Raw genomic sequence first — 56,130 nt, forward strand, 5'->3', positions numbered from 1 at the left:
CACCGCCGCCAAGGCGGAGACCACCGGCGCCGACACGGCCGAGGCCACGGAAACCAAGCCGCGCCGCACCCGCAAGGCCACCGCCGCCGCGGAGCCCACGACGGAGACGGCCGAGCCCGCCGAGGCCAAGCCGCGCCGCACCCGGAAGACCGCCGCCAAGGCGGAGGCCCCGGAGGCTTCGGAAGCCGCGGAGGCCAAGCCGCGCCGCACCCGCAAGGCCACCGCCAAGGCGCAGACCCCGGAAACCCCGGAGGCTTCGGAAGCCGCGGAGGCCAAGCCGCGCCGCCGCACCCGGAAGGCGGCCGCCGAGGCGGAGCCCGTCACCGCGGACATCCCGGCGCAGGCGACGCAGGAGCCGGAGGCCGCGCCGCGCCGCCGCACCCGCAAGGCCGTGGCGGCCGACGCCGGCGAGCCCTCGGGCGAGGCGGCCGAGGCCAAGCCGAAGGCCCGCCGCACCCGCAAGGCCACGGCTGCCGCCGCTCAGCCCGCGGAGTCCGCGGAAGGCTGATCTCCTCCGGTCCCCGTCCAGCCCGGTCCCGCCCCGCGCGGGACCGGGCCGCGCGGGACCGGGCCGGCGTCGTCCGGGCCACCGCGGCGCCCGATACGCTCTGCCCGTGAGCAGGAACGCCGCCTTCGCCCCGCCGCCGAACGCGCGCACGTACCGTCTGCGGACCGCGCGCGGCGAGTTCGCCGTCGTCGATTCGCCCGTGGCCGGCGGTGCCGAGCCGAAGGGCGTGGCGCTGATGCTGCCGGGGTTCACCGGGAGCAAGGAGGACTTCACCCTGCTGCACGAGCCGCTCGCGGCGCGCGGCTACCGTACCGTCGCCGTCGACGGAAGAGGGCAGTACGAGACCGACGGGCCCGCGCACGACGAGTCGGCCTACACCCAGCGGGAACTGGCGCGGGACGTACTCGCGCAGGCCGCCGCCCTCGGGCCGCCCGTGCACCTGCTCGGGCACTCCCTCGGCGGCCAGATCGCCCGCGCCGCCGTACTGCTCGACCCCTCCCCCTTCCGCTCCCTCACCCTGGTCTCCTCGGGCCCGGCCCAGATCTCCGTCTCCCAGCAGCAGCGCGTGAAGCTGCTGCGGGAGGCGCTGGCCGTGATGACGATGGAGCAGGTGTGGGAGACCATGCGGGCCATGGGGCCGCCCGAGGAGGCCGGCGGCCCCGTCCGCGGCCCCGTGGACGAGGAGCGGCTGCGCCAGCGCTGGCTGGGCACCCGCCCGGCCCAGTTGCTCGCCACGGGCCGCCAGCTGTGCACCGAGCCGGACCGGGTCGCCGAACTGGCCGCGCTGCCCCTGCCGTTCCACGTCGTGTCGGGGGAACGCGACGACACCTGGCCGGTGCCGCTCCTCGACGACATGGCCGTACGGCTGCGGGCGCGCCGGACCGTCGTTCCCGGTGCCGAGCATTCGCCCAACACGGACCGGCCCGTGCCGACCGCGCGTGCCCTCGCCGGCTTCTGGGATGGCGTACCGGGTCCGCGGACGGCCGCCGCGAGCCGGTAGGCCCGGCCGCCCGGGCCCGGCCGCCAGTGCCTCGGCAGGCAACGTTTGCCCGTCGAGGAGCGGTGTCCGGCGCGTGCTCTGGGGTCCCCCCGGCCGAAGGCTGGGGGGAGTGCCGGGTGCAAGTCCTCGTACTGGACGTACTTGGTGCTTGTGCCCGGTGCGGCGAGTGGGGGTCCCCTGCTCGGAGAGCCCGGGGGAGCGTGCCGGGCGTCGCTACGGGGCGAACGTTGCCTGCCGGGGCACTTAGTACTGCGTCTGCAAGTGGTCCCAGAACCCGTCCCGCAGCGCCCGCCGCAGATCGGCCTGGCCGCGCAGCGAGTACTGCAACAGCTCCTCCGCCTCCACCAGGAGGTCCTGGTCGACCGACCCGGGAAGGTACGGGTGGCCGGGCAGCAGCTCGACCAGTGCGTCCCTCCCCCGGGCCGCCAGCCACTTGGCCGCGATCTGCGCGCCGACGAAGCGGACGTCCTCGCGGGCCGGCCGGGCCGTCCCGGCCGGCTCGAAGGCGGGGGCCGTGCGGCGGGAGACGTACGGCTTGAAGAAGTCCAGGTCGAGGGTGCGCTGGCTGTCGACCTCCCACAGCAGCGGCTCCGCCTGGTTGCGCCCCTCGGGGGCCTCGATGCCCCACAGATGGACGCGGGCGCCGAAGCCCTGGGCCGCCTCGACCGCCGAGACCAGGTCCTCGTCGCCGCCGAGCAGGGCCGCGTCGCTGATGGCGCGGTGCCGGGCCAGTGACTCCAGATCGGAGCGGATGAGGGAATCGACGCCCTTTTGCTGGTTGTTGGCGTTGAGGTTGCCCAGGCGGACCTTCACGTCCGGGAGCTCGGCGATGGACTGCTGCTCGGCGGTGTGAATGCGGCGCCGGGCGCCGTCGTACCAGTAGACCCGCAGCAGCCGGCTGTCCGCGAAGATCGAGCGGGCCCGGTCGATCAGCGCCTCGATCAGCCCTTCGGCGTCCAGGTCGAAGGCCCGGCGGTCCTCGGTCCCGGCCACCAGCCGGCCCGCCGCGGCGTAGAGATACCCGGCATCGACGAAGATCGCGTGGGTAGACGGAGTCTTCGCCACCTCGGCGAGCATGCGCTGCAACAGCTCGTTGGTGCGGTCGATGCGGGCACTGAGGGCCGCGAGGTCGTCGTTCATTCCTGCCATTGTCCCGGCGGTCACACTGCGAACACAACCGGTCCCGATCGGTCCCTCAGAGTCCCCCCGAGTCCTCCAGCTCAGGCGGCGGCGATCAGGAACGAACGCTTACCGAGCAGTAATTAGTCGTTCGAAAATTTTCTTTAGCGTAGGGAATGTTTGTAACAAACAGCGCGTTGACTATGAACGGAACCGGGAGCACCACTGCCCCGGCTTCCCCACCAGTAGTTCTCCTCAGGAGGATGACCAGACGAAGGGAGAGGCACACATGCGTTTTGAAGTCATGCGACTCGACGACATCGACGGTACGCCCGTCGACACCACGGTCGTGGACGCCGCCTCCGTCAACCGAATCGTCCAGCAGGCCGCCGCCATCGGGCAGCGCCTGTGGATCCGCCCGGCCGCCGCCCCGGCCTCGTAGCGCGGAGTCTTCGCATACGACGCGGGGAGCCCCTGTACGGACCTGCCGTACAGGGGCTCCGTCCGTGTGGCGCGCCTCAGGCGCCCTGGATCACCTGCGTGAGGCCGTTGATGATCTGCTGGACGGCGATGGCGGAGAGCATCATGCCCGCGAGCCGCGTCACCAGCACCACGCCGCCGTCCTTGATGACCCGGATGATCAGCAGTGAGTAGCGCATCGCCAGCCACAGCACCACGTGGATGGCGAGGATCGCCGACCACACCGACACCTGCGCGGTGACGCTGTCGGCCTTCTGCACGGCGAGGATGACCGACACGATCGCACCGGGCCCGGCCAGCAGCGGCATGCCCAGGGGCACGAGCGCGACGTTGACGTCCTTGGTCTGCTTGGGCTCGTCGGTCTTGCCGGTGAGCAGGTCCAGCGCGATCAGCAGAAGCAGCAGCCCGCCCGCGATCATCAGCGCGGGCACGGACACGTGCAGGTAGTCGAGGATCCGGTGCCCCAGCACACCGAAGACGGTGATGACGCCGCCGGCGACGCAGACGGCCTGCGCGGCCATCCGCCGCTGCGCCTTGGCGGGCCGGCCGGCGGTCAGGCCGAGGAAGATCGGGGTGATCCCTGGGGGATCCATGATGACGAACAGGGTGAGGAACAGGGAGCCGAAGACGGCGACGTCGAACATGGGTATGCCTTGCGGGGTGGTCCGGGGAAGTGCGGGAAGAGCGTGCCGAGGCCGGCGCGCGGGAGCGGGCGGCCTCAGGCCCCGCCGGCCCCCGGCACCGGGAACGCCCCGAACGCCCGTCGCGTGATCTCCCCGTACACCTCGGGGTCGGTCGTGTACTCGCCGAGCCCGCAGGTCTTCCGGCTGCCGTGGTAGTCGCTGGACCCGGTCACCAGGAGCCCCAGCTCCTTCGCCAGCCCGCGCAGCCGCGCCCGGGTGCCGGCGTCGTGCTCCATGTGGTCGACCTCGATGCCGTCGAGCCCGGCGGCGGCCATCTCCGCGATCGCGGCCTCGGGCACCGTACGGCCGCGCTTGACGGCGGCCGGGTGCGCGAAGACCGAGACCCCGCCGGCGCCCTTGATCAGCCGGATCGCCTCGAAGGGGTCGGTCTCGTGCTTCGCCACGAAGGCCCGTCCCCCGTCGGCCAGCCACTGCTCGGTGAAGGCGTCGCTCACGGTGGGCACCACGCCCAGCTCGACGAGGGCGGAGGCGAGGTGCGGACGGCCGACCGAGCCGTCGCCGGCCAGGCGCGCGACCTGCTCCCAGGTGACCGGCACGCCCAGCTCGTTGAGCTTGGCGACCATGCCCTTGGCACGCGGCACCCGGTCGTCCCGGACCAGCTCCCGCTCGGCGAGCAGCCCCGGCTCCGCGGGGTCGAAGAGGTAGGCCAGCATGTGCATGCTGACGCCGTCGAGACGGCAGGAGAGCTCCGCTCCGGTGACCAGCGTCAGCCCCTCGGGCAGCGCGGCGACCGCCTCGGCGTGTCCGCGGGTGGTGTCGTGGTCGGTCAGCGCGACGACGTCCAGACCGGCCGCGGCCGCTTTGCGTACCAGCTCGGCCGGGGTGTCCGTACCGTCGGACGCGGTGGAGTGGGTGTGCAGATCGATGCGCACGACGCTGACTCCAGGCGATGACGGTACGGAAGGGGACGCTCAAGGATAACCGGATTCTCGCCTGCCCCTGTCACAGCCGAACCAGCAGTACGCCCCCTACATCGCCACCCGGCCCCTCAGGGCTCGATCAGCCGTGGGGACAGCGCCCCGCACGGCACCAGCTCCACCTCGGCGCCGGCGTCCCGCAGATCGGCCAGGACCAGCTCGTCGTACATCAGCAGCCCCGACCGCTCGGGCCACACCACGGCCCACAGCCACATACCGAGCGCCTCGCCGGCGAAGACGGCGCGGTCGGCCGGGGCGCCGGAGACATGCCACAGCGGGGTGGGCCGCCCGCCGGCCAGCACCTTGGCCTGGGCCGGCTTCCCGACGTCCAGGTACGGCCCCGGATCCGGGGCGTCGATGCCCGCGTACCGCGCGCCGAGACCGACGCCGAGTTCCTCGGCGACGAGGATCAGCTCGCCCATCCCGCCGAGCGGGCCGGGACCGGAGCAGGCCACCGCCGTGGCGCGTCCGCCGCTGCGGTCGTCGCCGGCGCAGGCCACGCCGGTGAACAGCCAGCCGACCGGCAGCGGCCAGGGCATCCACACCGGCACCTGGGTGCGGTGGACGACGACACTGAGGGCCTCGACGCTGGGCGGGATCACGGGCTGGAGCGGATACACGGAGCCGTGCACGTCACACTGCCAGGAATCGGCGAAGAGGCCGGGAGCCCTGACCCGGCCACCACACTTCGGGCAACTGGGTTCGCCCCTCATAGAGCTCCACGGTCCTCCCCCTGTCCCGTCACGTCAAGGACGATCACCCATCCGGACGGAAAGCGGCGGCGCGGGTCGGCCCGGAGAGTTAGATGTATGTTGCATTAGTTAGACGATCTAACTTACTATGTGTATACACCAACCATTTCCGGACCTCTTGCACCGACCATCCGCTCATCCACCGGGACCGGTCGGGATTGGAGCAAGCATGGACCCGTTCGACGCGGGAGCCGGCAGCATCCTGAAGCAGCCCAAGGCGGTGTGGGCGACCGCCGGCGCGTCCGTGGTCGCCTTCATGGGCATCGGACTCGTCGACCCGATCCTGCCGTCCATCGCCCAGGGGCTGAACGCGAGCGCCAGCCAGGTCTCCCTGCTGTTCACCTCCTACTTCCTCATCACCGCCCTCGCGATGCTGGTGACCGGATTCGTCTCCAGCCGTATCGGCGGGCGCAAGACCCTGCTCCTCGGCCTGGCGTTCGTCGTGGTCTTCGCGGGCCTGGCCGGCACCTCCGGCACGGTCGGCCAGCTGGTCGGCTACCGGGCCGGCTGGGGACTGGGCAACGCGCTGTTCGTCTCGACGGCCCTCGCGGTCATCGTCGGCGCCGCGGCCGGCGGGAGCGCCGCCGCCATCCTGCTGTACGAGTCGGCGCTCGGCCTCGGCATGGCCTGCGGCCCGCTGCTCGGAGCGCTGCTCGGCGACGCCAGCTGGCGCTATCCGTTCTTCGGCACCGCGTTCCTGATGGCCGTCGGCTTCCTGTGCATCACGGCGTTCCTGAAGGAGCAGCCCAGGCCGGCCCGCCGGACCTCGCTGCTGGACCCGGTCAGGGCACTGGGCCACGGCGGGCTCGCCTCGGCCGCCGTCTCGGCGTTCTTCTACAACTACACGTTCTTCACCGTGCTGGCGTTCACGCCGTTCGTGCTGAACATGACCCCCTACAAGTCGGGGGCCGTGTTCTTCGCGTGGGGCGTGCTGCTCGCCGTGTTCTCGGTGATCGTGGCACCGCGGATGCAGCAGCGGTTCGGCTCCCTGAAGGTACTGGGCGGCTCGCTGGTGCTGCTCGCGGCCGACGTGCTCGTGCTCGGGTACGGCGACCACACCACCGCCGTCGTCTGCACGATCCTGTCCGGCGCCTTCATCGGCGTGAACAACACCGTCTACACGGAGCTGGCCCTCGGCGTCTCCGACGCGCCCCGGCCGGTGGCCAGCGCGGGCTACAACTTCGTGCGCTGGTTCGCGGCGGCGGCCGCCCCCTACCTCGCGCCGAAGATCGAGGAGTGGACCGACATCCACATCCCGTTCGCGGTGGCGGCCGTCACCGCGCTGGCCGGTGCCGCCGTGGTCGCCGTACGGCGCCGGGCGCTCACTCGCGAAGCGGTGGAACTGGAGCCGAAGCACGCGACCGAGGACGGGGTCTCGGCGTTCGCCGGCTGACGGCGGCGCCCCTTTCCGCCGGGACCGGTCACTCCAGCGGTACGGACCCGCGGGACGGATCCCGCAGGTCCGTACCGTGCGTCAGCCAGCGCTCCTGGAGGGCCTGGGCGCCGTGCACCCGCTTCCAGGCGGCCTCGTTCGGCGTCATGGGCAGCAGCGGCAGGAAACGGACCGGGTCCAGCGGCGCGTCGAGCTCCAGGTCCTCCACCAGGCCGCCCGGTTCGGCCACCAGCACCGAGGTGAACGGGGCGCCCGGCCACAGCGGCTCGCCGACGTCCAGGGAGGCGCCGGGGGCGACGACCACGCCCTCCACCTGCGGGGACGCGGCGAGCACGGCGAGCGGGCGGAGCACCTTGCCGGTGTCGGCGCGCCCGGCCCGCACGGAGAGGACCAGTTCGGCGCGGGGGCCCTTGACCGGGTCGGCCAGCATCGCCGTGGGATCCGTCATGGGGTGCGCGGACATCCCCAGGGTGGCGTAGCGCACGATGTCGCCCTCCGGGCCGCCGCCGGGGAAACGGAGCACCTCGATACGGTCCGTGCCGACGAAGGTGACGGCCGCGCGGGCGTCCGGTTCGCCCAGCGCGGTACGCAACCGGGCCTCGACCAGAGGAAGAACATCTGCCATGCGGCGAGCATAGAACTCGTCAGCGGCGGGCAAAGCGGCACCTTGACACACCGGGCGGCTGATACTCTGGGCCGGTGGTTCGGGGCCGCACGCAGAAGCGTCCGACATCAGGCCCCGGCGCAGATGAAATCTCCCCTACGGGGAACCCCTACAGGGGTGTGGATCGTCCCTCACGAGGGACCGGCCGGAGGAGGTGGGGCTGGCATGGACCGAAGTCGACCGTGCAGTACCACCCGCTCTTCCGGCCGCTGATACAGCCGCTCCGGTTCCGCCGGTTCGACCCGGCTCCGCCGGCTGCCGCCTCTTGCGCTCGCGCCTTCACGCGGAAGAGCACTTCGTCTCGTTTTGCCTGATCGGTCTGATCTCCTCTGGTCCGCATCAGTAGCTGAATCAGTAGCCATCGGTAGCCATCAGCAGCGAAAACCCGCCACCGCGACGGTGCGGTGCTCCCCGCTTTGTGGACGCGCCAAACATCCTTCCCCTGCCCGAGGGCGGGGAGGCGCTCAGTCCGGACGTCCTCATTCCGGGTAGTTCCACCCGTCACCGGCGCCGCTCGCTGCCCGTCGCGAAGGAGCCTGCCCATGTCGATGATCCGTGACCTGCGTGCCGTGGTGCGTCCGTCGTCCCGCGTCTCGCTGCGCAAGGAAACCGGCACGTACGACACCACCCGCGACCCCGCGACCGCCTCCGCGGTCGTCGACTGCGCCGTCTACCGCGACGGCAGGCGGGTGGAGACCGCCGCTCCGCTCACCCCGCAGGAGGCGATGCGCCTGGTGCGCCGCGACGGCGGGTTCGCCTGGATCGGCCTGCACGAGCCCACGGAGGCCGAATTCGCCGGGATCGCCCGCGAGTTCGGGCTGCACCCGCTGGCCGTGGAAGACGCCGTCCAGGCCCATCAGCGGCCGAAGCTGGAGCGCTACGACGACTCGCTGTTCACGGTGTTCAAGACGATCCACTACATCGACCACGACCGGCTCACCGCCAACAGCGAGGTCGTCGAGACCGGTGAGGTGATGTGCTTCACCGGGCGGGACTTCTTCATCACCGTCCGGCACGGCGGGCAGGGCTCGCTGCGCGGCCTGCGCCGCCGCCTCCAGGACGATCCGGAACTGCTCGCCAAGGGCCCCTCGGCCGTGCTGCACGCCATCGCGGACCACGTCGTCGACGGCTACATCGCGGTCGCCGACGCGGTGCAGGACGACATCGACGAGGTCGAGACGGAGGTGTTCTCGCCGGGCCGCAAGGGCAGCCCGCGCGGCACGGACGCCGGCCGCATCTACCAACTCAAGCGCGAGGTGCTGGAGTTCAAGCGGGCGGTGTCCCCGCTGCTGCGCCCCATGCAGCTGCTGAGCGAGCGTCCGATGCGGCTGATCGACCCCGACATCCAGAAGTACTTCCGGGACGTCGCCGACCACCTGGCCCGGGTGCAGGAGCAGGTCATCGGCTTCGACGAGCTGCTGAACTCGATCCTCCAGGCCAACCTCGCCCAGGCGTCCGTCGCGCAGAACGAGGACATGCGCAAGATCACCTCATGGGCCGCCATCATCGCCGTACCCACCATGGTCTGCGGCGTGTACGGCATGAACTTCGAGCACATGCCGGAGCTGCGCTGGCGCTACGGCTATCCGCTGGTCCTCGGGGTCACGGTCGCCATCTGCCTCGGCATCCACCGCACGCTCAAGCGCAACGGCTGGCTGTGAGGGTGCCTCGATAGGCTGGGGAGCATGACAAGCGAGCTGCTCGACCGGGCCCTCATCGAGGAAGCCACCAAGAAGTCCGGCCTCGTCTGGGTCAAGGGACCGGCGGGCCCGGCCCGCGCGCTGTGGCACGTCTGGCACGAGGGCGCGGCGTGCGTGGTCGGCGACGGTCCGGGCGAGCAGCCGCTGGCGGGGCTGGCCGGCGGGGACACCGCCGAGGTGACGGTCCGCAGCAAGGACAAGGGGGGCCGGCTGGTCTCCTGGACGGCGACGGTCGTGGAACTGGCGTCCGGTACCGAGGCGTGGCAGGCGGCGGTCGCCGAGCTCAAGGGCAAGCGGCTCAACGCCCCCGACGGCGAGGCGATGCCCGAGCGGTGGGCCCGCGAGTGCCGGGTGCTCCGCCTGGAGCCCACGGGTGCCACCCGGCCGCTGCCCGACGGCTCCCTGGCCGCGGCGCCGGTGGCGACCCCGGCGACGACGCGCCGTCCGGTGCCCGCGGCGCTGCCGCGGCTGCTGCTGAAGCGGCGCAAGCGGCGCTGACGCCCCCTGGCGGTTCCGGCGCCGCGGCCCTATGACTCCGGCAGCTGCCCGCCGTAGTCGAGGGTCTCGTCCTTGGCCGGCTCCTTCAGCGGGAAGTCCTTGCCCCAGTCGGAGAAGCCGAGCGTGCCCGCGCTGCCCGCCCGGGTCAGGCGCAGCGGGTACGGCTTCCCCTCCAGGGAGACGTCCAGGGAGCCGCCGGCGCCCTGGTCGCCGGTGATGCGGACGGTGCGCAGCCCCGCCCGCTCGTGCCGCCCGTCGGTCTCCACCTTGCCGTGCAGGGTCAGCAGACCGTCGAGGAGGACGTCCTTGTAGGTGAAGCCGCTGAACTTCTTGTACGAGGGGTCGCCCTGCGGCACCTTCACGTACTTGCCGGCCAGCTTCTCGGCCGCGGCGGCGTCGGCGTCGCCGTCATGGCTCCAGAAACCGGCGTCGGCCTTGAGGAAGAGCTGCTCGCCGACGCGCAGCAGCCGGAAGGTGGTTCCCTGGGAGGTGACCGAGCCGGTGCCGCCCTCGGACTTCAGCCGCATGTCGAGGGTGTAGGTGCGCCCGCTGGTGACCACGGAACCGTGCAGGCGTACGGCGTCGACGGACTCGGCGGCGGCGCGGGTCTTGCGCTGGATCTGCTCGGCGGAGAGCTTGCCGACCCCGTTGGTGCCCGCGTCCGGGTCCTCGCCGCCGCACCCCGTCAGCGCCGCCCCCGTCACCATCAGCGCGCACATCGCGCTCGCCAGCGCGGCCCGGCGGTCACGGCCCTGGGCAATCACGGTCACAGGTGGGGCTGCCTTCCTGACGGGGGTCTCAACGGCGTACCGCAGAGTACCGGTGCCGCGCGGGGCGGGCGGAGCCAGTCCGTCCGGCCCGCCCGCCAGAGCGGAGCCGATGGGTACGGGCTAGCCTGAAGCCCACCCGAGCGGGCATTCCGGATAAGGAACGCACCTGACGACAGCCTCGACGAAACCTCCCGTACGGACAGGAAAAGGAGCCGCGGCCATGGCAGCGGGCGCCCCCCGGATCTTCGTCTCGCACCTCTCCGGTGTCGCCGTCTTCGACCCGAACGGCGACCAGGTGGGGCGCGTGCGGGATCTGGTCGTCATGCTCCGGGTGGGCCGCAAGCCTCCCCGGATGCTCGGGCTGGTCGTCGAACTGCCCACCCGCCGCCGCATCTTCCTGCCCATGACCCGGATCACCGGCATCCAGTCCGGCCAGGTGCTGTCCACGGGTGTGCTCAATGTGCGGCGGTTCGAGCAGCGCCCCACCGAGCGTCTCGTCTTCGGCGAGCTGCTCGACCGGCGGGTCACGCTCGTCGAGACCGGCGAGGAGGTCACCGTCCTGGACCTGTCGGTGCAGCAGCTGCCCCGCCGGGACTGGGAAATCGACCGGGTGTTCGTGCGGAAGGGCAGGAAGGGGGGCGCCTTCCGGCGGGCCAAGGGCGAGACGCTCACGGTGGAGTGGTCCGACGTGACCGGCTTCTCGCTGGAGGAGCACGGGCAGGGCGCCGAGAACCTGCTCGCCACCTTCGAGCAGCTGCGCCCCGCCGACCTCGCCAACGTCCTGCACCATCTGTCCGCCAAGCGGCGGGCCGAGGTCGCCGCCGCCCTCGACGACGAGCGCCTGGCCGACGTGCTGGAGGAGCTGCCCGAGGACGACCAGATCGAGATCCTCGGCAAGCTGGCGGAGGAACGCGCCGCGGACGTCCTGGAGGCGATGGACCCCGACGACGCGGCCGACCTGCTCGGCGAGCTCCCGGAGGAGGACAAGGAGCGGCTGCTGAGCCTGATGCAGCCCTCCGACGCGGCCGACATGCGGCGCCTGATGGCGTACGAGGAGCACACCGCGGGCGGTCTGATGACCACCGAGCCGATCGTGCTGCGCCCGGACGCCACCGTGGCCGACGCCCTCGCCCGCGTCCGCAACCCCGACCTGTCCCCCGCCCTCGCCGCCCAGGTCTACGTCTGCCGGCCGCCCGACGACACGCCCACGGGCAAGTACCTGGGCACGGTCCACTTCCAGCGCCTGCTGCGCGACCCGCCGTACACGCTGGTCGGCTCGATCATCGACGACGACCTCCAGCCTCTGGAGCCGGACGCGGCGCTGCCCGTGGTCGCTGGGTTCTTCGCCGCGTACGACATGGTGGCGGCGCCCGTCGTCGACGAGGCCGGGTCGCTGCTGGGGGTGGTCACCGTGGACGACGTCCTGGACCACCTGCTGCCCGAGGACTGGCGGGAGACCGAGTACCACCTGGAGGAGGGGGTGGGTGCCGATGGCGCCTGAGCGGGAGACGGCCCGGGAGCGCGCGGTGTCGGGGGCGACGGCCACCGGCCGGCCCCGGGGCCCCCGGCTGGACCAGCCGCGTCCGCCGCGGCGCCGGGTGCTGCCCGAGTGGGACCCGGACGCCTTCGGGCGGCTGTCGGAGCGGATCGCGCGCTTCATCGGCACCGGGCGGTTCCTGGTCTGGATGACCGTCGTGATCATCGTGTGGGTGGTGTGGAACGTCAGCGTCCCCGCCGGTCTGCGGTTCGACGAGTACCCGTTCATCTTCCTGACGCTGGCGCTGTCCCTCCAGGCCTCCTACGCCGCCCCGCTGATCCTGCTGGCGCAGAACCGGCAGGACGACCGGGACCGGGTCAACCTGGAGCAGGACCGCAAGCAGAACGAGCGGTCGATCGCGGACACCGAGTACCTGACCCGCGAGATCGCGGCCCTGCGCGTCGGCCTCGGCGAGGTCGCCACCCGGGACTGGATCCGCTCCGAACTCCAGGACCTGGCCAAGGAGCTGGAGGAGCGGAAGAACGGCCACCGCCACAAGGCCGGCGTATTCCCGGCGGAACGGCCGGACGGGAGTGACGTACACGACCGCTGACAGGGCTTTCCGGGGGGTGCGGGCGGCGCCGTACCATCGTGCTTATGGCTACGGAAGACGCGGTGCGCGAAGCACTGGCGACGGTGAACGACCCCGAGATCAACCGGCCCATCACGGAACTCGGGATGGTCAAGTCGGTGGAGATCGGCGCGGACGGGGCGGTCGCGGTCACCGTGTACTTGACGGTCTCCGGCTGTCCGATGCGGGACACCATCACCCAGCGCGTGACGGAGGCGGTCTCGCGGGTCGAGGGCGTCACGCGCGTCGACGTCACGCTCGACGTCATGAGCGACGAGCAGCGCAGGGAGCTGGCGGCGGCCCTGCGCGGCGGCCAGACCGAGCGTGAGGTGCCCTTCGCCAAGCCGGGCAGCCTCACCCGGGTCTACGCGGTCGCCTCCGGCAAGGGCGGAGTCGGCAAGTCCTCGGTCACGGTGAACCTGGCCGCGGCGATGGCGGCCGACGGGCTGAAGGTCGGTGTCGTGGACGCCGACATCTACGGCCACTCCGTGCCGCGCATGCTGGGCGCCGACGGGCGTCCCACCCAGGTCGAGAACATGATCATGCCGCCGTCGGCGCACGGTGTGAAGGTCATCTCCATCGGCATGTTCACCCCGGGCAACGCCCCGGTCGTCTGGCGCGGCCCGATGCTGCACCGCGCGCTCCAGCAGTTCCTCGCCGACGTGTACTGGGGCGACCTGGACGTGCTGCTGCTCGACCTGCCGCCCGGCACCGGCGACATCGCGATCTCGGTGGCCCAGCTGGTGCCGAACGCGGAGATCCTGGTCGTGACGACGCCTCAGCAGGCGGCGGCCGAGGTCGCCGAGCGGGCCGGCTCCATCGCCGTGCAGACCCACCAGAAGATCGTCGGCGTGGTCGAGAACATGTCGGGCCTGCCCTGCCCGCACTGCGGTGAGATGGTCGACGTGTTCGGCACCGGCGGCGGGCAGCTGGTCGCCGAAGGCCTGACCCGCACGACCGGTACCAGCGTTCCGGTGCTCGGCTCCATCCCGATCGACGTCCGGCTGCGCGAGGGCGGCGACGAGGGCAGGCCGGTCGTCCTGAGCGACCCGGACTCCCCGGCGGGCTCGGCCCTGCGCGCGATCGCGGGCAAGCTCGGCGGCCGGCAGCGGGGCCTGGCGGGCCTGTCGCTGGGGATCACGCCGCGCAACAAGTTCTGAGTCCGCGGACTCCGGAACACCGCGGGTTCCGCGTCAGGGGGCGCCGTCCGGCCGGACGGCGCCCCCCTCGCGTCATCCCGCCTGCGCGTAGGCCGTGATGTCCTTGATCGCGGCGAAGCCCAGGCCGTAGGCGCTCATGCCTCTGCCGTAGGCGCCGAGGTGGACGCCCCGCTCGGTGGACCCGGCGAGCACCCAGCCGAACTCGGACTCCCGGTAGTGGAAGGTGGTGGGCGCGCCGTCCACGGGCAGGGACAGCGTCGACCAGTGCGGTCCGTCGAGGTCGTCGGCGAGCACCCAGGCGGTCTCCGTCTGCTGCTCCAGCCAGTCGTCGCGCAGGGAGTGGTCCATCTGGCCGGGCCAGGTGAACGACAGCAGGCCCACACCGGCCAGCCAGGCCGCCGAGGACACCGACGTGGCCTCCAGCACCCCGGTGCCGTCCGCGCTGTGCCGTACGGGGTTGGCGGCGACGGTGACGACGACCGCGAACTTCTCCTTGGCGTCCTTGTCGCCGCCGGCCGTGTGCTCGTTGCGCACCGACGGCTCGTCGCCGTGTCCGACCGAACCGTGCTCCACGGCCCCGTCGGCCGCCATGCCGACCCGCATCAGCCAGCGCGGCCCTGAGAACTCCTCGTCCAGGCCGTACCAGGGGAAGGGCGCCCGCAGGTAGCCGTCGACCGTGCGCCGGGCGGAGGGGACCTGCTGACCGCTCTCCGCGCCCGGCGCCTGCGCGACCGCCTGTCTCGTCGTCTCCATGTTCCCGGACGCCTCCTCGCTCTGGCCGGACCGGAACGGTCCGCCCCCCATCGGGCGACGCTGCTGGTTCACGCACGGCCCGCACGACAACTCGGCAGCATAGCCACCCCGCTGGGGGCCGCAGGGAAACCGCCCGGCGCGTGGGGCCGCCCGGGCGGCGCGTTGCAGGCGTGCGCGACCGGAATGGAGTAGGAAACACCTCGCATACGGCCGCAAAGGCGGCGGGCCTGGCCGCGCGGCACCGCGCGGAGGCGGGGAAGGCGCCGGGCGCCCTGGGCTCAGGTGGCGTCCGCGTCGAAGGGCGGGCGGTCGTCGCGGGCGGTGGACTCGGGCTTCTTCGTCATGTCGACCCGGCCGCCGGACGAGCCGGACGCCGTGCCGCCGGACGCCGGGGACGGCCCGGAGTCGCGGCCGTGGACCGCGTCCGCGACCTCGGCCATCTCCTTCTTCAGGTCGAAGCCGTTGCGGATCTCCTTCAGCCCCAGGTCGTCGGTGTCCAGCTGCTTGCGGATGAACGTCTTGGGGTTGAGGTCCTCGAACTCGAAGTCCTTGAACTCGGGGCCGAGCTCCTGCCGGATGTCCTGCTTGGCGCTCTCCGAGAACTCACGGATCTTCCGGATCGTGCGCGTCACGTCCTGGATGACCTTGGGGAGCTTGTCCGGACCGAACACGAGCACCGCGAGCACGATGAGCGTGACCAGCTCGAGCGGTCCTATGTCATTGAACACCTGAAGCTCCTTGCGATGTCCTCGGTCCTCGGCCCTCGGGCTGGTCTGTGCGGCGGTGCCTGGTCGATACGGCGGCACGCGGGTCTTCCGTGGTCCGGGCCGCAACCACGGTACCCGCCGATCCCGTCCGACCGGTACCGTCCCGTGACCTCCGGGTGTGTGTCCGTGCTCGCTTTTCGCGGTGTCCGCCCTTCAGTGACCGGTGGCGGAACCGAGCACCAGCGACACCTTGCGCTCCTCGCCGTCGCGTTCCACGGTCAGCTCCAGGCGGTCGCCGGGGCGGTGGGCGCGGGTCTTGACGATCAGTTCCTCACCGGAGCGGACGCGCTGCCCGTCGACCGCGGTGATGACGTCCCCCGGCCTGATCCCCGCCTTCGCGCCGGGCCCGCCCGCGGTGACCGCGGGACCGCCGTCGCCGCCCTCGGTGCCGACGCGGGCGCCGTCGCCCGGATAGCTCATGTCGAGCGTGACACCGATCACCGGGTGGGTCGCCCGGCCGGTGTTGATCAGCTCTTCGGCGACGCGCCTGCCCTGGTTGACCGGGATGGCGAAGCCGAGCCCTATGGAGCCGGCCTGGCCGCCGTCCGGGCCGGTGCCGCCGTCGGCGGAGCGGATCGCCGAGTTGATGCCGATGACGCGGCCCCGCGAGTCCAGCAGCGGGCCCCCGGAGTTGCCCGGGTTGATGGGCGCGTCGGTCTGGAGGGCGTCGACGTACGAGACGTCGCTGCCGTCGCCTTCTCCGCCGCCGGCCGTGATGGGCCGCTCCTTGGCGCTGATGATGCCGGTGGTGACCGTGCCCTCCAGATCGAAGGGGGAGCCGATGGCGACGACGGGGTCGCCCACCCGCACGCTGTCGGAGTTGCCGAGGGGCAGGGGGGTGAGCCCGCGCACGCCCTTGACCCGTACGACGGCGAGGTCGTATCCGCTGTCCCGGCCGACGACCTCGGCCCGGGCGGTGGCTCCGCTGTGGAAGGTCACGGAGATCTCGCCGTCGCCTCCGGCGGGCTTCACGACGTGGTCGTTGGTCAGGATGTGCCCGCGGCCGTCGAGGACGAAGCCGGTGCCGGTCCCCTCCTGCGCCGAGCCGCTGACGTGGAGCGTCACCACGCTCGGCAGCGCCCGGGCCGCGATCCCGGCCACGCTGTCCGGGTCCCGTCCGGCCGGTTCCTTGCCGGCCTGTGGGAGCTCCACGGTGCCCACACCGCCGTTGCGCTCCAGGTAAACGCCCGCGACGCCGCCGGCGGTCCCGGAGACGACGGCGAGCAGCGCGGCCCCGCCGGCGAGTGCCTTCCGCGCCCGCCCGCGCCGCTGCTCCCGGCTGAGCACGGCGGCCCCGGTCTGCTGGAGGGGCGCGGGAGCGACGGCCCACGGGTCGTAGCGGCGCCACGGGTCGGACGGGACGGGGGGCTGCTGCGGACCGGCCGGGGAGTGCGCCGCGGGGGCCGTACCGGGCGCCACGGGGGACGGCGAGCCCGCCGGGGGCGGTGGCGTCGGCCCCGGCGGGAGCAGCGGCGTACCGTGCGCCGGGGTCGCCGCGGGGTGTGGGACGGGCGGTGCGGGGGCCCAGGGGCCCGGCTGGCCGTACGGCGGGGTGTCGTACGGGTCGGGATCGCCCGGGTGCCGCTCACCGGCCGGGACGGCCGCCGCTGCGGACGCGGTGGGCCCGGCCTCGTCGGCGGCGACCGTGGCGGCATCGCCCGTGTGACCGGTGCCGCCGGGGCGTGGGTGGTGCGCTCCGGCGCCGGAACCGGCCGCCGGGGTCCCGCCCTCATCGCCGGCGCGCGGGCTTCCGCCCGCGTCCGTCAGAGGCCGTTCCAGCTCGTAGTCGCCGTCGTCCGCGACCGGCCGGGCCGGCGTCGCGGGGCGCGCCAGTTCGAAGTCGCCGTCGCTTCCGTCCGCGGCCGGGCCGTCCCCCGGTCCGGCGGGGGCCTGGGGGCGAGGCCGACCCCACCACGTCGCCTTCGCGGGCTTCCCCTCGTTCATGCTCTCCCCACCGCCGGCCGCAGATCGTCGGCTCCGCAGGCGTGGCTCGCCTCCGGGGCGCCACACCGGATTCAACCAGGTTCAGCCACGCGTGCGCAGATTCCCGTTCCCGTCAGGGGGCCGGCGGAGTGGCGGAGGGGGCCTGGGCGGGGGCCGTGCCGGGTGCGGCGAGCAGGCCCGGAGCGGTGGAGGTCACGGGCCAGGAGGTCAGGGCGAGCGGCGGGAGGGCTTCGAGCGGACGTATCAGCGGGGACAGCACGGCGCTGCCGGCCGGCAGCGGGGCGGTCAGCGCCCGCATGCCCTCCGTCCGGTGCCGGCCGGGCCCGGTGGCGGGCAGCCCGGGCAGCAACGGCGCGGAGACCGCGGTCGGCGCCACAGGGGTGTCGCCGAGCGACCGCTGGCCCTGTACCTGGGCCGGCAGCGGGCCGGCCGAGCGGCGGCGCTGGCTCTCGGGGACCCCCGTCGCGCCCGTGCCCTGGGTACGCGCCGGCGTGACGTTGCTGCCGGAACCGGAGCCGCCGCGCGCCTCCGAGGTGGTGTCCGGGGTGCCGGCGGTGACGCCGCCCAGCGCGATCGCGGCCAGCGACACGGCCCCGGCCGCCGCGAACGCGAACCGCAGTCCGCGCGAGGCGGACCGGTCGCCGTCGGGCCGGCCGACGTCGTGCACCCTGAAACCCCGGTCCGGCGCGGAGAGCGGCAGGACGGAGGAGTGCGGCCGGGAGGGGAGGTAGCCGAACTCGAACCGCTCGCTCCGCCTCCCGCCGAAGAGTCCGGCGCCGCCGTGCCGTCCGGGCAGCCCCACGCGCTCGTCGGGAAGTCCGCCCCCGCCCAGCGGGGAACCGCCGTCGTCGCCGCTCGCCCCGGGCAGGCCCTGGAGGCGGGCCAGGAAGCTCTCCGAGGGCGGCGGCGGCGCCGCCTGGGCGAAGACGTTCTTCAGCCGGCGCTGCGCGTCGACCTCCGCCTTGCACTTCGGGCAGGTGGCCACGTGCGCCAGTACGCGCTCACGCGCGTCATGACCGAGCTCGCCGTCCACCAGGGCCGCGAGTCGGTCTCCCAGATGCTGCTCCGCGAGGTGTCCCTCGGAGGTGGGCCGTGATCCGCTCACGCGCTCGCGCCCCCTCCTCCCAGTGCGGGAACGCGGGGCACGAAGGAGCGGCGCTCGGCGCGCGCCTGCGGGGAGCGGTGCGCGAGCGCCTTGCGCAGCTGGGAACGGCCGCGGTGGATCCGGGAGCGGACCGTGCCCAGCTTGACGCCGAGGGTCGCGGCGATCTCCTCGTAGGACAGTCCCTCGATGTCGCACAGGACGACCGCGGCCCGGAACTCGGGGGCGAGGGTGTCCAGGGCCTGCTGGACGTCCGCGTCGAAGTGCGCGTCGTTGAACGCCTGCTGCGGGGTGGGCTCCTTGCTGGCCAGCCGCTCGGCCGCGTCCTCGCCGAGCGCGTCGAAGCGGATGCGCTGCTTGCGGCGGACCATGTCCAGGAAGAGGTTGGTGGTGATGCGGTGCAGCCAGCCCTCGAAGGTGCCCGGGGTGTAGGTGGACAGCGAGCGGAAGACGCGGACGAAGACCTCCTGGGTGAGGTCCTCGGCGTCGTGCTGGTTGCCGGTGAGGCGGTAGGCGAGCCGGTAGACGCGGCCGCTGTGCGTGCTGACGATCTCCTCCCAGGTGGGCGGAGTCCACGCCGGCCCGTCCGCGTCGCTGGAAAAGGTCGCGGTCCGGTCGTAGCCGGCGGTACGTCCGGCGGCGTGGCTGGGGTCAGCAGCGGTGTCGTTCACGGATTTCGGCCTGCCCGCCGACCTGAGAAGGCGCCGCAGCACTCCTTCCCGATCCCCAGGCGCGGCCGCACCTCCCCTGTCGGCTCTGGTGGTGTCCAGTGGAGCCCCTACCATAGCCACCTCGCCCGTTAGCTCCGGATAAGCGGTTTTACGAGAATTTGATCTGGGCTGATCCGGCTCGTACCGCGGCGTCCGCGCGCCCCCAGGGTCCCCGCCCATCCGTCGCCTCCCCGCGCAGCCCGGCCGTCTCTGTGCCTTCTTCCTTCTTCCCTTCGAACGACCGGTCCCATCTGCGGGTTCCCGACGCCAACGGATACAGTCACGCCCGAGGCAACCACGGGGACAGGAGAGGGTCATTACCGGCAACCGGCAGACGAGCTGGGCGTTCGCCGACGCCTATGTCGCCGAGGACGACGCGGTGCTCTGGGCCCGCGACCGGGCCCGCGAGGCGGGGCTGCGCTCGGTGTCGCCCGGTACGGGCGCGGCGCTGCGGTTGCTCGCCGCCACCGTGGACGCCAAGGCGGTCGCGGAGATCGGGACCGGCTGCGGTGTCTCCGGGATCCATCTGCTGCACGGCATGCGGCCGGACGGGGTCCTCACCACGGTCGATCCGGAGCCGGAGCACCAGCAGTTCGCCCGCCAGGCGTTCCGGGCGGCGGGCTTCGCCAGCAACCGGGCGCGCTTCATCCCCGGCCGGGCGCTGGACGTGCTGCCCCGGCTCGCGGACGCCGGCTACGACCTGGTCTTCTGCGACGGCGACCGCCTGGAGTACCCGGAGTATCTCGCCGAATCGTTGCGGCTGCTGCGTCCGGGCGGGGTCGTCGTCTTCGAGGGCGCCTTCGCCAACGGGCGGACGGTGGACTCGGGGCCGCAGCCGACCGAGGTGCTGCGGCTGCGGGAGCTGCTGCGGACGGTGCGGGAGAGCCAGGAGCTGGTGCCCTCGCTGCTGCCGGTGGGCGACGGCCTGCTGTGCGCGGTGAAGCGGTAGCGGCCCGCGGGCCGGGCCGCCGGCCCCGTACACGCAGTCGCCCCGGCACCGCGTGCGGCACCGGGGCGACTGAACGGCTATGGTCGCTTGCGCGTCAGCCGACGACCTTCTTGAGGGCGTCGCCGAGCGCGTCGGCCTCGTCAGGGGTCAGCTCGACGACGAGTCGACCGCCGCCTTCGAGCGGAACGCGCATGACGATGCCCCGCCCCTCCTTGGTCACCTCGAGCGGGCCATCACCCGTCCGCGGCTTCATGGCCGCCATGCTCGTTCCCCTTCCTGATACCAGCTCACGTCAAAGCCGACGGCCCCCTAAGGGCACGCGCGGTCCGGCTAGGGACACGCGACACCGGCATCGAACACATTGCTTCCAAGCCATTATCCCGCATCTCAGGACCCGATGACCAACATCGGTCCGCATCGCTTGGGCAACGCGCGGGAGCAAAACCACTCAATTCGGCGATGCGGCTGCGATACTGCGCGCCCGCGCCCACTTCCGCCGAAGGGCCCCGGACCGGACCTCTTTGACGCAGGTCACACCGTGCGCGCCGTCCGCCGCCGGTGATCTCCGTCATGCTGTCCAGCAGACACCGGACGTACCGAGCGGTACGCCCGCAGCCGCGACACGGAGGGGATACGCCATGGCCGACACCGTGCTCTACGAGGTGAGCGACGCACTGGCGACGATCACGCTGAACCGCCCGGAGGCGATGAACGCGCTGAACACCGAGACCAAGGTCGCCCTCCGGGACGCGGTGCGGTCCGCGGCGGCGGACGACGCCGTACGGGCGGTGCTGCTGACCGCCGCCGGGGACCGGGCGTTCTGCGTCGGCCAGGACCTCAAGGAGCACATCGGGATGCTCGGCGCCGACCGGGAGGCCGGCTCGGGGCAGACGATGAGCACCGTGCGGGAGCACTACAACCCGGTCGTGCGGGCGCTGGCCGGGGCCCCCAAGCCGGTGGTGGCCGCCGTGAACGGCGTGGCGGCCGGGGCCGGCTTCGGCTTCGCGCTCGCCGCCGACTACCGGATCGTCGCGGACACGGCGGCGTTCAACACCTCCTTCGCGGGCGTCGCGCTCACCGCCGACTCCGGCGTCTCCTGGACCCTGCCGCGCGTCGTCGGCCCCGGCCGCGCCACCGACCTGCTGCTCTTCCCCCGCAGCATCGGCGCGCAGGAGGCGTACGAGCTGGGCATCGCGAACCGGGTCGTCCCCGCCGCCGAGTTGCGCGCCGAGGCCGAGCAGGTGGCGCGGGCGCTGGCCGCCGGTCCCACGGTGGCGTACGCGGCACTGAAGGAGTCCGTGGCGTTCGGGCTGACGCACTCCCTGGAGGAGGCGCTGGAGAAGGAGGACGAGCTCCAGACGCGGGCGGGGGCGTCCGAGGACCACGCCATCGCGGTGCGGGCGTTCGTGAACAAGGAGAAGCCGGTGTACCGGGGGCGGTGATCCGCGCCCGGGCCGAATGACCGGCTCCGGCTCAGCGGCGGCGTGCGGCGCAGTCCGCCAGGTGGTCGTCGACCAGGCCGCACGCCTGCATCAGGGCGTACGCCGTCGTGGGGCCCACGAAGCGCAGCCCCCGCTTCTTCAGGGCCTTGGACAGGGCGGTCGACTCCGGGGTGATCGCCGGGACGTCCGCGAGAGTCCGGGGCACGGGGCGTCCGGCCGGGTCGGGGGCGTGCGACCAGACGAGCTCGTCCAGTTCGCCGGGGGCCCAGCCGGCGAGCACGCGCGCGTTGGCGAGCGTCGCGTCGATCTTGGCGCGGTTGCGGATGATGCCGGGGTCGGCGAGCAGGCGCTCGCGGTCGGCGTCTGTGAAGGCGGCCACCTCGGCGATCTCGAAGCCGGCGAAGGCGGCGCGGAAGCCGGGGCGGCGGCGCAGGATGGTGATCCAGGACAGGCCGGACTGGAAGGCTTCCAGGCTCAGGCGTTCGAACAGCGCGTCGTCGCCGTGGACGGGGCGGCCCCACTCCTCGTCGTGGTAGGTCACGTAGTCGGTCGTGGACAGCGCCCAGGGGCAGCGCAGCGCGCCGTCCGGCCCGGCCGCGGCGGCACCGGCGCTCACCGCTCGCCGTCCTCGGGCTCGGGCTTGTCCGTGGAGACAGGGGCGGGCCGGTCCGCGGGGACGGGGGCGGCGGCGCGGGCCCCCGCCAGCGCGGCCTCCAGGTCGGCGATGCGGGCGTCGCGTTCGGCGAGCTCGGCGCCGAGACGGGCCAGGGCGTCGTCGACGTCGGCCATGCGGTAGCCGCGCACGACCAGGGGGAAGCGCAGACGCTCCACGTCCGCGCGGCCGACCGGCCGGTCGGGGGGCAGGGCGTCCTGGAGCCGCTCGGGAGCCGCCTCGGGCAGCGGGCCGCTCTCCCCGCCGCCCACCACGGCGAGTGTCACCGCGGCGACCACGACGGCGAGGGCGACGACCAGGAACAGGAACATAACCATCGCTTGAGGTCCCCACGCTCGGAGCCGGCGCGCGCGGCGCCGGCGAGGAAGTGTCGAGTCGGCTTCAGCCCCGGCCGGCCGTGCCGAAGCCGCACCCCCGGAGTCGAAATATGTCAGGGTCCGATCGTGCCATGCGACGCCGACCGTTAGGGTCGCAGGCGGCCGAAGCCCGGGAGAGACCCGGGACATACCCGGGGAGACCCCCGGGGCACACCCGGCACGTATGAGGAGAGGTCACAGGGGATGCTCAGGCTGGGCAGGCGGGAATTCGAGCCGCACGAGCCGGTGATCATGGCGATCGTGAACCGGACCCCGGACTCCTTCTACGACCAGGGCGCCACCTTCCGCGACGAGCCCGCGCTCGCGCGCGTGGAGCAGGCCGTGGCCGAAGGGGCCGCCATCATCGACATCGGCGGGGTGAAGGCCGGCCCCGGCGAGGAGGTGACGGCCGAGGAGGAGGCACGGCGCACGGTCGGGTTCGTCGCGGAGGTGCGGCGGCGCTTCCCCGAGGTCGTGATCAGTGTCGACACCTGGCGCCACGAGGTCGGCGAGGCCGTCTGCGAGGCGGGCGCGGACCTGCTGAACGACGCCTGGGGCGGCGTCGACCCCAAGCTCGCGGAGGTAGCGGCGCGCCACGGGGCGGGGCTGGTGTGCACCCACGCGGGCGGCGCGCAGCCGCGCACCCGGCCGCACCGGGTCACGTACGAGGACGTCATGGCCGACATCCTGCGGGTGACCCTGTCGCTGGCCGAGCGGGCGGTGGAACTGGGCGTGCCCCGGGAGTCGGTGCTGATCGACCCCGGGCATGACTTCGGCAAGAACACGCGCCACAGCCTGGAGGCGACCCGGCGGCTCGGCGAGATGGTGGAGACCGGGTGGCCGGTGCTGGTGTCGCTGTCCAACAAGGACTTCGTCGGGGAGACACTGGACAAGCCGGTGAAGGAGCGGGTGCTGGGCACGCTGGCGACGACGGCGGTGTCGGCCTGGCTCGGCGCGCAGGTGTACCGGGTGCACGAGGTGGCGGAGACCCGGCAGGTGCTGGACATGGTGGCGTCGATCGCCGGCCACCGCCCCCCGGCGGTGGCCCGGCGGGGCCTGGCGTAGCGAACCCGGCCCCCGGCGCGTCCTAGCGGCCCGCCTCCTTCGACACCAGCGCGACCGCCTCGTCCACGTCGTCCGTCACGTGGAACAGCAGCAGGTCCTGCTCGGCTGCCTTGCCCTGGGCGATCACCGTGTCGCGGAGCCAGTCGACGAGGCCGCCCCAGTAGGCGGTGCCGAACAGGACGATGGGGAAGCGGGTCACCTTCTGGGTCTGCACCAGGGTGAGGGCCTCGAAGAGCTCGTCCAGGGTGCCGAGGCCGCCGGGCAGGACGACGAAGCCCTGCGCGTACTTGACGAACATCATCTTCCGGACGAAGAAGTAACGGAAGTTCAGCCCGATGTCGACGTACGGGTTCAGTCCCTGCTCGAAGGGCAGCTCGATGCCCAGGCCCACCGAGGTGCCGTTCGCCTCGCAGGCGCCCCGGTTGGCCGCCTCCATGGCGCCGGGGCCGCCGCCGGTGATCACCGCGAAGCCCGCCTGCACCAGTCCCCGCCCCAGCCGTACGCCCGCCTCGTACTCCGGCGAGTCCACCGGTGTCCGGGCCGAGCCGAAGACGCTGATGGCGGGCGGCAGTTCGGCGAGCGTGCCGAAGCCCTCGATGAACTCCGACTGGATGCGCAGCACCCGCCAGGGGTCGGTGTGCACCCAGTCGGTGGGGGCCCGCTCGTCCAGCAGGCGCTGGTCCGTCGTACTGGCCTGGACCTGGCCGCGCCTGCGGAGCACCGGACCCAGGCGCTGCTCCTCGGGCGGACGCTTCTTGCCCTCGGGGTTGCCGGTAGCCATGTGAGCTCCCTCCGCTTGCGGTTTCGTGCACTTCAGCGTAGATCTACGCGGGTTACGTACGGGGGACCTCAGCATGTCCGCCACACAGCGCCGTGAAACCCCTTCCGGCGCGGCGGGGCAGGTCAGGCGGTCAGCCAGGCCCGCAGGCGCTCCTCCCCCGCCAGGATCTTGGCGGTCTCCACGCGCTCGTCGCGCTTGTGGGCCAAGTGCGGGTTGCCGGGGCCGTAGTTGACCGCCGGGATGCCCAGGGCGGAGAAGCGGGAGACGTCCGTCCAGCCGTACTTGGGCTGCGGGGTGCCGCCGACCGCCTCGATGAAGGCCGCCGCGGCCGGGTGGGACAGTCCGGGCAGGGCCGCGCCGCTGTGGTCGTCCACCACGAACTCCGCCACCGGGCAGTCGGCGAACACCTCGCGGACGTGGGCGAGGGCCTCCTCGGGCGTACGGTCCGGCGCGTAGCGGAAGTTGACGGTCACCACGCACTCGTCGGGGATGACGTTGCCGGCCACCCCGCCCGTGATGCCCACCGCGTTGAGGCCCTCGCGGTACTCCAGGCCGTCGATGACCGGGTACCGGGGCTCGTAGGCGGCCAGCCTCGCCAGGATCGGCGCCGCCGCGTGGATCGCGTTGGAGCCCATCCAGCCGCGCGCGGAGTGGGCCCGTTCCCCCGCGGTCTTCAGCAGCACCCGCAGGGTGCCCTGGCAGCCGCCCTCCACCTGGCCGTCCGACGGCTCCAGCAGCACCGCGAAGTCGCCCTGGAGCCACTCGGGGCGGGCCGCGGCCACGTGCCCCAGCCCGTTGAGGTCGGCGGCGACCTCCTCGTTGTCGTAGAAGACGAAGGTCAGGTCGCGGTTGGGGGCCGGGACGGTCGCCGCGATGCGCAGCTGCACGGCGACGCCCGCCTTCATGTCGCAGGTGCCGCAGCCCCACAGCACCCCGTCCTCGTCCAGCCGGGAGGGCACGTTGTCCGCGATGGGCACGGTGTCGATGTGCCCGGCGAGGATCACCCGTTCCGGCCGCCCCAGGTCCGTGCGGGCGACCACGTTGTTGCCGTAGCGGTCGACCGTCAGGTGCGGCAGGGCGCGCAGGGCGCTCTCGATCGCGTCCGCGAGGGGCTTCTCGGAGCCGCTGACGGAGGGGAAGTCGACGAGCCGGGCGGTGAGCTGTGCTGCGTCCAGGGCGAGGTCAAGCGGGGTGTCGGCCATGCCGTCGACCCTAGCGCGCCGGCTGCGCGCCCGGCGCTCGCCCGCGTCCCCACCCGGCACGGGAGTCCCGGTGTCCTCCAGTACCTTGTACCCGTGCCAGAGCCGTCTCCCCCCGTCACCGTCACCCGCCGCGGCCGCCTTGCGCGTATCGGGTCGGCCTTCGTGGTCCTGCTCGCGGTCGCCGGTTATCTCGCGGTTCAGTACGTCACCGGCGGCACGGGCGCACCGGGATGCAAGGTCGTCTCCGGCGAGGGCGACGGGGCGACGTACGAGTTCACCCCGGAGCAGGCGGTGAACGCGGCGACGATCACCGCCGTGGGCACCGCGCGCGGCCTGCCGGAGCGGGCCGTGACGATCGCGCTGGCGACCGCGTTGCAGGAGTCGGCGCTGCGGAACATCGGCCACGGCGACCGCGACTCCCTCGGCCTGTTCCAGCAGCGGCCCTCGCAGGGCTGGGGCACCCCGAAGGAGATCATGGACCCGGCGTACGCGGCGGGGAAGTTCTACGACCATCTGGTCGAGGTGCCCGGCTATACGCGGCTGCCGCTGACCGTGGCCGCGCAGCGGGTGCAGCGCAGCGGCTTCCCGCAGGCGTACGCCAAGCACGAGCCGGACGCCACGCTGCTGGCCGCCGCTCTCACCGGGCAGTCGGCGGCCACGCTGACCTGCGAGGGACGCCCGGACGCGACCCGGGCCGAGGGCGCCGACGCCGTACGCGCCGCGCTGGCGCGGGACTTCGGGCGCGAGGTCTTCCAGCCGGCCGGAGCGCGGGTGGACGGGGCGGCCGCGCCCTCCCCGTCGCCGTCTCCGGGCGGCGCCGACGGGGCCGAGGGGTCCGACGGGCGGACCGTGACGCTGCCGGTGACGGCCGACTCGGCGGCGGCCGGGCGGAGCGCGGCGCAGCGCGGCTGGCAGCTGGCGCACTGGGCGGTGGCCAACGCCTCCGCGCTGCACATCAAGCGGGTCACCTACGCCGGCCGGGAGTGGACCGCCGGGCACACCGACAGCCGGTGGCGGCCGGTCGACGGCGGCGCGGAGGAAGCGACGGAAGCGAAGAAGACGGGGGAAACGGGGGAAGCCCTGGGCACCGCGGGGGCCGAGCGGGGCGCGGGTCCGGTCCGGATCGTCACTGCGCCTTAGTGCGAGCGGTCACCCGCCGGGGCTACCCACCCGCCCCGCGGGCGAGGGAGCGTACGCGTTGTCGAAGAGGCGGGCCAATTCCCCGGAGCCCTTGCGGGCAAAGAGCTGAAAGGATTCGGCAGCTGTGCCGGCCGCAGCCCTTTCGCCCGCTTTCCGCCGCTTCGATCATGCGGCACATTACCCACTCTTTACGTTACGCTGCCGCAACCTTCGCGGGCTTCGAGCGGTAGTCACTGCGTCCGAGCCCGGCCGGTCCAGCGCCGGGCGCGGTCGGATTCTCCACCGTTCACTCCCGTCGAAGGAGCAACATGTCCCTCCCCCTGACCCGCCGGATCGCCCGTGCCGCGCTGCTCGTCGCTGCGGGAGCGGCTGCCGGGGTCGGTGCGGCCGGCTCCGCCAGCGCGGCCCCGGAACTGCCGGCCGCCCCGAACCTCGGTGCGCTGACCGCCCTGGACGGGGCGAACCTCGCCACCACCGTCGACGAGGCGGCGCGGAAGACCACCGGGCACGCGGGCGACGCCGGCAGCAAGGCCGTCAAGCAGACCGTGCCGACCGCGGGCAAGGCCGGCGGCAAGGCCGTGAAGAAGACGGCTCCGGTCGCGCAGAAGGCCGCCGGGGACGTGGCCGGCACGGCCGGGGACCTCGTCGGGGACACCGCGCGGACCGCCACCGAGAGCGGTCTGCCCACCGGCGCGCTGGGCAAGGGCGGGCTCCCGGTCAAGGGGCTGCCGCTCGGCTGACGGCCGGCGGTACCGGCCCGGCGGCCGGTGTGAACTCAGGCGTGCACGGCGACGGGGTCCAGGAAGTCCTGGGCCCCGTCGCTCCGTTTCCGCCCGCTTCCGGCGCGCCCGGGCGGGCCGGAAGGGTCGGTCAGCCGGACTCTCGGGCCAGCCGCTCCACCGCGGCCCGCACCCGCTCGTCGGTCGCGGTGAGGGCGACCCGGACGAACCGCTCGCCCGCGGGTCCGTAGAAGTCGCCCGGCGCCACCAGGATGCCGCGCTCGGCCAGGTGGGCCACGGTGTCCCAGCAGGACTCCCCGCGGGTGGCCCACAGGTAGAGGCTGGCCTCACTGTGCTCGATGCGGAAGCCGTGGGCGAGGAGCGCCTCGCGCAGGGCCGTGCGGCGGGCGGCGTAGCGCTCCCGCTGGACGCGGACGTGCTCGTCGTCACCGAGGGCCGCCACCACCGCCGCCTGGGTGGGGGCCGACGTCATCATGCCGCCGTGCTTGCGGATCTCCAGCAGCGGACCGAGGACGGCCGGGTCGCCGGCCAGGAAGGCGGCGCGGTAGCCGGCCAGGTTGGAGCGCTTGGAGAGGGAGTGGACGGCCACAAGGCCCTCGTACGAGCCGCCGTTGACGTCCGGGTGCAGGACCGAGACCGGGTCGGCCTCCCAGCCCAGCTCCAGGTAGCACTCATCGGAGAAGACCAGGACGCCGTGGGCGCGGGCCCAGGCCACGATCCGGGTCAGCTCCTCCTTGGACAGCACCTTGCCCGTGGGGTTGGACGGGGAGTTGAGCCAGAGCAGCTTCAGGTGCGCCGGGTCCAGCTCGGTCGGGTCGTCGTAGACCGCGTACGCGGCGCGGGCCAGGCGGGCACCGACCTCGTACGTCGGGTAGGCCAGGCGGGGGAAGGCCACCGTGTCGCCGGGGCCGAGGCCCAGCTGGGTGGGGAGCCAGGCGACCAGTTCCTTGGAGCCGACGATCGGCAGGACGTGGTGGTGGGTGACGTCCCGGGCGCCGAGGCGGCGCTCGACCCAGCCGGTGATCGCGTCGCGCAGCGCGGGCGTGCCCCAGACGGTCGGATAGCCCGGCGAGTCGGCCGCCGCGACGAGTGCCTTCTGGATCAGCTCGGGCACCGGGTCGACCGGGGTGCCGACGGAGAGGTCGACGATGCCGTCCGGGTGGGCGGCGGCCGTCGCCTTGTAGGGCGCCAGCTTGTCCCAGGGGAAGGTGGGGAGACGGTCGGTGACTGCGGACACGGGTGTCTGGCTCACTTTCTGCTGTGCTCGGCAAACACCTCGGTCCCGTACGGCCCGATCGCGGACGATCGGGCCGTACGGGACCGAGGCGGCGCCGGGGCTCCCCCGGACCCGGGCGCCGCCGGGCCGGGGGAGTGCGGGCCGTTCAAGGGCCGCCGGGGGGTTACTCGCCCTGCGGCGGCAGTGCGGCGACGAACGGGTGGTCGCGCTCGATCAGCCCCAGCTTGCTGGCGCCGCCGGGCGAGCCGAGCTCGTCGAAGAACTCGACGTTCGCCTTGTAGTAGTCCTTCCACTCCTCCGGCACGTCGTCCTCGTAGAAGATCGCCTCGACCGGGCAGACCGGCTCACAGGCTCCGCAGTCGACGCATTCGTCCGGGTGGATGTACAAGGACCGCTGGCCCTCGTAGATGCAGTCGACCGGGCACTCCTCGATGCACGCCTTGTCCTTGACGTCGACACAAGGCTGCGCGATGACGTAGGTCACGCTGTCGTTCCTCCTCGATAGGGCGCTGGCGGGCCACCTCAGGCTCCGCCGCCTGGCGCGCGGGAGCGCGGCGTCGTCGATGCCCGCCCCTAGTATCTCCGTTCTTGGGCATGATCCGAACAGGAGGGGTGAACCGACCCGTGGAAATCTCTGCCGCCGGACGACTCGAGGTCCGTATCACCGCCGCTGACGTGGGAAAACGGGTCTCGGTACGGCGGCTGGCCGAACCTGCCGCGCCCGGTGAGAAGTTCACCGACACGGTCGGAGTTCTCACATCATGGGACAACGGTGTGCTGGTGATCACACGAAAGGGCGGCGAGACCGTCCGCATTCCGGAGTCCGCACTCGTCGCGGGCAAGGTCGTGCCGTCCGCTCCGGCGCGCCGCCGCGGCCCGGCCGCCTCGTACGAGGAGCTGGCGAGGGTCGCCGGCCGGGCCTGGCGGCCGGTGGTCAGCGAGCGGCTCGGCGGGTGGGAGCTGCGGGCCGCGTCCGGGTTCACCCGGCGGGCCAACTCGGTGCTTCCGCTGGGCGATCCGGGGCTGCCGCTCGACGAGGCGCTGAGCGCCGTACGGCGGTGGTACGCCGAGCGCGGCCTGCCCGCGTACGTGCAGACCGCGACGGGGGCGGAGGGCACGCAGGAGACGCTCTGCGCGGAGCTGGAGCGGCGGGGCTGGACGCGGGAGGTGACCGCCGAGGTGTGGACGGGGGCGCTCGCCCCGGTCGCCGACCGGGCCGAGGGGACGGAAGTCGTGCTGGCGCGGACCGCGGACGAGGCGTGGCTCGCCCGCTACCAGCGCAAGGGCGTGAGCGAGGTGGCGCTGCGGGTGCTGGGCGGGGCGTCCCCCCGCGCGGGCGAGGCCGAGCGTGCGGGAGGGCCGTCGGTGTGGTTCGCGACGGTGCCGGGCGCCGGGGAGGTGCCGGACGCGATCGGACGGTGCGTGGTGGACGGGCGGTGGGCCGGTTTCGCGGCCGTGGAGGTCGATCCGGCCGCGCGGCGGCGGGGACTGGCCACGGCGGTGATGGCGGCGCTGGCCCGGCGGGCGCTCGACGAGGGCGCGTCGGCCGCGTGGCTCCAGGTGGAGACCGGCAACGCGGCGGCGCGGGCGCTGTACGCCGGGATGGGTTTCTCGGCGCACCACGCGTACCACCACTACCGGGAGCCGGACGCAGGCGCCCTCGGGGGCGGACCGTCGTGACAGGCCGCCGCCCCGCCCCGCCCTCCCCCCAGCCGCCGCCGGACGGGCGGTCCGCCGAGCTGCGGCGGCGGTTCGCCGGCCAGGCCCGGTCCGGGCGGCCGGACCTGGCGGCGCTGTGTCTGCTGCTCGCCGCGCAGGCGGACGGCACGCTGGACGAGGCGGGCCTGGACGCCGCCCAGATGGAGCTGGACCGGCTGGCCGGGGAGCTGCCGTTCCGGCCGGGCGGGCCGCGGGAGTGGGCGGTGGCGCTGCGGGAGCTGCTCGGCGGCCGGTACGGCTTCCGCGGGTCGGCCGCGGACTACCGGCGCCTGGAGTCGTCGCTGCTGCACGAGGTGGTGCGGCGGCGGCGCGGGCTGCCGATCCTGCTGTCGGTGGTGTGGATGGAGGTGGCCCGCCGGGCGGGCGCGCCGGTGTACGGGGTGGCGCTGCCCGGGCACTTCGTCGTCGGGTTCGGGCCGCGGGAGGACCAGGTGCTCGCGGACCCGTTCGACGGGGGGCGGGTGCTGACGGGGACCGACGCCGAGCTGCTGGTGGCGGGGGCCACGGGGGCGCGGCTGGAGCCGTCGATGCTGACGCCGGCCGATCCGCTGGAGGTGGTGTCGCGGATCCTGAACAACATCCGGGCCTGGGCGGCGGCCCGTCCCGAGCGGACGGACGTGGCGCTGTGGGCGGTGGAGCTGTCGCTGCTGCTGCCCTCGCACCCGGCGCGGCTGCGCTACGAGCGGGCGCAGCTGCTCGTGCAGCGGGGCGAGTTCCTGCGGGGTGCGGCGGAGCTCGACGCGTACGCCGACGTGCTCGCGGCGGTCGACGAGCCGGCGGCGGAGCGGGTACGGGGGCAGGCGCGCGCGGCGCGCGCCCTGCTGAACTGACCCGCGGCCCGGCCGGACCGGCGCGGCGGTACGGAAGGGGGGCGCCCCTCGGACGCCCCCCTTCCGTCTGAGCGCACTAGCTCGGGTTCGTCTCGATGACCGCGACCCGGTCGGTCCTGCTCGTCAGCGCCTGGCGGAGGGCGACGTAGACGTCCTCGGGGGTGACGGGCGTCTTCTTGCCGTTGGCCCGGGTGATGAGCACGCCGTCGAACGCCTGGCCGTAGAGCCCCTTCAGCGCGGTCAGGTCGGGCTTGTCGACCAGCTTGCCGTCGACCGCGGTGACCCGGAGGAACTTCCACAGCGACTTCTGCGGACTCATCGGGACCGCGTGCGCCGCGTCGGTCTGCACGGTCACGTTGGCGGACATCGCCGGCTCGGCGAACTCCTTCATCATCCGGTCGACCTCGGCCTTGGAGACCGTCGGCTGCCGGGTGGTGGTCGGCACGTTCACCGGCGTGGCGGTGCCGGTCTCCACCTGGGTGCGGTAGGCGTCGGCGACCGCCTCGGTCGACTTGGCGACGTCGATGCCCTTGCCCGCCTCGCCGTACACGGGGACGGCCTTGCCGGGCCGGAACTCGATCGTGCCCTCGGTCACCGAACCGGCGCCGCCGGCCGCGCGCCGCAGAGCGGCGTGCAGCTTCTCCTCGTCGACCGGCATGACCGGGTCGACGACCCGGTGGTTGCCGAAGAGGGAGCCGATCACGGAGACCGGGTTGTAGTCGCTCTTCGCCGCGGCGCCGACCGTGGCCTGGAGGTCGAACTGGAGTCCCGCCTGCTCGGGCTTCAGTTCGACGGTCTCGCCGCCGACCGTGAGCTTCAGCGGCTTGTCCACCCGCTCCTCGAAGGCGGCGTCCAGCTTCTCGACGGCGTCGTCGCGGGTGCCGCCGCCGATCTCGACGCCGAGCACGGTGGTGCCCTTGGGCACGTCGGAGTGGTTCATCAGCAGGCCGGCGCCGTAGGCGACACCGGCGAGGACGACCACGCCGCCGACGAGCAGCACCAGCTTGCTGCGGCCCTTCTTCTTCGGCGGCTTGGCGGAGCTCGCCGGGGCCGGCGCGGCCGGCTCGGGCGCCTTGGGGGCCTGAGGCCGGGGGCCGCCGGCGGGCGTGCCCGGGCCGAAAGGGGACTGCCGATCGCCGGGCACCACGGGGATGCCGCTGCTGACGGTGTTCCCGGAGACGTTGTCCGCGGGGCTGCCGTACCCGGGGGGAGCCGGCTTCTGCGGGGTGAGGATGGCGGTGTCGTCGCTCAGGCCGCCGCCGGGACCCGCCGGAGCGCCGGGACCGCGCAGCCCGCCGGGGTCACCCGGGCCACCGGGTGCGCCGGGTACGCCCGGGGCGCCGGTCCGGCCGGCCGGGTTCGGCGTGCCGGGCACGCCGGGGGCGCCGGGGGCGCCGGAGACTCCGGGCGCGCCCGTCCCGCCGGCGGGCGGGGGGGCCAGCCGTCCGGCGCCGGTGACCGGGCCGGCCGTCGGTCCCGTGGGGGCCCCCTGCGGGCCGGTGTGCGCGCCGGGCTGCCGGAAGGCGTGGGGAGCGCCGGCGGGGCCGCTCGGCGCGTCGGGCGGGGCCTGCCCGGCGTGCGCAGCCCGCGCGTCGTGCGCGCCCGGCCCGTCGGCCGTGCCGTACGGCAGGTCGTCGCGGCCGGGTCCGTGGCCTGCGCCCGGACGGGAACCGTTGCCCAGCGGTCCCGCCGCCAGCGCCTCGGTCACGTCGAAGGAGCCCGTGCCGCCGCCGTGCCCGGGCGCCACGGGGCCGCCGGTCGCGCCCGGGAGCCCGGCGCCGCTGCCGCCGGGGCGGGAGCCGCCCGGCCGTGCGCCACCGGGTGCGCCCGCGCCGGTCTTCCCGGCGCCCGCCGCGCCCGGACCGGGGCCCGCGGCCGCGCCGGAGGCGCCCGGACCGCCGGGCGCACCGGCCCCGTTGCCCGGCCCGCCGCCCGGAGCGCCCTGGGCCGCCGGGGACTTGCGGGGCGCGAACCAGTCGCTGGTCGCCTTCTCCTCGGCCTGCTGCCCGGCGGCGCCGGCGAGGGGCTCCGCGGTGCCCGTGGGGGCGGCGTGGCCCCGCGCCGGTGTCTCGGCGCCCGTCTCCTCCGTCTCGCCGGCGCCGTCCTCGGACTCGCCGACGGGCTTGCGGACGACGACCGGCGGGATCGGCCGGGATCCGGGGATGTTGATCCGGATGCGGGTCGTCAGCGTGGTCTCGGTCTTGCGTTCCTCCGGCCGCCCGGCCGTACGGCTCGCGTCCGTACCGTCGCCGGCAGCCGCAGGGGTCCCGTAGGGCGGCGTGCCCGAGGGGTAGGCGGCACCGCCGCGCCCGTGGGGCCCGGAGGACGGACTGTCAGTTTCACGACTCAAGGCAGGTTCTCCCGGTTGGCTCCGCCGCCCGTCACGATCTCACGGTGGGGTCCCCTGCTCGAGGAGCTTGGGGGAGGCTCGGCGGCGCGCACCACCATACTGGCCGCTTCTCCCGCGTTTCCCGGGGCTGCTGGGGAAACCCTCACCCAACGCGCTCACATCTGGTACGGCGAAGTGGTACGTCACTTCCCAAGTCGGGCGGCGTCGCCGTCCGGTTGCCGGACCGGCGCGAGCGTGGCGCAGATCACAGCGAGGGCGATGCCGCCGAGGAGGAAGAGATAGGAGCCGCCACCCGCGGCGAAGAGGAAGTCGCCCTCGGGACGGCTGGCGGTGAGCAGGATGACGGCGATCGCCCAGCCGACGGCGGACGCGACGGCCGCGCCCCGGGCGCCGACGGCCCGTGCGGCCCCCAGGCAGAGGCCGGCCTCGCCGGCGAGGGCGAGCAGCAGACCGCCGGGGAACCATGCGGTCTGCACCAGCGCTCCGGCGGCGCCGACCACGGCACCGCACACCAGCAGGCCCAGGTAGAGCGCGGCCCGTCCGGCGGAGGGCGGACGCAGCGGCTGGGCGAGCGGCGGGGTCCGGTCGTTCACGGCGCCTTTCCTTCCGTGGCGGCGGCGATCCCGGCGAACAGGTCGCTCTCCCGGGCGCCGGGACCGCGCTCACCGCGCACCAGTTCGTAGTACTCCGTGGTGAACAGGGGCTGCGCCAGTTCGTTGGAGAGCGCGAAGTACGGCTCGGCCACCTCGATCTGGGTGGCGTGCGCCCGCATCGCCGCGGCCTTGGCGGCGGCGTACGCGGTGCCGTCGATCTCGGTGGTGATCCGCGTGTCGTCCACGACGCCGGGTACGTCGTCCAGGGCGGCGGGCTTGGCGAAGGGCAGGCCGGGCAGCTCCTCGTGGAGCCGGGCGAAGGACGCCTCGGCGACCGAGCGGGGCACCCGGTTCCAGTACACCTTGTCGAGCGGGCAGCCCGCCTCGGCGGCGAGGTCGGCGGCGCGCATGGCGACGCGGTGGGCCTGGATGTGGTCGGGGTGGCCGTAGCCGCCGTTCGGGTCGTAGGTGACGAGGACCTGGGGGCGCACCTCGCGGATCACTTCGACGAGGAGGGCGGCGGCCGCGTCGACGTCGGCCTGCCAGAAGCAGGCGGGGTCGTCGTTGTCGGGCAGGCCCATCATCCCGGAGTCCGCGTACCGGCCCGGGCCGCCGAGCAGCCGGACGTCCTCGACGCCGAGCGCGCGCATGGCCTCGGTGAGCTCACGCATCCGGTGCTGGCCGAGCGCGGCGCCGGCCAGATGGCGCAGTCCGGGCGGGATGACCTCGCCGCGCTCGCCGAGGGTGCAGGTCACCAGGGTCACCTGGGCGCCCTCCGCCGCGTACTTGGCCATGGTGGCGCCATTGTTGATCGACTCGTCGTCCGGGTGCGCGTGCACCAGCAGCAGACGACGGGCGGGCAGTTCGGTCATGGCCCCCACCCTACGAGGCGACCGTCCCTCCCGGGCGGCTCCCCCGCGGCCTGTCACTCCGGCCGCCGGGGACCGCGCGGACCGGCCGGGTCAGAACTTGATACTGCCGATCATCCCCGCGATGTTCGACGTGAGCTCGCTGATCGTCGGAGCGACGGTCGAGGAGGCGAGATAGAAGCCGAGCAGCATGCACACGACGGCATGCCCCGCTTTCAGTCCCGACTTCTTGATCAGCAGGAAGACGATGATCGCCAGCAGCACCACCGCCGAAATCGAGAGTGCCACGGCGGCTCACCTCCAAAGAACCCAGGGACGTGGTGGGGTCGGACACGGGCGGGCCGTGTCGGGGACTGTGGGACGGACCGGTCGTACAGAGTGTGCGACTACAACTTCGCACAGTAGGCAGCGGGTTGGTACCCACTGTGCGCTAGTGATCATAACTATCCGTACGCGCGCATCGATCGGCGCACAGCCGCACAAGGGGGCGCATGGCCAATATGGTCAGGGCATGCAGACCGAGGCTGACTCCTTCCCCAGGCGGCACGCCCGCACCCAGCGGTTCACGCTCGGCGCGCCGCGCTCGTTCACGGTGGCGCCGGACGGTTCCCGCGCCGTGTTCCTGCGCTCGTCCTCCGGCACCGACCGGACCGGCTCCCTGTGGGTCCTCGACCTCGCGGAGGGCGGCGAGCGGGTGGCGGCCGATCCGCGCGCCCTGCTGGGCGACACCGCGGAGGACCTCCCGCCCGAGGAGCGGGCGCGGCGCGAGCGCAGCCGCGAGGGCGGCGCCGGAATCGTGGGCTACGCCACGGACGCGGCCGTGGAACTGGCGTCCTTCGCCTTGTCGGGGCGGCTGTTCACGGCCGAACTGCGGGCCGGGACGGCTCGGGAGCTGCGCGTGCGCGGCCCGGTGGTCGACCCCCGCCCGGCTCCGGACGGACGGCACGTCGCGTACGTCGCGCGGGGCGCCCTGCGGGTCGTGGGCGCCGAGGGCGAGGGCGACCGGGCGCTGGCCGAGCCGGAGGCGGACGGGGTCTCCTACGGTCTGGCCGAGTTCATCGCCGCCGAGGAGATGGGGCGGACGCGGGGCTTCTGGTGGGCTCCGGAGTCGGACCGGCTGCTGGTGGCGCGCGTGGACGACACGCCGGTACGGCGGTGGTGGATCTCCGATCCGGCCCACCCGGGACGTGACCCACAACACATCCCGTATCCGGCGGCGGGTACCGCCAACGCGGAGGTCCGGCTGTTCGTGCTGGGCCTGGACGGGGCGCGGACCGAGGTGGTCTGGGACCGCGGCCGGTATCCCTATCTGGCGCGAGTGCACTGGTCGGCGGCGGGTGCGCCGCTGCTGCTGGTCCAGTCGCGCGACCAGCGCGGTCAGCTCTTCCTGGCGGTGGACCCCGAGTCGGGGGCGACCCGGATGGTGCACGCCGATGAAGATCCGATTTGGCTGGAACTTTTTCCCGGGGTTCCCTGCTGGAGCCCCTCCGGGCAGCTGGTGCGGATCGCCGACGAGGGCGGGGCGCGGGTGCTGGCGGTCGGGGACCGTCCGCTGACGGGTGCGCAGTTGCACGTCAGGGCGGTGCTGGACGTCTCCGCTGACGACGTGCTCATCTCGGCGTCCGCCGGCGAGGAGGCGGCCGACCCGGAGACCGGCGAGGTGCACGTGTACCGGGTGAACGAGCTGGGCGTGGAGCGCGTCTCGCGGGAGCCCGGCGTGCACACGGCGGTGCGCGCCGGGGGTGTGACCGTGCTGGTGTCCGCGGCGCTGGACCGGCCGGGCGCGCGGGCGGAGGTCCTGCGGGACGGGAAGCGGGCGGCGGTCATCCCGTCGTACGCCGAGGATCCCGGGCTGTCCCCGCGCGTGCGCCTCACCCAGGGGGGCGCACGCCGCATCCCGTGCGCCGTGCTTATGCCAAAGGACTACCCCGGTGACACCCGCCTCCCGGTCCTGATGGACCCCTACGGTGGTCCGCACGGTCAGCGGGTGGTGGCCGCGCACAACGCCCATCTCACCTCCCAGTGGTTCGCCGACCAGGGCTTCGCGGTGGTCGTCGCGGACGGGCGCGGCACCCCGGGCCGCTCGCCCGCGTGGGAGAAGGCCGTCAAGGACGACATGGCCGGCGTCGTCCTCCAGGACCAGGTGGACGCGCTCCAGGCGCTCGCCGCCGACTTCCCGCTCGACCTGTCCCGGGTCGCCGTCCGGGGCTGGTCCTTCGGCGGTTATCTGGCGGCGCTCGCGGTGCTGCGCCGCCCGGACGTGTTCCACGCGGCGGTGGTGGGCGCCCCGGTCACGGACCTGCGCCTGTACGACACCCACTACCAGGAGCGCTACCTCGGCCACCCGGAGGAGCGGCCGGAGGTCTACCGCCGCAACTCGGTGATCGACGACACCGGCCTGGTCGACGCGGCCGAGCCCCACCGCCCGATGATGATCATTCACGGGCTGGCGGACGACAACGTGGTGGTCGCCCACTCCCTGCGCCTGTCGTCGGCGCTGCTGGCCGCCGGGCGGCCGCACGAGGTGCTGCCCCTGTCCGGCGTCACGCACATGACCCCCCAGGAGACGGTCGCCGAGAACCTGCTGCGGCTCCAGCTCGACTTCCTCAAGCGCTCCTTGGCCCTGACATAGCGTCTCAAAGGCGCCCCAATGCCGCGTTAACACACACGCAACTTCGTGGAAGCGGCGCCGATATGGGAACGCGGGAGGCTGTACCGCGTACGGCCGTGCGGGTGCCGTAAACGGGCCGGGGCGCGCCATGCGCCCCGGCCCGTTGCCGCGCCCGTCCCAGCCGGGGCCCGTCCCAGCCGGGGCCCTTCCCGTCCGGGCCCTTCTCAGCCGTGCCCCTCCCGGCCGGGTCCGGCGCCGCTCTCCTCGGGCGGCACGACCTGTTTGGTCTCCGCGAAGTGGCAGGCCGAGTCGTGCGCCACGGGTCCGGTCGCCTGCCGGAACGCGGCCGGGACCGCGAGCGGCGGGACCTCCAGGGCGCAGCGCTCGCGGGCCTTCCAGCACCGGGTGCGGAACCGGCAGCCGGAGGGGATGTTCGCCGGGGAGGGCACGTCGCCGGCCAGGATGATCCGCTCCCGGTGCTCGCGCGCCTCGGGGTCGGGGACCGGCACCGCGGACAGCAGCGCCTGGGTGTAGGGATGGGTCGGATGGTCGTAGATCTCCGCGTGGCTGCCGGTCTCCACGATCCGCCCCAGGTACATCACCGCCACCCGGTCGGAGATGTGCCGCACGATCGACAGGTCGTGGGCGATGAAGACGTACGAGAGGCCGAACTCGTCCTGGAGCCGGCTCATCAGGTTGATCACCTGGGCCTGCACCGACACGTCGAGGGCGGAGACCGGCTCGTCGGCGACGATGATCTCGGGGCGCAGGGCGAGTCCGCGGGCGATGCCGATGCGCTGGCGCTGGCCGCCGGAGAACTGGTGCGGGTAGCGGTTGACGTACTCGGGGTTGAGGCCGACGACGTCGAGGAGTTCCCGCACCCTGCGGCGCCGGTCGCCCCTGGGCGCGGCCTCGGGGTGGATGTCGTACGCCTCCCCGATGATGTCGCCGACCGTCATCCGGGGGTTGAGGGAGGTGTACGGGTCCTGGAAGACCATCTGGATGTTGCGGCGGACCGCCTTCAGGGCCCTGCCCGACAGCCTGGTGACGTCCTCGCCCTTGTAGCGGATCTCCCCCGCCGTCGGCTTCTCCAGGCTGACCAGCATCCGGGCCACGGTGGACTTGCCGCAGCCGGACTCCCCGACGATGCCGAGGGTCTCGCCCCGGCCGAGGTCGAAGTCCACCCCGTCCACGGCCTTGACCGCGCCGACCTGCTTCTTGAACAGGATGCCGGTGGTGAGCGGGTAGTGCTTGACCAGCCCGCGGACCTGGAGGATCGGCTCAGCCATGCAGGCACTCCCTCCAGAAGTGGCAGGCGCTGCCCCGGTCCGCCCGTGCCCCGGTCACCTCGTACAGCGGGGGTACGTCGGTGCGGCACACGTCCTGGACCATGGGGCAGCGGGGGTGGAAGGGGCACCCGGGCGGGATGTGCAGGAGGCTGGGCGGCAGGCCCTTGATGGCGTACAGCTCCCGGCCCTTGTGGTCCAGGCGCGGGATGGAGTCGAGCAAACCGCGGGTGTAGGGGTGGGCGGGCGCCTTGTAGACGTCGTGCACGGGGGCCGTCTCCACGATCCGGCCGGCGTACATCACGGCGATCCGGTCGGCCACGTCCGCGACGACGCCGAGGTCATGGGTGATCAGGATGAGTCCCATGTGGTACTCGCGCTGCAACTCCGCGAGCAGGTCCATGACCTGGGCCTGGACGGTGACGTCGAGGGCGGTGGTCGGCTCGTCGGCGATGATCAGCTTCGGTTCCAGGGCCATCGCCATCGCGATCATGATGCGCTGGCGCATGCCGCCGGAGAACTGGTGCGGGTACTGCCGCACCCGCTCCCTGGCGGCCGGGATCCGCACCCGGTCCATCAGCTCGACGGCCCGGGCCCGCGCGTCCTTCTTCGACATGCCCCGGTGCACGGTGAACATCTCGGCCAGCTGGTCGCCGACGGTCAGCACGGGGTTCAGCGAGGACAGCGCGTCCTGGAAGATCATCGCCATCTCGGCGCCGCGCACCCTGCGCCGCTCGTCCTCCTTGAGCTTCAGCAGGTCCCGGCCCTCGAACAGCACCTCGCCGCGGGTGATCCGGCCCGGCGGCATGTCGAGGATGCCCATGACCGCCTGGGCGGTGACGGACTTGCCGGAGCCGGACTCGCCGAGCACGGCGAGGGTCTCGCCGGCGTCCACGCGGTAGTTCACGCCGTTGACGGCCTTGGCGACGCCCTCGCGGGTGCGGAACTCCACGTGCAGGTCACGCACGTCCAGCAGCATGGCGGCGGCTCACCTCAGCTTCGGGTCGAGGGCGTCGCGCACCGCGTCGCCGAGCATGATGAACGCCAGCACGGTGACCGCCAGCGCGCCCGAGGGCCACAGCAGGGCGTGCGGGGCGTTGCGGACGTACGGGGAGGCGGCGGAGATGTCGATGCCCCAGGACACGCTCGGGGGTTTCAGGCCGACGCCGAGGTAGGACAGGGTCGCCTCCAGCGCGATGTACGTGCCGAGCGCGATGGTGGCCACGACGATGACGGGGGCGACGGCGTTGGGCGCGATGTGCCGCAGCAGCAGGCGCGAGTGGGAGGCGCCGAGCGCGCGGGCGGCCTGGACGTAGTCGTTGTGCTTGGCGGTGATGACCGAGCCGCGGGCGATGCGGGAGATCTGCGGCCAGCCCAGCAGCACCATGAACCCGACGACCGGCCAGAGGCTGTTGCCGGTCACCACCGACAGCAGGACCAGGCCGCCGAGGACGACCGGGATCGCGAAGAAGACGTCGGTGATCCGGGACAGGAACCCGTCCCAGGCCCCGCCGAAGAAGCCGGCGAGCCCGCCGAGCACGCCGCCGAGGACGGCGACGCCGAGCGTGGCGCAGACGCCGACCGTGACGGACGTGCGGGCGCCGTAGACGGTGCGCGTGTAGACGTCGCAGCCCTGGCCGTTGAAACCGAAGGGGTGGCCGGGCTGGGAGCCCTCCTGGGCCTTGGCCAGGTCGCAGGCGAGGGGGTTGCCGGAGGCGATCAGGGAGGGCCACAGGGAGATGACGACGAGGAAGCAGATCACCAGCGCGGAGACCAGGAAGACCGGGTTGCGGCGCAGATCGTGCCAGGCGTCGGACCACAGGCTGCGGGCCTTGTCCCCGGCGCCGGCGCCGGTGCCCTCGGGGCCGGCCGGCGGCTTTTCCAGGGACGTCGCCTCGCTGGCGGCCAGGTCCATCTGCCCGCCCATGCCGGTGCCGGCCATGGCGCGTTCGGGCTCGTAGGGCTGCTCAGGCATAGCGGATCCTCGGGTCGAGTACGGCGTACAGCAGGTCGACGAGGAGGTTGGCGACCAGGAAGACCAGCACCAGGACGGTGACGAAGCCGACGACGGTCTGCGTGTTCTGGCGGAGGATGCCCTGGTAGAGCTGGTAGCCCACACCGTGGATGTTGAAGATGCGCTCGGTGACGATGGCGCCGCCCATGAGGGCGCCGATGTCGGTGCCGACGAAGGTGACGACGGGGATGAGGGAGTTGCGCAGCAGGTGCCGGGTGACGACCCGACGGCGCGGCAGGCCCTTGGCGATCGCGGTGCGGACGTAGTCTGAGCGCCGGTTCTCCGCGAGGGAGGTGCGGGTCAGCCGGGTGACGTAGGCGAGGGAGACGGAGGCGAGGACCAGGCCGGGGACGATGAGCTCGCCGAGGGGGGCCTCGGCGGAGACGGACGGTTTGATCCAGCCCCACTTGACGCCGAGCAGCAGCTGGACCAGCAGGCCGGTGACGAAGGTGGGGACGGAGATGACGACGAGGGTGAGCAGCAGGACGGAGGTGTCGACGGGCCGGCCGCGGCGCAGGCCGGTGAGGACGCCCAGGGTGATCCCGATGACGATCTCCAGGACGATCGCCACCAGGGTCAGGCGGATGGTGACCGGGAACGCCGTCCCCATCAGCTCGGTGACCGGCTGGCCGTTGAAGGCGGTGCCGAAGTCGCCGGTGAGCACGTTGCCCATGTAGGTCAGGTACTGCCGCCACACGGGCTGGTCGAGCCCGAACTCCCGGCGCAGGCGGACGGCGGTCGCCGGGTCGCACTCGCGTTCGCCGCACAGGCCGGCGATCGGGTCGCCCATGACGTGGACCATCAGGAAGATCAGCAGCGTGGCCCCGACGAAGACCGGGATCATCTGCAGCAGCCGCCGGACGACGTACCGTCCCATGGCGCCGCCTCAGCCGACCTTGATCTGTTCGTAGACGGGGACGCTGAAGGGGTTGAGCTTCACGCCGGACAGCCGCTCGGAATAGCCGGCGCTGCCGTTCTGGTACCACAGCGGGATGGCGGCCATGGTGTCGCGGAGCACCTCCTCGGCCTGCCGGAAGAGCTCCACGGCCTTGGCCGTGTCGGTCTCGGCGTTGGCCCGGTCGACGAGGTCGTCGAACTTCCGGTCGGACCACTTGCCGTCGTTGGAGGAGCCGTTGGTGTAGTACAGCGGCTGGAGGAAGTTCTGGATGAGCGGGTAGTCCATCTGCCAGCCGGCGCGGAACGGGCCGGGCATCTTGCGGCCGGTGATCTGGTTGCGGAAGTCGGCGAAGGTGCCGACGGGGTTGCCGACGCAGGCGCGGTCGTCGCCGAGGGCGTTGTTGACGGAGTTGCACACGGCGTCGACCCACTGCTTGTGGGAGCCGGTGTCGGCGTTGTACGTGATCTTCACCTGGCCGCCGGGCAGCCCGCCGCCCTCCTCGATGAGCCTCTTGGCCTCGTCGGGGTCGTACCGGCAGGCGTCCCCGCACAGGTCCGCGCGGTAGCCGCCGTCCCGGCCCAGGACGGGCGAGGTCCAGTCGCCGGCCGGGGTGCGGGTCTTGTGGAAGATCGTCTCGGTGATCTGTTCGCGGTCGATCGCCTTGGACAGGCCGGTACGGACCTTCTCCATGCCGCTCTTGCTCCAGTTCCGGTCGTAGAACGGGAAGGCGAGGGTCTGGATGATGCCGGCCGGGGTGTTGATGTACCGGTCGCCGAGGTCGGTGCCTACGTTCTTCAGCTGGGCGGCGGGGATGTCGTCGACGAGGTCGAGGTTGCCCGCCATGAGGTCGGTGTAGGCGGTGTTGTTGTCGGTGTACACCCTGAGGTCGACGCCGCCGTTGCGCGCCTTGTCGTGGCCGGGGTACCCGTCCCAGGCGCGCAGGGACATCTGGGCGCCCCGGGTGTAGTTCTCGACCAGGTACGGGCCGTTGCCGACCGGCTTTCCCAGCCAGGCGTCGTGGTCGTCGAAGAAGAGGCGGGGCAGGGGGGCGAAGGCGGGGTAGCCCAGGGTCTCGGGGAAGGTCGAGAACTTCTGGTTGAGCCGGACCGTGAAGGTGCGCTCGCCGGTGACCCTCAGGCCGGAGAGGGTGTCGGCCCGCTGCCGGCCGCCCTCCGGGTGGACCTCGTCGTAGCCGTCGATGTAGCTGAAGAAGTAGGCGTTGCGCTGGTTGTTCTTGAGGCTCGCGCCGTAGTTCCAGGCGTCGACGAAGGACCGCGCGGTGACCTTCTCGCCGTTGCTGAAGGTCCAGCCGTCCTTGACGGTGACGGTGAAGTTCCGCGAGTCGGAGGTCTCGATCTTCTCGGCGAGCATGTCCTCGGCCTCGCCGGTCTCCGGGTGGTACCGCTTCAGCCCGCGGAAGATCATGTCGAGGACCTTGCCGCCCTGCACCTCGTTGGTGTTGGCCGGTTCCAGCGGGTTGGGCGGATCCCCCCAGGAGGAGGAGAGCACCGCGCCGCCGTCACCGGTGCCGCCGCCCCCGCAGGCCGTGCCCGCGAGCAGCACCGCCGCCGCGCATACGGCCCGGGTGGCGTACGTCGCTGTGCGCATGGTGTGCCTCCGTTCTGTTCCCGTACCGGTCAATATCGAGGCAAAAAGAAGGGGGCGCACACGCGCGGCACCCTTTCGAGGAGCCGCCATCCGGACGGTGACGGGCGCCCCGGGGCGGCCGTCGGGGGGCGGACAAGAGCAGCGAAGCCCCCATTACGGAGAAATGGATCTTGAACTTCCGTGCAACGGATTCACGCGATCCGTTGCGGAACCGTTGGATTGCTACCGCGGGGTGTACATATTTCGACGCTTTGGAGTCCGCATAACGAACATGTTGCCCGATATGCACGTTTAGCCCGATGCAAGGCACGGATCGATCACAGTGCACTACACGCGTAGCTACGAAACGATCAAGTAGAGGTAAAGAAGGTAAAGACAAACCCAAGTCGGTCCGGAGTTTATTGACCGTGAACGAATTGCGTTGAAAAAGTCCGGCGTAGCCCGTAGGGAGCGCCCTGCGGAGCCTTGACCCACAAGGCACGGAGCATCATGACCCCCCCAACCCCTTCCCCGGCCGCCCCGCTCGAGGTGGCCGACGAGGACAGCGCGATACCGGCGAAGACCACCGCCGCGCAGGGCACCGAGAGCCGGTCTCCGGGCCGGCTGGCGTGGAACCGCTTCAAGCGGGACCGGACGGGCGTCATCTCCGCCTTCGTGGTGATCTTCTTCTTCGTCATCGGCATCTGCGCGCCGCTGATCGCGAAGCTGTACGGCAAGGACCCGTACACCACCTACGGGATGAACATCCCGGGGCTGCTCAACGAGTTCAACTTCCCGGTCAAGCCCAACGGCGGCATCGACGGCGAGTTCTGGTTCGGCATCGAGCCGCAGCTCGGCCGGGACGTCTTCACGTTCCTGCTGTACGGCATCCGCAACTCGCTGCTGATCGCGGCCGCGGCCACCGTCCTGACCACGCTCCTCGGCGTCGTCGTCGGCGTCACCGCCGGCTACCTCGGCGGCAAGACGGACTACTTCGTGGGCCGCGTGATCGACATCCTGCTGGCCTTCCCGCAGACCCTGTTCTTCATCGCCTTCTGGCCGGTGGTCCTCGCGATCTTCGTGTCGCCAGAGGAGAACACACCGGTCTGGCTGACCGTCACCAGCCTCATCGCCGTGATGACGGCCTTCGGCTGGGCCTCCATCGCCCGGCTGCTGCGCGGTGAGGTACTCGCCCTGCGCGAGCGCGAGTTCGTCGAGGCGGCCAAGGTGACCGGCGCCTCTCCGGCCCGGATCATCTTCAAGGAACTGCTGCCCAACCTGTGGACGCCGATCCTGATTCAGTCGACGCTCCTGCTGCCGGCCTACGTCACGGCCGAAGCGGGCCTCGCCTTCCTCGGCGTCGGGCTCCAGGACCCCACCCCCGACTGGGGTGTGATGATCCAGAACGGCGCCAAGTTCTACCAGGACGACATCACCTTCATGCTCTTCCCGGGCGTATCCATGGTGATCTTCGTCGTCGCCTTCAACCTGCTCGGTGACTCGGTGCGCGACGCCCTGGACCCGAAGACCAAACGCTGAGTACACCGGCCGGGCGACGGGGCCCGGCCGTGCCCCAGTACCTCCTTCGTCCCCTCCATCAGAACGGGTCAGCCATGTCTCTCTCCCGCAGAAACTTCGTCATCGCCACCTCTGTCGCGGCCGCGGGCTCGACGCTGCTGTCCGCGTGCAGCAGCGGCAACGCGGGCGGCGGCGGCGAGACCCCTCACGCCGGGGCGACCGAGTACACCGGCGCCAAGGTCACCGTCGGCACCGCGGAGGACTCCACCGGCCCCGCGCCGGAGATCCCCGGCGCGAAGAAGGGCGGCACGATCTACGGCCTGGCCCCGGACGACTTCTCCCACCTCGACCCGCAGCGCATCTACTACGCGTACAACTCCACCGTCGCGCTGCTGCTGCACCGCTGCCTGACCGGCTACAAGATCGACTCGTCCGGCAAGCAGAAGCTGGTCGGCGACCTGGCCACCGACACCGGCACCGCCTCCGACGACAACAAGACCTGGACCTTCACCCTGAAGGAAGGTCTGAAGTGGGAGGACGGCAGCGAGCTGACCGTCGAGGACGTGCGCCACGGCTTCGAGCGCTCCTGGGCCACGTTCGTCACCGAGGGCGCGGACTACGCCCAGCGGGCGCTGACCGGCAAGGGCGGCAAGTGGCGTGACGTCTACGAGGGCCCCTACGGCGGCAAGCACCTGGACGCGATCGTCACCGACAAGGCGAAGCGGACGATCACCTTCAAGCTGAAGGAGTCCAAGCCGGACTTCAACTTCACCCTGGCGATGCACTCCTACGCCGCCGTGCCGGTGAAGCTGGACACCAAGGAGAAGTACGACAAGAAGCCCGTCGCCAGCGGCCCGTACAAGATCAAGGCGCACACCACCGACAAGTCGATGGTGCTGATCCGCAACAAGCACTGGGACCCGAAGACCGACTCGATCCGCAACGCCTACCCGGACGGCTTCGAGTTCCGCTTCGGCGTGGAGACCCTCGACTCCACGGACCGCCTGATCGCCTCGCAGGGCAACGACGCCTACGCCGTCTCCATCTACAAGGGCGTGCCCGCCGAGCGCATCCAGAAGGTGCTCGGCGACCCGGAGCTGAAGAAGCGCACCTTCAACGGCCTGCTCACCGGCACCTACTTCTACTGGATCAACACCAAGCGGGTCACCGACCTGAAGGTCCGCCAGGCCCTCATCCACGCCTGGCCGCTCCAGCAGATCCGGCAGATCTACGGCGGCCCGTCGGCCGGCGACTTCGCGACCTCGGTCCTCAGCCCCGACATCATCGGCTACGAGAAGTTCGACGTCTACGGCAAGCTGAAGAAGCCGCAGGGCGACCCGGAGGCCGCGAAGAAGCTGCTGAAGGAAGCCGGCAAGGAGGGCCAGAAGATCGTCTACGCCTTCCCGCAGGACCCGACCTACAACAAGACCAAGGTCGTCATCGAGAACGCGCTGAAGGCGGCCGGCTTCACCCCGGTCATCAAGCCGATCGACTCCACCTCGTACTACGACCAGGTGCAGCAGATCGACAACAGCTTCGACGTGATGTGGGGCGGCTGGTCCCCGGACTGGCCGACCGCCTTCACGATGATCCAGCCGCTGCTCGACGGCGATGCCATCGGCAACGGCAAGAACAACGTCTCGCAGACGGACGTCGACTGGATCGACGAGGGCATCAAGAAGAACGCGGTCATCGCCGACCAGGCGGAGGCGGGCAAGGCCTGGGCCGCGCTGGACAGGCGGATCATGGAGGAAGTGGCGCCGATGATCCCCGAGACGTACATGCGCCGCTTCTACGTGTACGGCGACAAGGTCGGCGGCGCCCAGTTCGACCCGAACTTCTCCGCGACCCTGCTGTACAAGACCTTCGTGAAGGCCTGACGTACGGCCCCCTGGCGGGGCGGCCCGAGCGCCGCCCCGCCTTCTCACCCCCTACGGCATCCGTCAGGAAAACCCAACTGCCATGTTCCGCTTCCTTGTCCGCCGGACCCTCGGCGCGGCTGTGATCCTGCTGATCATCAGCGCCCTGGTGTTCGTCCTGTTCTACGCCGCTCCGCGCGACCCCGCCCGTATCGCCTGCGGCAAGGTGTGCACCCCAGAGACCCTGGAGCTGGTGCGGAAGAACCTGGGGATCGCCGACCCGCTCCCCGTGCAGTACTGGGAATGGCTCAAGGGCCTGTTCGTGGGGCGTGACTACACCTCGTTCGGGCGGTGCGACGCGCCGTGCCTCGGCTACTCGTTCCAGAACCGCGAGCCGGTGCTGGACACCATCCTGGACCGCTTCCCGACCACCCTCTCGCTGGCCATCGGCAGCTCCGTGGTCTACCTGATCTTCGGCATCGGCACCGGCATGCTGGCCGCCGTCAAGCAGGGCAAGGCGCTGGACAAGATCGCCAGCTCGGCCTCGCTGATCGCCTCCTCGATGCAGATCTACGTGGTCGGCGTGCTCGCCACCTACCTGCTGGTCGACCAGTGGCACCTGCTGGACCGGGCGAACTACACCCCGTTCACCGACAACCCCGCCAAGTGGGCGCAGGGCCTGCTGGTGCCCTGGCTGGTGCTGTCGCTGATCTGGACCGCCAACTACACGCGTATGACGCGCTCGCAGATGGTGGAGACGCTCAGCGAGGACTACGTGCGCACCGCCCGCGCCAAGGGCCTGTCCCGGCGTACGGTGTTCTTCCGCTTCGCCTGGCGCGGTGCGATGGGCCCGATCATCACCATCTTCGGCCTCGACCTCGGCATGCTGCTCGGTGGCGCGATCATCACCGAGTCGACGTTCAGCCTCCAGGGTCTGGGCATGCTCTCCGTCAAGGCGGTCAGCACCAACGACCTGCCGATGCTGCTCGGCGTGGTCCTGGTCGCCGCCGGCGCGATCGTGGTGTTCAACATCATCGTCGACGCCGTGTACGCCCTCATCGACCCGCGCGTGCGCCTCGCCTAAGGAGAGACCATGAGCACCCCCTTCCTCTCCGTCCGTGACCTGAAGGTGCACTTCTCCACCGAGGACGGTGTCGTCAAGGCCGTCGACGGGCTCTCCTTCGACCTGGAGAAGGGCAAGACCCTCGGCATCGTGGGCGAGTCCGGGTCCGGCAAGTCCGTGACCAACATGGCGATCCTCGGCCTGCACGACCGGCGCAACACCGCGCTGGACGGCGAGATCCTGCTCGACGGCAAGGAGCTGATCACCGCCACCGAACGCGAGCTGGAGCAGCTGCGCGGCAACAAGATGTCCATGATCTTCCAGGACGCGCTGGCCTCGCTGTCGCCGTACCACACCATCGGCGCGCAGATCGGCGAGACGTACCGCAAGCACACCGGCGCCTCCAAGAAGGAGGCGCGGGCGCGGGCGGTGGAGATGCTGCGCCGGGTGGGCATCCCGCAGCCGGACGTGCGGGTGGACGAGTACCCCCACCAGTTCTCCGGCGGTATGCGCCAGCGCGCGATGATCGCGATGGCGCTGGTCTGCGACCCCGAGCTGCTGATCGCCGACGAGCCGACCACGGCCCTCGACGTGACGGTCCAGGCGCAGATCATGGACCTGCTCAAGGACCTCCAGCAGGAGTTCGGCACGGCGATCATCTTCATCACGCACGACCTCGGCGTCATCGCCGACGTCGCGGACGACGTGCTGGTGATGTACGGCGGCCGGTGTGTGGAGCGGGGCGCCAAGAAGGAAGTGCTGCGCGCTCCGCAGCACCCGTACACGCTCGGCCTGCTGGGTTCGATGCCGAGCCTGGACGGCCCGGTCGACGTGCCGCTCTCCCCCATCCCGGGCTCGCCCCCCTCGCTGCTCAACCCGCCCTCCGGCTGCCGTTTCCACCCCCGGTGCGCCTTCGCCGAGAAGGTCGAGGGCGGGCGCTGCTCGGCCGAACGGCCGGCGCTGGAGGTCGTGGACGGCCGGGGCTCGGCGTGTCACCTCACGTCCGGGCAGAAGCGCGAGCTGTTCGCCGACTACGCCTCGGCGCGGACCCACTGACGGAAAAGAGACGGGACCCCACCACCATGAGCAGCACCACTCCCCTCCTGGACGTCAGCGGTCTGACCAAGCACTTCCCCATCAAGGGCGGCTTCCCCATCCGGCGGACCGTCGGCGCCGTCCAGGCCGTCGACGGGCTCGACTTCCAGGTCCACGAGGGCGAGAGCCTCGGCCTGGTCGGCGAGTCCGGCTGCGGCAAGTCGACCACCGGCCGGCTGATCACCCGCCTGCTGGAGCCGACCGGCGGCACCATCCGCTACCGGGGCCAGGACATCACCCACGCCGGCCGCAAGCAGCTCGCGCCGGTCCGGTCCGAGATCCAGATGATCTTCCAGGACCCGTACGCGTCCCTGAATCCGCGGCAGACGGTCGGCAAGATCATCTCTGGTCCGATGGAGATCAACGGGATCAACCCGCCCGGCGGCCGGGAGAAGCGGGTCCGGGAACTGCTGGAGATCGTCGGACTCAACCCCGAGCACTACAACCGCTTCCCGCACGAGTTCTCCGGCGGCCAGCGGCAGCGGATCGGGGTGGCCCGGGCCCTGGCGCTGGAGCCGAAGCTGATCGTGGCCGACGAGCCGGTCTCGGCGCTGGACGTGTCGATCCAGGCGCAGGTGGTCAATCTGCTCCAGAAGGTCCAGCGGGAACTGGGCATCGCGTTCGTGTTCATCGCCCACGACCTCGCCGTGGTCCGGCACTTCTCCCAGCGCGTGGCCGTCATGTACCTCGGCAAGATCGTGGAGATCGCCGACCGCGACGACCTGTACGGCAGCCCGCGCCACCCCTACACGCGGGCCCTGCTGTCCGCCGTACCCGAGGCGTCGGTGGACGAGGCGCCCCGCGAGCGCATCCGGCTCACCGGCGACGTGCCCTCGCCGATCTCCCCGCCGTCCGGCTGCCGCTTCCGCACCCGGTGCTGGAAGGCGACGGAGAAGTGCGCGGACGAGGCTCCGCCGCTGGCGCGGGTGGAGGGCGACGCGCCGGGCCACCTGACCGCCTGCCACTACCCCGAGACGGGCGAGACCGTGCCGTCTCCCCGCCTCGCCAAGGACCCCGAAGCGGCGGCCTGACCACACCCCTTTCCGTCGGCCGCCCCTGGGCGAACGGACTTTCACGGCCCCTCGACCGGGCCCTGGACCGTCCGCTTCCCGGGGAACGGAAGGCCCGCGCCTGCCCAGGCGCGGGCCTTCTCCGTGGCGCCGACGGTCCTCCTCGGGCTCCTGTGCTTGTGCGCCCCGGCTCCCGGGCTCCCCGTGTTCACCGGCAGGAGGGGCGCGCGAAAAAGCCCGGGCACCCCCACTGGTGGGGGCGCCCGGGCTCAGGCGCCGGGGGCCGGTCCGGTCGGGGGACCGGCCGGGTCAGCTGTGCTTGGCGCGGCTCGCGGCCCGCGCGCGCTCACGCTGGTCGAGCACCACCTTGCGGATGCGCACGGCCTCCGGGGTGACCTCGACGCACTCGTCGTCGCGGCAGAACTCCAGCGACTGCTCCAGCGACAGCTTGCGCGGCGGCACGATCGACTCGGCCACGTCGGCCGTGGACGACCGCATGTTGGTGAGCTTCTTCTCCTTGGTGATGTTGACGTCCATGTCGTCGGAGCGGGAGTTCTCGCCGACGATCATGCCCTCGTACACCTCGGTGCCGGGCTCCACGAACAGCACGCCGCGCTCCTGGAGGTTGGTCATCGCGAACGCGGTGACGACACCGGAGCGGTCGGCGACCAGCGAACCGTTGTTGCGGGTCGTCAGCGTGCCGAACCAGGGCTCGTGGCCCTCGTGGATGGAGTGCGCGATGCCGGTGCCGCGGGTCTGGGTGAGGAACTCCGTCCGGAACCCGATCAGGCCGCGCGAGGGGACCACGAACTCCATGCGCACCCAGCCGGAGCCGTGGTTGGACATGTTGTCCATGCGGCCCTTGCGGACGCCCATGAGCTGCGTGACCGCGCCCATGTGCTCCTCGGGCACGTCGATCGTCATGCGCTCGACCGGCTCGTAGACCTTGCCGTCGACCTCCTTGGTGACGACCTGCGGCTTGCCGACGGTCAGCTCGTAGCCCTCGCGGCGCATCTGCTCGACCAGGATGGCCAGCGCCAGCTCACCGCGGCCCTGCACCTCCCAGGCGTCGGGGCGGTCGGTGTCCAGCACGCGCAGCGAGACGTTGCCGATCAGCTCGCGGTCCAGGCGGTCCTTGACCTGGCGCGCGGTGACCTTGCGGTCCTTCACGGCCGCCTTCGCGTCGGCGCCCTTGCCGGTGCCGCCGCGGCCCACCAGCGGGGAGGTGTTGGTGCCGATGGTCATGGAGATCGCGGGCTCGTCCACCGTGATCAGCGGCAGCGGAACCGGGTTCTCCGGGTCCGCGAGGGTCTCGCCGATCATGATGTCGGGGATGCCGGCGACCGCGCAGATGTCACCGGGGCCGGCCTTCTCGGCGGGCTTGCGGGTGAGCGCCTCGGTCATCATCAGCTCGCTGATGCGCACGTTCTGCACGGACCCGTCGCGCTTCATCCACGCGACCGTCTGGCCCTTCTTCAGCTCGCCCTGGTGGACGCGGAGCAGCGCGATACGGCCGAGGAAGTTGTCGGCGTCCAGGTTGGTCACATGGGCCTGGAGCGGGGCGCCCTCCTCGTAGGTGGGGGCCGGGATGTGCTCCAGGATCGTGCTGAAGAACGGCTCCAGGGAGGTGGAGTCGGACGGGACGGTGCCGTCCTCCGGCTTGGTCAGGGACGCGATGCCGTCCCGGCCGCAGGCGTAGACGATCGGGAACTCGATCTGCTCCTCGTCGGCGTCCAGGTCGAGGAAGAGGTCGTAGGTCTCGTTGACGACCTCGTCGATCCGGGCGTCCGGACGGTCCGTCTTGTTGATGCACAGGATGATCGGCAGCCGGGCCTGGAGCGCCTTGCGCAGCACGAAGCGGGTCTGCGGCAGCGGCCCCTCGGAGGCGTCCACCAGCAGCACGACACCGTCCACCATGGACAGACCGCGCTCGACCTCGCCACCGAAGTCGGCGTGGCCGGGGGTGTCGATGATGTTGATGGTGATCGGGTCCCCGCCGTCCTTCGGGTGATACTTCACCGCGGTGTTCTTGGCGAGGATCGTGATGCCCTTCTCACGCTCCAGGTCGTTGGAGTCCATCATGCGGTCGTCGACGGAGTCGAGCTGGTGGGCGGCGAAGGCGCCGGCCTGCTTCAGCATGCCGTCGACGATGGTGGTCTTGCCGTGGTCGACGTGGGCGACGATGGCGACGTTGCGGATGTCATGACGTGTGGTGGACACGGCCATATTGCGGCGTACTCCCGGAGTGTGAGGAATGCCCTGCGCGTACGTCTGTGTTACGCGGGCCCTGCCGGGCGGAACATGCCACGGCCTCACCCCATGGTACGGGGCCGCCGCCGGGACGGCGTGCCGGGTATCACGCCGCGGCTCACCGGCCCGGCCGGGAGAAGCGGTTCAGGACGCCGGGCTCGCCGACGGCCGCGCCCCCTGGGCGCCCTTCTTCAGGAAGCCCATGTCCTCGTACACCGGCGTCTCGAAGCCGAAGGCACCGGCGTTGGCGAGGTTCTTCCGGGCGGCGACGAGCTGGGGCCGCTGGTACAGGGGAAGGGACCCGGCCGCCGCCCAGATCCGGGAGTCCGCCTTGCGCAGCAGCGCGCGGGCCTCCTCCTCGTCCAGCGTGGCCAGGGCCTGGTCGAAGAGGTGGTCGACCTGGTCGGTGCCGACCCGGGTGTAGTTCTGCTCGACGTTCAGGGAGCCGTCGGCGGCCGGGACCGGCTTGGCGTAGACGGGGCGCGCGTCGGTGGCGGGGAAGGCGGACGCGGGCCAGGAGTACAGGGCCAGGTCGTACTGGCCGGACGCGACGTGGTCCTTGAAGTAGCTGTGGTCGGAGACCTTGGTGAGGTCGGTGCGGATGCCGACCCGCTCCAGCATGCGGGAGATCCGCTCCGCCACCGTGCGCAGCGCCTTGGAGCCGGAGCCGGAGGGGACCACGAAGCGGAGCGTGAGCGGCTTGCCGTCCTTGGCGAGCGGCGCCGCCGCCGAGCCCGCCGGGGCCGCCGTGCCCTTCGGCGCGTAGGCGCCGGGGGCACCGCCCTGCGCCTTGTTCTCCCCGTTCCGCCCCTTCTTCCCCTTCTCCTCTTTCTCCTCCTCGTTCTCGTCCTTCTCTTTGTTCTCGTTCTTCTCTTTGTTCTCGTTCTTCTCGCCGTCCCCCTTCTCCGACCCGTCCGCGTCCGAGCCGCCCTCGTCGCTCCTGTCGCCCCCGTCGCCGTCGTCCCCGCTCTTGTCGTCCTCCCCGACGATGTACGTGCCGTCGTCGCCGCCCGGCGACTCCTCCTCCGACTTCTCCCGCCCGGCCCCCTTCCGCTCCCCTCCGGCGGCCTTCCCGCCCTCCGTCACCGGCCCGCCCGGCACCCACCCGGCGTCCGCGAGCAGCGCCAGCGCCCCCTTGGTGTCCTGCCCGCCGAGGGCTCCGCTGCCGTCGGCGTACGCGGCCTGGCCGGACAGCGCCAGGTGACTGCCGACCGGCACGGCGGGCAGTCCGAGGGGCTTCAGGACGGCCTGGGCGAGCTCCTCGCGGTCCAGCGCGCGGGCCACGGCCCGGCGGACCCGCTCGTCGGCGAGCGGGCCGTCGGCGCCGTTGAGGGCGAGCTGGGTGTAGGCGGGCTCCAGGGACTTGCGCACCTCGTAGCCGCTCAGGGCCCGCTGCCGGCGCTCGCGGGCGGCAGCGGCCTTGCGCCGCTCCTCCCGGGCGAGGGTCTCCTCGTAGGCGGCCTCCTCGTCGGAGCCGTTGGCCACGGCCCAGGAGCGCAGGGCGTCCGCGGCCGAGCGCGCGCCGCCCGCACCGGCCTGCGCGGAGCCGCCCGGCCCCATCAGCGGGGTACCGGCGCCCGTGCGGCGCGGGGCGGCGGCGAACCCGGCCCCCCGGGCCGCGTCCGGGTCGAGCTCGGCCAGGTCGATCTCGCCGGCGACCAGCGCGGCCGTCCGCTTGTCCCGGGGCAGCGCGCGCAGCGCGATCCGCGACAGCTTCGCCTGGTCGCCCCACCAGCGCGGGTTGCGGGTGAGAACGACCTCGTCCTCCTCGCGGTCGACCTTCTCCACCGCGAAGGGGCCGGCGGTGACCTCCAGCTCGCGCCGCGCCCCGTCGTTGAAGGAGTCCGGGGTGCCCATGACGTCCTTCGGGTACAGCGGGGTGAACAGCGACTTCCAGTCGGCGTAGGGGCGGCCGAAGGTGACCCGGACCTCCAGGTCGTTCTTGCCGCGCTCGATCTTCTCGATGCGGTCGTAACCGGCGTTGCGGGCCGTCCAGTAGGCGCTGTCCCGGCCGGAGAGGGCCCGCCACTGGGCGGCGAAGTCCGCGGCGCCGATCTCCCGGCCGTCGCTCCAGACGGCCTGCTGGTTGAGCTTGTAGAGGACGACCTGCTTGGGCTCGGTCGCGACGACCCGTGCCGACTCCAGGTAGTCGGGGTTGCGCACCGGGCGGCCGGCGGCGTCCATCCGGTACATCGACGGCAGCACGGCCTGGGCCACGCGGGTGGTGGTGGCGTCGGCGTCCGCCTGGAAGGCGTTCAGGGTGTCCGGTACGGAGTCCACGGCCCAGCGCAGCGTGCCGCCGTCGGCGACGCGGGCGCGCGCGGCGGGAGCGACGTCCTGTGCCGCCAGCGGCTTGCCGGCCGCCTCGCCCTCGGAGCTGCACGCCGCGAGGGCGGGCACCGCGAGCGCGCCCGCGGTGAGGAAGGCGACCGAGCGCGTGACCGCGCGCGGTCCGACGCCGACGTGGGACATCTCTGCTACCTCCGGAAGGCCGCGGGCGTTACGATCACTTTTGGCGGTATATGGAGCTCATCAGATCTATGCGGCCACTGAAGAGGAAAGGGTTCGGCAACTCTGAGCGACACGTCGACCACGAGCGGTAAGGTCACTCGTACGACGTAACGCACCTGCGGACACACCCGCGCACCTCGGCCAATCGGGTGCACATCCCTTCCCAGAGCAGGGTGTGACGCGCGACACTCGCAGGCGCATGAACGTTGCCGTCTTGGGCCTCGAAGGCCGCGGAAGCGAGGGCAAGTCATGTCCGTGCACGACGAACTCACATCGGTCCAGCGCTGCCTGGAGGATCTGTTCCGGTCCATCGGCCGCCTGGAACAGCAGCTCGGCGGCAGCGGCCTGGAGATGCGCCGGGTGCGCACCGACGCCGACCACCTGCGGGACAGCGTCGCGCTGCTGCGTCAGGCGGCGGCGTCCCCGGCCGCGCCGCAACGGCCCGACCTCGTCACCATCTCCGACGCGCCGTACGACCTCTCCCTGTGGACGGACACGGACGACGAGGGCCTCGGCGCCCGCGACCGCCGCGCCCCCTGAACCGCCGTCCGGCGCGCCCCTGAACCCTCAGTAAGGGGAGTCATATCTTGGCCACTGGTACGGAACCACCCCCCGCCACACAGCCCCGCCCCGGCGGCGGCGTCCACACCGCGACGCGCGCCGCCATCGCCGCCCGGCACCTGCGCACCGACCGCTGGTGGCTGGCCCCGGCCGCCACGGCCGCCGGCCTGCTGGCGTTCGTCGTCTACTCCACCTGGCGGGCCTTCGCCGGCGCCGACTACTACGCGGCGCCCTACGTCTCGCCGTTCTACTCGCCGTGCCTGGCGGAGAACTGCGTGCCGATGCGGGGCGGGCCGAACTGGGAGATCCTCGGCGGCTGGTGGGGCGTCTCACCCGCGATCATCATCCTGATCTTCCCGCTCGGCTTCCGCCTGACCTGCTACTACTACCGCAAGGCGTACTACCGGGGCTTCTGGGCGTCCCCGCCGGCCTGCGCGGTGGCCGAGCCGCACCGCGGGTACACCGGCGAGACCCGCTTCCCGCTGATCCTGCAGAACGTCCACCGCTACTTCTTCTACGCGGCCGTGCCCGTCGCGGGCATCCTGACCTACGACACCGTGCTCGCCTTCCGCGACGAGCACTACGCGTGGGGCCACATGGGCCTGGGCACGCTGGTCTTCCTCGTCAACATCGTGCTGATCTGGGCGTACACCCTGTCCTGCCACTCCTGCCGGCACATCGTCGGCGGCAAGCTGAAACATTTCTCCCGGCACCCCGTGCGCTACCGCATGTGGCAGCTGGCGGGCAAGCTCAACGCCCGGCACATGCAGCTGGCCTGGGCGTCCCTGCTGAGCGTGGCCCTCGCCGACCTCTACGTGTATCTCGTCGCGTCCGGCGTCTTCGACGATCCGAGGTTCTTCTGATGCGTCCCG

The 56,130-nt window shown here is 72.4% G+C and carries 52 protein-coding genes and 1 pseudogene; 24 read left to right on the forward strand and 29 right to left on the reverse strand.

What is annotated here, in order from left to right; all coding sequences use genetic code 11:
* Together AB0L74_RS02980 and AB0L74_RS02985 are read left to right on the forward strand one after the other, a co-directional pair.
* A pseudogene (locus AB0L74_RS02980) lies at positions 1-508 on the forward strand (DEAD/DEAH box helicase); the annotation flags it as partial.
* 106 nt (positions 509-614) lie between these two features.
* Positions 615-1,508: an alpha/beta hydrolase gene (locus AB0L74_RS02985; protein WP_365644928.1), complete on the forward strand. Its 894-nt coding sequence runs from the start codon at positions 615-617 to the stop codon at positions 1,506-1,508.
* Between the two features lie 243 nt (positions 1,509-1,751).
* Here AB0L74_RS02985 and AB0L74_RS02990 read toward each other — a convergent pair whose 3' ends face one another.
* Positions 1,752-2,657, reverse strand: coding sequence for an NYN domain-containing protein (locus AB0L74_RS02990; protein ID WP_365644930.1), 906 nt, complete (start codon positions 2,655-2,657; stop codon positions 1,752-1,754).
* 259 nt (positions 2,658-2,916) lie between these two features.
* Here AB0L74_RS02990 and AB0L74_RS02995 point away from each other — a divergent pair, with 259 nt between their 5' ends.
* Positions 2,917-3,069 (forward strand): hypothetical protein, encoded by a 153-nt coding sequence (locus AB0L74_RS02995; RefSeq protein ID WP_365644932.1) that lies wholly within the window; start codon positions 2,917-2,919, stop codon positions 3,067-3,069.
* A 76-nt stretch (positions 3,070-3,145) separates the two neighbouring features.
* Here AB0L74_RS02995 and AB0L74_RS03000 read toward each other — a convergent pair whose 3' ends face one another.
* From AB0L74_RS03000 to AB0L74_RS03010, 3 genes are all read right to left on the reverse strand, one after another.
* Complete coding sequence (locus AB0L74_RS03000) at positions 3,146-3,751, reverse strand: MarC family protein (protein WP_365644934.1); 606 nt, start codon at positions 3,749-3,751, stop codon at positions 3,146-3,148.
* 74 nt (positions 3,752-3,825) lie between these two features.
* The gene (locus AB0L74_RS03005) at positions 3,826-4,683 is read right to left on the reverse strand and encodes a PHP domain-containing protein (RefSeq protein ID WP_365644936.1); all 858 of its coding nucleotides are present in this window, start codon (positions 4,681-4,683) and stop codon (positions 3,826-3,828) included.
* Positions 4,684-4,799: 116 nt separating this feature from the next.
* Entirely contained in the window at positions 4,800-5,441 is a 642-nt protein-coding gene (locus tag AB0L74_RS03010; protein ID WP_365644938.1) for a DUF6758 family protein, read from the reverse strand.
* Between the two features lie 208 nt (positions 5,442-5,649).
* Between AB0L74_RS03010 and AB0L74_RS03015 the strand changes: the two genes are divergently transcribed.
* Positions 5,650-6,873, forward strand: a complete 1,224-nt coding sequence (locus AB0L74_RS03015) for an MFS transporter (RefSeq protein WP_365644940.1) — start codon at positions 5,650-5,652, stop codon at positions 6,871-6,873.
* A 28-nt stretch (positions 6,874-6,901) separates the two neighbouring features.
* On the opposite strand, the gene AB0L74_RS03020 is transcribed toward AB0L74_RS03015, so the two are convergent.
* Positions 6,902-7,498 (reverse strand): suppressor of fused domain protein, encoded by a 597-nt coding sequence (locus AB0L74_RS03020; protein WP_365644942.1) that lies wholly within the window; start codon positions 7,496-7,498, stop codon positions 6,902-6,904.
* 581 nt (positions 7,499-8,079) lie between these two features.
* Between AB0L74_RS03020 and AB0L74_RS03025 the strand changes: the two genes are divergently transcribed.
* Both AB0L74_RS03025 and AB0L74_RS03030 read left to right on the forward strand, forming a co-directional pair.
* Entirely contained in the window at positions 8,080-9,198 is a 1,119-nt protein-coding gene (locus AB0L74_RS03025) for a magnesium and cobalt transport protein CorA (RefSeq protein ID WP_365644944.1), read from the forward strand.
* A gap of 24 nt (positions 9,199-9,222) precedes the next feature.
* Positions 9,223-9,735, forward strand: coding sequence for a hypothetical protein (locus tag AB0L74_RS03030; RefSeq protein ID WP_365644946.1), 513 nt, complete (start codon positions 9,223-9,225; stop codon positions 9,733-9,735).
* Between the two features lie 29 nt (positions 9,736-9,764).
* On the opposite strand, the gene AB0L74_RS03035 is transcribed toward AB0L74_RS03030, so the two are convergent.
* Positions 9,765-10,505 carry a hypothetical protein gene (locus tag AB0L74_RS03035; protein WP_365644948.1) on the reverse strand — a complete coding sequence of 247 codons (741 nt, stop codon included), beginning with the start codon at positions 10,503-10,505 and terminating at the stop codon, positions 9,765-9,767.
* 220 nt (positions 10,506-10,725) lie between these two features.
* On the opposite strand from AB0L74_RS03035, the gene AB0L74_RS03040 reads away from it, so the two are divergent.
* Genes AB0L74_RS03040 through AB0L74_RS03050 form a run of 3 tightly spaced genes read left to right on the forward strand, consistent with a single transcriptional unit; the run spans position 10,726 to position 13,773 of the window.
* Positions 10,726-12,006 (forward strand): CBS domain-containing protein, encoded by a 1,281-nt coding sequence (locus AB0L74_RS03040; RefSeq protein WP_365644950.1) that lies wholly within the window; start codon positions 10,726-10,728, stop codon positions 12,004-12,006.
* Entirely contained in the window at positions 11,996-12,595 is a 600-nt protein-coding gene (locus AB0L74_RS03045; protein WP_365645083.1) for a DUF1003 domain-containing protein, read from the forward strand. The genes AB0L74_RS03040 and AB0L74_RS03045 overlap by 11 nt, the downstream gene beginning before the upstream one ends.
* Positions 12,596-12,639: 44 nt before the next feature.
* The gene (locus AB0L74_RS03050; RefSeq protein WP_365644952.1) at positions 12,640-13,773 is read left to right on the forward strand and encodes an Mrp/NBP35 family ATP-binding protein; all 1,134 of its coding nucleotides are present in this window, start codon (positions 12,640-12,642) and stop codon (positions 13,771-13,773) included.
* Between the two features lie 72 nt (positions 13,774-13,845).
* On the opposite strand, the gene AB0L74_RS03055 is transcribed toward AB0L74_RS03050, so the two are convergent.
* From AB0L74_RS03055 to sigE, 5 genes are all read right to left on the reverse strand, one after another.
* Positions 13,846-14,526, reverse strand: coding sequence for a hypothetical protein (locus AB0L74_RS03055; RefSeq protein ID WP_365644954.1), 681 nt, complete (start codon positions 14,524-14,526; stop codon positions 13,846-13,848).
* A gap of 278 nt (positions 14,527-14,804) precedes the next feature.
* Positions 14,805-15,254, reverse strand: a complete 450-nt coding sequence (locus AB0L74_RS03060) for a sec-independent translocase (protein WP_365644956.1) — start codon at positions 15,252-15,254, stop codon at positions 14,805-14,807.
* Positions 15,255-15,446: 192 nt separating this feature from the next.
* Positions 15,447-17,237 (reverse strand): trypsin-like peptidase domain-containing protein, encoded by a 1,791-nt coding sequence (locus AB0L74_RS03065; protein WP_365644958.1) that lies wholly within the window; start codon positions 17,235-17,237, stop codon positions 15,447-15,449.
* A 112-nt stretch (positions 17,238-17,349) separates the two neighbouring features.
* A complete protein-coding gene (locus AB0L74_RS03070; RefSeq protein WP_365644960.1) occupies positions 17,350-18,342 on the reverse strand; it encodes a zf-HC2 domain-containing protein in 993 nt (330 codons plus the stop codon).
* The gene (sigE, locus tag AB0L74_RS03075; RefSeq protein WP_365644962.1) at positions 18,339-19,124 is read right to left on the reverse strand and encodes an RNA polymerase sigma factor SigE; all 786 of its coding nucleotides are present in this window, start codon (positions 19,122-19,124) and stop codon (positions 18,339-18,341) included. Before sigE ends, AB0L74_RS03070 begins: the two co-directional genes overlap by 4 nt.
* Before the next feature lie 199 nt (positions 19,125-19,323).
* Between sigE and AB0L74_RS03080 the strand changes: the two genes are divergently transcribed.
* Entirely contained in the window at positions 19,324-19,998 is a 675-nt protein-coding gene (locus AB0L74_RS03080; protein ID WP_365645085.1) for an O-methyltransferase, read from the forward strand.
* 94 nt (positions 19,999-20,092) lie between these two features.
* Here the strand turns inward: AB0L74_RS03080 and AB0L74_RS03085 are convergent, their stop codons facing one another.
* Positions 20,093-20,260 carry a DUF3117 domain-containing protein gene (locus tag AB0L74_RS03085; RefSeq protein ID WP_003966491.1) on the reverse strand — a complete coding sequence of 56 codons (168 nt, stop codon included), beginning with the start codon at positions 20,258-20,260 and terminating at the stop codon, positions 20,093-20,095.
* A gap of 376 nt (positions 20,261-20,636) precedes the next feature.
* Between AB0L74_RS03085 and AB0L74_RS03090 the strand changes: the two genes are divergently transcribed.
* A complete protein-coding gene (locus AB0L74_RS03090) occupies positions 20,637-21,440 on the forward strand; it encodes an enoyl-CoA hydratase-related protein (protein ID WP_365644964.1) in 804 nt (267 codons plus the stop codon).
* A 31-nt stretch (positions 21,441-21,471) separates the two neighbouring features.
* Here the strand turns inward: AB0L74_RS03090 and AB0L74_RS03095 are convergent, their stop codons facing one another.
* A complete protein-coding gene (locus AB0L74_RS03095) occupies positions 21,472-22,056 on the reverse strand; it encodes a DNA-3-methyladenine glycosylase I (protein WP_365644966.1) in 585 nt (194 codons plus the stop codon).
* Positions 22,053-22,430 carry a DivIVA domain-containing protein gene (locus tag AB0L74_RS03100; RefSeq protein ID WP_365644968.1) on the reverse strand — a complete coding sequence of 126 codons (378 nt, stop codon included), beginning with the start codon at positions 22,428-22,430 and terminating at the stop codon, positions 22,053-22,055. The genes AB0L74_RS03095 and AB0L74_RS03100 overlap by 4 nt, the downstream gene beginning before the upstream one ends.
* A 243-nt stretch (positions 22,431-22,673) precedes the next feature.
* On the opposite strand from AB0L74_RS03100, the gene folP reads away from it, so the two are divergent.
* Complete coding sequence (gene folP / locus AB0L74_RS03105) at positions 22,674-23,534, forward strand: dihydropteroate synthase (RefSeq protein ID WP_365644970.1); 861 nt, start codon at positions 22,674-22,676, stop codon at positions 23,532-23,534.
* 22 nt (positions 23,535-23,556) lie between these two features.
* Here the strand turns inward: folP and AB0L74_RS03110 are convergent, their stop codons facing one another.
* Together AB0L74_RS03110 and dapE are read right to left on the reverse strand one after the other, a co-directional pair.
* A complete protein-coding gene (locus AB0L74_RS03110) occupies positions 23,557-24,315 on the reverse strand; it encodes a TIGR00730 family Rossman fold protein (RefSeq protein ID WP_365644972.1) in 759 nt (252 codons plus the stop codon).
* 122 nt (positions 24,316-24,437) lie between these two features.
* Positions 24,438-25,517 (reverse strand): succinyl-diaminopimelate desuccinylase, encoded by a 1,080-nt coding sequence (dapE, locus tag AB0L74_RS03115; RefSeq protein ID WP_365644974.1) that lies wholly within the window; start codon positions 25,515-25,517, stop codon positions 24,438-24,440.
* A 93-nt stretch (positions 25,518-25,610) separates the two neighbouring features.
* Between dapE and AB0L74_RS03120 the strand changes: the two genes are divergently transcribed.
* Both AB0L74_RS03120 and AB0L74_RS03125 read left to right on the forward strand, forming a co-directional pair.
* Positions 25,611-26,657 carry a heavy metal transporter gene (locus AB0L74_RS03120; protein ID WP_365644976.1) on the forward strand — a complete coding sequence of 349 codons (1,047 nt, stop codon included), beginning with the start codon at positions 25,611-25,613 and terminating at the stop codon, positions 26,655-26,657.
* Between the two features lie 308 nt (positions 26,658-26,965).
* Positions 26,966-27,397, forward strand: a complete 432-nt coding sequence (locus tag AB0L74_RS03125) for an ATP-binding protein (protein WP_365644978.1) — start codon at positions 26,966-26,968, stop codon at positions 27,395-27,397.
* A 130-nt stretch (positions 27,398-27,527) separates the two neighbouring features.
* Here AB0L74_RS03125 and AB0L74_RS03130 read toward each other — a convergent pair whose 3' ends face one another.
* Both AB0L74_RS03130 and fdxA read right to left on the reverse strand, forming a co-directional pair.
* Entirely contained in the window at positions 27,528-28,634 is a 1,107-nt protein-coding gene (locus AB0L74_RS03130; protein WP_365644980.1) for a bifunctional succinyldiaminopimelate transaminase/glutamate-prephenate aminotransferase, read from the reverse strand.
* Between the two features lie 163 nt (positions 28,635-28,797).
* The gene (gene fdxA / locus AB0L74_RS03135; protein ID WP_014674796.1) at positions 28,798-29,118 is read right to left on the reverse strand and encodes a ferredoxin; all 321 of its coding nucleotides are present in this window, start codon (positions 29,116-29,118) and stop codon (positions 28,798-28,800) included.
* 140 nt (positions 29,119-29,258) lie between these two features.
* Between fdxA and AB0L74_RS03140 the strand changes: the two genes are divergently transcribed.
* Both AB0L74_RS03140 and AB0L74_RS03145 read left to right on the forward strand, forming a co-directional pair.
* Positions 29,259-30,314 carry a GNAT family N-acetyltransferase gene (locus AB0L74_RS03140; RefSeq protein WP_365644983.1) on the forward strand — a complete coding sequence of 352 codons (1,056 nt, stop codon included), beginning with the start codon at positions 29,259-29,261 and terminating at the stop codon, positions 30,312-30,314.
* Complete coding sequence (locus tag AB0L74_RS03145) at positions 30,311-31,183, forward strand: transglutaminase-like domain-containing protein (protein WP_365644985.1); 873 nt, start codon at positions 30,311-30,313, stop codon at positions 31,181-31,183. The genes AB0L74_RS03140 and AB0L74_RS03145 overlap by 4 nt, the downstream gene beginning before the upstream one ends.
* 76 nt (positions 31,184-31,259) lie before the next feature.
* On the opposite strand, the gene AB0L74_RS03150 is transcribed toward AB0L74_RS03145, so the two are convergent.
* The 4 genes from AB0L74_RS03150 to AB0L74_RS03165 form a co-directional block, all read right to left on the reverse strand.
* Positions 31,260-33,533, reverse strand: a complete 2,274-nt coding sequence (locus tag AB0L74_RS03150) for a hypothetical protein (protein WP_365644987.1) — start codon at positions 33,531-33,533, stop codon at positions 31,260-31,262.
* A 182-nt stretch (positions 33,534-33,715) separates the two neighbouring features.
* A complete protein-coding gene (locus AB0L74_RS03155; RefSeq protein WP_365644989.1) occupies positions 33,716-34,126 on the reverse strand; it encodes a DUF6113 family protein in 411 nt (136 codons plus the stop codon).
* On the reverse strand, positions 34,123-34,998 hold the full coding sequence (mshB, locus tag AB0L74_RS03160) for an N-acetyl-1-D-myo-inositol-2-amino-2-deoxy-alpha-D-glucopyranoside deacetylase (RefSeq protein WP_365644991.1): 876 nt from the start codon (positions 34,996-34,998) through the stop codon (positions 34,123-34,125). The genes AB0L74_RS03155 and mshB overlap by 4 nt, the downstream gene beginning before the upstream one ends.
* 90 nt (positions 34,999-35,088) lie before the next feature.
* Positions 35,089-35,283 carry a hypothetical protein gene (locus AB0L74_RS03165; protein ID WP_365644993.1) on the reverse strand — a complete coding sequence of 65 codons (195 nt, stop codon included), beginning with the start codon at positions 35,281-35,283 and terminating at the stop codon, positions 35,089-35,091.
* A gap of 223 nt (positions 35,284-35,506) precedes the next feature.
* On the opposite strand from AB0L74_RS03165, the gene AB0L74_RS03170 reads away from it, so the two are divergent.
* Complete coding sequence (locus AB0L74_RS03170) at positions 35,507-37,627, forward strand: prolyl oligopeptidase family serine peptidase (RefSeq protein ID WP_365644995.1); 2,121 nt, start codon at positions 35,507-35,509, stop codon at positions 37,625-37,627.
* Positions 37,628-37,830: 203 nt separating this feature from the next.
* Here AB0L74_RS03170 and AB0L74_RS03175 read toward each other — a convergent pair whose 3' ends face one another.
* Genes AB0L74_RS03175 through AB0L74_RS03195 form a run of 5 tightly spaced genes read right to left on the reverse strand, consistent with a single transcriptional unit; the run spans position 37,831 to position 43,412 of the window.
* Positions 37,831-38,895, reverse strand: a complete 1,065-nt coding sequence (locus AB0L74_RS03175; protein ID WP_365644997.1) for a dipeptide ABC transporter ATP-binding protein — start codon at positions 38,893-38,895, stop codon at positions 37,831-37,833.
* The gene (locus AB0L74_RS03180; RefSeq protein WP_365644999.1) at positions 38,888-39,871 is read right to left on the reverse strand and encodes an ABC transporter ATP-binding protein; all 984 of its coding nucleotides are present in this window, start codon (positions 39,869-39,871) and stop codon (positions 38,888-38,890) included. Before AB0L74_RS03180 ends, AB0L74_RS03175 begins: the two co-directional genes overlap by 8 nt.
* A 9-nt stretch (positions 39,872-39,880) precedes the next feature.
* Positions 39,881-40,867 (reverse strand): ABC transporter permease, encoded by a 987-nt coding sequence (locus AB0L74_RS03185; RefSeq protein WP_365645001.1) that lies wholly within the window; start codon positions 40,865-40,867, stop codon positions 39,881-39,883.
* Positions 40,860-41,783, reverse strand: a complete 924-nt coding sequence (locus AB0L74_RS03190) for an ABC transporter permease (RefSeq protein WP_365645003.1) — start codon at positions 41,781-41,783, stop codon at positions 40,860-40,862. Before AB0L74_RS03190 ends, AB0L74_RS03185 begins: the two co-directional genes overlap by 8 nt.
* A 9-nt stretch (positions 41,784-41,792) precedes the next feature.
* The gene (locus AB0L74_RS03195) at positions 41,793-43,412 is read right to left on the reverse strand and encodes an ABC transporter substrate-binding protein (RefSeq protein ID WP_365645005.1); all 1,620 of its coding nucleotides are present in this window, start codon (positions 43,410-43,412) and stop codon (positions 41,793-41,795) included.
* Positions 43,413-43,901: 489 nt separating this feature from the next.
* On the opposite strand from AB0L74_RS03195, the gene AB0L74_RS03200 reads away from it, so the two are divergent.
* From AB0L74_RS03200 to AB0L74_RS03220, 5 genes are all read left to right on the forward strand, one after another.
* A complete protein-coding gene (locus AB0L74_RS03200; RefSeq protein WP_365645007.1) occupies positions 43,902-44,930 on the forward strand; it encodes an ABC transporter permease in 1,029 nt (342 codons plus the stop codon).
* A gap of 74 nt (positions 44,931-45,004) precedes the next feature.
* The gene (locus tag AB0L74_RS03205) at positions 45,005-46,789 is read left to right on the forward strand and encodes an ABC transporter substrate-binding protein (protein ID WP_365645009.1); all 1,785 of its coding nucleotides are present in this window, start codon (positions 45,005-45,007) and stop codon (positions 46,787-46,789) included.
* 82 nt (positions 46,790-46,871) lie between these two features.
* Positions 46,872-47,852, forward strand: coding sequence for an ABC transporter permease (locus tag AB0L74_RS03210; RefSeq protein WP_365645011.1), 981 nt, complete (start codon positions 46,872-46,874; stop codon positions 47,850-47,852).
* 9 nt (positions 47,853-47,861) lie between these two features.
* Positions 47,862-48,887, forward strand: coding sequence for an ABC transporter ATP-binding protein (locus tag AB0L74_RS03215; RefSeq protein ID WP_365645013.1), 1,026 nt, complete (start codon positions 47,862-47,864; stop codon positions 48,885-48,887).
* 26 nt (positions 48,888-48,913) lie between these two features.
* Entirely contained in the window at positions 48,914-49,957 is a 1,044-nt protein-coding gene (locus AB0L74_RS03220; protein ID WP_365645015.1) for a dipeptide ABC transporter ATP-binding protein, read from the forward strand.
* Between the two features lie 288 nt (positions 49,958-50,245).
* Here AB0L74_RS03220 and typA read toward each other — a convergent pair whose 3' ends face one another.
* Both typA and AB0L74_RS03230 read right to left on the reverse strand, forming a co-directional pair.
* Positions 50,246-52,162: a translational GTPase TypA gene (gene typA, locus AB0L74_RS03225; RefSeq protein ID WP_365645017.1), complete on the reverse strand. Its 1,917-nt coding sequence runs from the start codon at positions 52,160-52,162 to the stop codon at positions 50,246-50,248.
* Between the two features lie 168 nt (positions 52,163-52,330).
* On the reverse strand, positions 52,331-54,658 hold the full coding sequence (locus AB0L74_RS03230) for an ABC transporter family substrate-binding protein (protein ID WP_365645019.1): 2,328 nt from the start codon (positions 54,656-54,658) through the stop codon (positions 52,331-52,333).
* 288 nt (positions 54,659-54,946) lie between these two features.
* Here AB0L74_RS03230 and AB0L74_RS03235 point away from each other — a divergent pair, with 288 nt between their 5' ends.
* Complete coding sequence (locus AB0L74_RS03235; protein ID WP_365645021.1) at positions 54,947-55,237, forward strand: hypothetical protein; 291 nt, start codon at positions 54,947-54,949, stop codon at positions 55,235-55,237.
* Between the two features lie 47 nt (positions 55,238-55,284).
* Complete coding sequence (locus AB0L74_RS03240) at positions 55,285-56,121, forward strand: hypothetical protein (protein WP_365645023.1); 837 nt, start codon at positions 55,285-55,287, stop codon at positions 56,119-56,121.
* Positions 56,122-56,130: the final 9 nt, after the last annotated feature.

It is taken from the genome of Streptomyces sp. NPDC052020 (assembly GCF_040680575.1).
Taxonomy (GTDB): Bacteria; Actinomycetota; Actinomycetes; order Streptomycetales; family Streptomycetaceae; genus Streptomyces.

Coding starts and splice junctions, on each gene's coding strand:
- AB0L74_RS02990 (WP_365644930.1), bottom strand. CDS start 2,657: ATGGCAGGAATGAACGACGACCTCGCGGCCCTCAGTGCCCGCATCGAC.
- AB0L74_RS02995 (WP_365644932.1), top strand. CDS start 2,917: ATGCGTTTTGAAGTCATGCGACTCGACGACATCGACGGTACGCCCGTC.
- AB0L74_RS03000 (WP_365644934.1), bottom strand. CDS start 3,751: ATGTTCGACGTCGCCGTCTTCGGCTCCCTGTTCCTCACCCTGTTCGTC.
- AB0L74_RS03010 (WP_365644938.1), bottom strand. CDS start 5,441: ATGAGGGGCGAACCCAGTTGCCCGAAGTGTGGTGGCCGGGTCAGGGCT.
- AB0L74_RS03015 (WP_365644940.1), top strand. CDS start 5,650: ATGGACCCGTTCGACGCGGGAGCCGGCAGCATCCTGAAGCAGCCCAAG.
- AB0L74_RS03020 (WP_365644942.1), bottom strand. CDS start 7,498: ATGGCAGATGTTCTTCCTCTGGTCGAGGCCCGGTTGCGTACCGCGCTG.
- AB0L74_RS03025 (WP_365644944.1), top strand. CDS start 8,080: ATGTCGATGATCCGTGACCTGCGTGCCGTGGTGCGTCCGTCGTCCCGC.
- AB0L74_RS03030 (WP_365644946.1), top strand. CDS start 9,223: ATGACAAGCGAGCTGCTCGACCGGGCCCTCATCGAGGAAGCCACCAAG.
- AB0L74_RS03040 (WP_365644950.1), top strand. CDS start 10,726: ATGGCAGCGGGCGCCCCCCGGATCTTCGTCTCGCACCTCTCCGGTGTC.
- AB0L74_RS03045 (WP_365645083.1), top strand. CDS start 11,996: ATGGCGCCTGAGCGGGAGACGGCCCGGGAGCGCGCGGTGTCGGGGGCG.
- AB0L74_RS03050 (WP_365644952.1), top strand. CDS start 12,640: ATGGCTACGGAAGACGCGGTGCGCGAAGCACTGGCGACGGTGAACGAC.
- AB0L74_RS03055 (WP_365644954.1), bottom strand. CDS start 14,526: ATGGAGACGACGAGACAGGCGGTCGCGCAGGCGCCGGGCGCGGAGAGC.
- AB0L74_RS03065 (WP_365644958.1), bottom strand. CDS start 17,237: ATGAACGAGGGGAAGCCCGCGAAGGCGACGTGGTGGGGTCGGCCTCGC.
- sigE (WP_365644962.1), bottom strand. CDS start 19,124: ATGGTAGGGGCTCCACTGGACACCACCAGAGCCGACAGGGGAGGTGCG.
- AB0L74_RS03085 (WP_003966491.1), bottom strand. CDS start 20,260: ATGGCGGCCATGAAGCCGCGGACGGGTGATGGCCCGCTCGAGGTGACC.
- AB0L74_RS03090 (WP_365644964.1), top strand. CDS start 20,637: ATGGCCGACACCGTGCTCTACGAGGTGAGCGACGCACTGGCGACGATC.
- AB0L74_RS03100 (WP_365644968.1), bottom strand. CDS start 22,430: ATGGTTATGTTCCTGTTCCTGGTCGTCGCCCTCGCCGTCGTGGTCGCC.
- folP (WP_365644970.1), top strand. CDS start 22,674: ATGCTCAGGCTGGGCAGGCGGGAATTCGAGCCGCACGAGCCGGTGATC.
- AB0L74_RS03110 (WP_365644972.1), bottom strand. CDS start 24,315: ATGGCTACCGGCAACCCCGAGGGCAAGAAGCGTCCGCCCGAGGAGCAG.
- dapE (WP_365644974.1), bottom strand. CDS start 25,517: ATGGCCGACACCCCGCTTGACCTCGCCCTGGACGCAGCACAGCTCACC.
- AB0L74_RS03125 (WP_365644978.1), top strand. CDS start 26,966: ATGTCCCTCCCCCTGACCCGCCGGATCGCCCGTGCCGCGCTGCTCGTC.
- mshB (WP_365644991.1), bottom strand. CDS start 34,998: ATGACCGAACTGCCCGCCCGTCGTCTGCTGCTGGTGCACGCGCACCCG.
- AB0L74_RS03170 (WP_365644995.1), top strand. CDS start 35,507: ATGCAGACCGAGGCTGACTCCTTCCCCAGGCGGCACGCCCGCACCCAG.
- AB0L74_RS03175 (WP_365644997.1), bottom strand. CDS start 38,895: ATGGCTGAGCCGATCCTCCAGGTCCGCGGGCTGGTCAAGCACTACCCG.
- AB0L74_RS03180 (WP_365644999.1), bottom strand. CDS start 39,871: ATGCTGCTGGACGTGCGTGACCTGCACGTGGAGTTCCGCACCCGCGAG.
- AB0L74_RS03185 (WP_365645001.1), bottom strand. CDS start 40,867: ATGCCTGAGCAGCCCTACGAGCCCGAACGCGCCATGGCCGGCACCGGC.
- AB0L74_RS03190 (WP_365645003.1), bottom strand. CDS start 41,783: ATGGGACGGTACGTCGTCCGGCGGCTGCTGCAGATGATCCCGGTCTTC.
- AB0L74_RS03195 (WP_365645005.1), bottom strand. CDS start 43,412: ATGCGCACAGCGACGTACGCCACCCGGGCCGTATGCGCGGCGGCGGTG.
- AB0L74_RS03200 (WP_365645007.1), top strand. CDS start 43,902: ATGACCCCCCCAACCCCTTCCCCGGCCGCCCCGCTCGAGGTGGCCGAC.
- AB0L74_RS03205 (WP_365645009.1), top strand. CDS start 45,005: ATGTCTCTCTCCCGCAGAAACTTCGTCATCGCCACCTCTGTCGCGGCC.
- AB0L74_RS03210 (WP_365645011.1), top strand. CDS start 46,872: ATGTTCCGCTTCCTTGTCCGCCGGACCCTCGGCGCGGCTGTGATCCTG.
- AB0L74_RS03215 (WP_365645013.1), top strand. CDS start 47,862: ATGAGCACCCCCTTCCTCTCCGTCCGTGACCTGAAGGTGCACTTCTCC.
- AB0L74_RS03220 (WP_365645015.1), top strand. CDS start 48,914: ATGAGCAGCACCACTCCCCTCCTGGACGTCAGCGGTCTGACCAAGCAC.
- typA (WP_365645017.1), bottom strand. CDS start 52,162: ATGGCCGTGTCCACCACACGTCATGACATCCGCAACGTCGCCATCGTC.
- AB0L74_RS03230 (WP_365645019.1), bottom strand. CDS start 54,658: ATGTCCCACGTCGGCGTCGGACCGCGCGCGGTCACGCGCTCGGTCGCC.
- AB0L74_RS03235 (WP_365645021.1), top strand. CDS start 54,947: ATGTCCGTGCACGACGAACTCACATCGGTCCAGCGCTGCCTGGAGGAT.